Origin of the sequence: Sphingosinicella sp., from assembly GCF_013911755.1 — a bacterium.
Taxonomy (GTDB): domain Bacteria; phylum Pseudomonadota; class Alphaproteobacteria; order Sphingomonadales; family Sphingomonadaceae; genus Sphingosinicella.
In genome coordinates this window covers 113,168-169,854 of record NZ_JACESP010000002.1, presented here as the reverse complement: position 1 = coordinate 169,854, position 56,687 = coordinate 113,168, and the positions used below count along the sequence as shown (strand labels likewise).

Sequence of the window (56,687 nt, the reverse complement as noted above, 5' to 3'; positions counted from 1 at the left end):
CGTCACGGACGGTATCGCGATGGGTCACCAAGGCATGAAGGCCTCGCTCGTCAGCCGCGAAGTGATTGCGGACTCGGTCGAGCTTTCGGTGCGTGGGCATTGCTATGACGCCATCGTCGGCTTTGCGGGCTGCGACAAGTCGCTGCCGGGGATGATGATGGCGATGCTGCGGCTGAATGTGCCTTCGATCTTCGTTTACGGCGGTTCGATCCTGCCGGGGCGGTACGAAGGGCGCGACCTTACGGTGCAGGATGTATTCGAAGTTGTCGGGCAGTATGCGTCCGGCAAGTGTCCACTTTCACACCTGACCGCGATCGAGAAGGCGGCGTGCCCCGGGCATGGCGCGTGCGGCGGGCAGTATACGGCGAACACGATGGCGTGCGTGGCCGAGGCGATCGGCCTCAGCCTGCCCAACAGCAACATGGCGCCGGCGCCCTACGAGACGCGCGACGACATTGCCGAGGCAGCCGGGCGCCAGATCATGAAGCTGATCGAACTGAACCTGCGCCCGCGCGACATCTGCACGCGTGAGGCGTTCGAGAACGCCGCGCGGGTCGTCGCGGCGACGGGCGGCTCGACGAACGGCGCTCTGCACCTTCCGGCGATGGCTTCGGAAGCGGGCATCGAATTCGACCTTTTCGATGTCGCGGAGATTTTCAAATCAACGCCTTACGTCGCAGACTTGAAGCCCGGCGGTAAGTACGTCGCCAAGGACATGTACGAGGCGGGCGGCGTTTACATGATGATGAAGACGCTGCTCCAGGGCGGCTTCCTTCACGGCAACTGCATGACCGTGACGGGCAAAACGCTCGGCGAGAACATCGAGGAAATCACGTGGAACCCTGACCAGAAGGTCATCCGCGAGGTTTCAAACCCGATCACCCCCACGGGCGGCGTTGTCGGTCTCAAGGGCTCGCTCGCTCCCGATGGCGCGATCGTGAAGGTGGCCGGGCTCGCCAAGCTCACCTTCGAGGGTCCCGCCCGCGTGTTTGATTGCGAAGAGGACGCGTTCGCTGCCGTCGAGAACCGCCAGTTTGAGGAGGGCGAAGTCCTCGTCATCCGCTACGAAGGCCCCAAGGGCGGCCCCGGTATGCGCGAAATGCTCGCCACCACCGCCGCGCTCTATGGGCAGGGCATGGGCGACAAGGTGGCGCTGATCACCGACGGGCGCTTCTCCGGCGCCACGAGGGGCTTCTGCATCGGCCACGTCGGCCCCGAAGCTTCGGACTGTGGCCCCATCGCGCTTATCGAGAACGGCGACCTGATCCGCATCGACGCTGTCGAGGGCACCATAGACCTCCTCGTCGGCGACGATGTTCTCGCTGAGCGCCGCGCGCGCTGGCAGCCGCGCATCAACGCCTACCAGTCCGGCGCGCTGTGGCGCTACGCCCAGAACGTCGGCCCGGCCAGCAAGGGCGCCTGCACGCATCCCGGCGCCAGCGCCGAGCGCCACGTCTACGCCGACATCTGAGCGCGAAGACAGTGTGGTGGGCGATGTCGGCAGCGGCAGCACGGGGATCGACTTCGGCTGTGGCGGTATCGCCCCCGCGCTCCCGCCCTGCGCGGGCTGGGGTATCGCGGACCAAACGGGCTCTCCGCGCGAATCGCGCGGAATCTCACCCGGTGTCGTCCTGACGCCGCCCGCATAGAAAGGGGACGGCGCACAGGCGCCGACGATGAGCGTGACGGTGAGAACGATGAGGGCAGGAAGGCGCATGACGTCATATGCTGTCGCAAGAACGGTGCGCGTTGACAAGCCTGCCGTGATCGGTGTCGGGTCTTTCCATGCCAGCTGAATACCCGCCGCTTCTCTCCCGCGAACCCGTCGTGACCGCTGCCGAAATGCGCACTGCGGAGGCAACAGTGATCGCTGCGGAGACGAGCGGCTTTGAATTGATGTGCCGCGCGGGCGAAGCCGCCGCCGCGGGAATTGCTGCGTTTTACGGTCCTGCGCCGGTGCTGGTGCTGGTCGGCCCGGGCAATAACGGCGGGGACGGCTATGTCGTGGCGAACGCGCTGAGACAGCGCCGCTGGCCGGTCGAGGTCGCCGCGCTGGCGCCCCCCGCGACCGAAGCGGCGCAGCAGGCCGCCGCGCTGTGGAACGCGCCCGTGATCGACATTGCCGACGCGGAGCCGCGCTTCGTCCTTGTTGACGCGCTGTTCGGGACAGGGCTGACGCGCGGGCTGGAAGAGCCGCTTCTTTCGCAGTTTCATGCGCTTGCACACGCATCTTCAGTCACTGTTTCGCTCGACCTGCCGAGCGGTGCCGCAACCGACGACGGTACGGCACTGTCGCCGCTCGTGCGCGCGGACCTCACCGTCACGTTCGGCGCGATGAAACCCTCGCACCTGCTGCATCCTGCTGCGGCATCCTGCGGACGTGTCGTCGTGGCCGATATCGGCCTTGGCGAGATCGAGACGAGGCTTTTCAGGAATGGCGCACCGCAAACTGCGGCACTGGCGACGGACACGCACAAGTACCGCCGCGGACACGTGCTCGTCGTTTCGGGTGCGATGGCGGGCGCGGCATGGCTCGCCGCCCGCGCAGCGCAGCGGGCCGGGGCGGGCTATGTGACGCTGGCCTCGGAAACGGCGTTACCGCCGTCGTCACTCGTCGTGCAGCCGCTCGGCGCAATCGACCTCGCCCGCGCGGATGCCGTCGTGCTCGGCTCTGGACTTGGCCGCGATGCTGAGGCGCAGGCACGCGCCAGGAGGGTGCTGAACGCGGGACGGCCGCTGGTGCTCGATGCGGACATTTTCACGCTGTTTGCGGACGATCCTGCGTCGATTTTCGACCTCGGCGCCGTGATGACGCCGCACGAAGGCGAATTCGCGCGCCTCTTCGGCGATCTTCCGGGCAGCAAGGTGGATCGCGCCCGCGCTGCCGCCGCACGCTCCGGTAACGTAATCGTCTTGAAAGGCCCGGACACGGTGATTGCCGCACCGGACGGCCGCGCGGCCATCAACGACCATGCATCGGCGCGCCTCGCGACCGCCGGCAGCGGCGATGTGCTTTCGGGCATGATCGCGGCGCACCTCGCACGCGGTGATGCGCCGTTCGACGCCGCTTGCGCCGCCGTGTGGCGTCACGGTGATGCCGCGCTTCGGGGGCGGGACGGCCTCATCGCGGAAGATCTTGTCGGCCTGATCCGTTGAGCATCGAGACCATCGTTCGCCTCGCAGCGCGCGGTGACGGCGTCACCGAAAGCGGCCGCTATGTCGCCGGGGCGATCCCCGGCGATACGGTGGAGGGTGACGTCATCGCGGCGGGGCCGCACCGGATTGCGCCAGCCTGCCGGCATTTCGGGGTCTGTGGCGGCTGCCAGCTGCAGCACGCGGACGACGCCGTGCTTGCCGAATTTGTATCGGGCCGCATCCTCGGCGCGCTGGCCGGTGTCGGCATCGTGCCGGAGACGGTCCACCCGGCGCATTTGTCGCCAGCGGGCGCACGGCGGCGTGCAAGCTTCCGGCTGGTACGCGACAACGGCAGCGTTCGCATCGGCTTCAACGTCGAGGGCAGCAGCGCGGTTGTCGACCTTGCGGAATGTCCGGTGGTTCAGCCTGCGCTCTGGGACGCGGCACGCGCGCTGCGGGACGCGCTCGCGCCGAAGCTGCGCGCCGGGCACGCCGTCGGCATGACGCTTACCGAAACGCTCTCCGGCTTCGACGTGTTGCTCACCAACCTCTCGCTTGCCGCTGCAGACATCGGCGCGCTTGCGGCGCTGGCGTCGGAGGCGCGGCTGGCCCGGATTGCGACCGAAACCTCGGCGGGCGTCGAGATCGCGCTTCAGCTTGCCGAGCCCGCCGTGCGCTTCGGTGACGTCACCGTGGCATTGCCGCCGGGCGGCTTCCTGCAGGCGACCGTGGACGGGGAAGCGGCGTTGCAGGCGGCTGTGCGGGAGGGGATCGGCGGCGCTGGAACGGTGGCGGACCTGTTCTGCGGCGCCGGCACGTTCGCCCTGCCGCTCTCCGCGCGCGCGAAGGTCTTCGCGGCGGATGCGGCGCGCGATGCCGTCGCCGCGCTTTCAGCGGCCGCCAAACGCTCCGGACGACCGATCACGACCACTCACCGCGACCTGTTCCGTCAGCCGTTGCAGCCTGCGGAGCTCAGTAAATTCGATGCCGTGGTTCTGGACCCGCCGCGCGCGGGCGCAAAGACGCAGGTGGAGACGATCGCGCGTTCAAAATTGAAGCGGGTCGTGCATGTCTCGTGCAATCCCAATACGTTCGCGCGCGATGCAAAGATCCTGCACGAGGCCGGATTTCGGCTGACCGAGCTATGGCCGGTCGGCCAGTTCCGCTGGTCTATCCATGTGGAACTGGCCGCCGTTTTCCTGCGCGGTTAAGCGAAGAGCTTCGCCCAGCCGTGCTTGGGGCGAGTCTTCCAGTGGCCGCGGTGGTAAGCGTCCGACGCGAGCAGCGGCAGCACCGAGCCTGCTTCGGCGAACACCATCTGTTCGAGCGTCGTGTCGACCTTGCCCCAGCTGGCGGCTTCCTTGAGCGTCGAGGACGAGCAGGCGCCGTCGCGGACGTCGGCGACCGTGATCTGCACGGCGTACTTGTGCATCTCGACGTCTTCATGGCCGAGGATTTCGGCGCAGACGACGGTGTCCTGAACGAAGTTCTTCGGAACGCCGCCGCCGATCATCAGGAGGCCGGTGGTGCCCGCCTTGATCTTGATGTCGGTGAGTTCGCGGAAGTCCGCGATCGAATCCATCGTCATGTAGGGGCGGCCCGCCTTCATGGCATCGACCTGGTGCTTCACGAGCCCGAAGCCCGCCGAGCTATCGGTGAACGCCGGGCAGAAGATCGGCACGTCGTGCTCGAAGGCGAGTTTGACGAGGCTGTTGTCCTTCTTGCCGTGCTTCGAGAGATAGCGGCCCATCTCGCGGATGAAGGCGCGGCTCGAATAGGGCTTCGGGTCGAGGCCGTTCGCGATCTCCCCGATCGTGTGGTCGCAATCCTGAAGCTGCTCTTCATCGATATAGGTATCGTAGATGCGATCGATGTAGAGCGAACGCAGAACGTTATCATCAGGGATTTCAAGCGCCTGGTAGTGCTTGTGGCCAAGGCCTTCGAAGAAATCCATGTCGACGATCGACGCGCCGGTGGCGACGATGCCGTCCACCATGTTGTTGGCGACGAGATCGGCATAGAGATTCATGCAGCCGCCCGCCGAGGTGGAACCGGCGATGACGAGGAAGATCGAGCAGTCCTTGTCTTCCAGCATGGTGTTGTAGATTTTCGTAGCACGCGCCAGGTCGCGGCTGGTGAAGCTCATGCCGTCCATCTGATCGATGATCGGGCGGGCGTCGAAGCTCTTGATATCGATGTGGCGCACTTCTTTCGAGAGAAGCTCGGCCTTGCGCTGCGCGTCTACGCGAACATCGGTCATTGGTATTCCTTCCAGTCGATAAGTTGCTGTGGACTGGCTCGGCGCATGAAAAGCGCCGCCCGCGGCCGGATTTGCCGGCGCCGAGCGGGAAGGGGACGGCCGCCCATGACAGGCGGCCGTTCTCAGTTGCGTATGGCAGTAACGCTCTGCGGTGTCGACTCCGTGACAGCATAGGCGCTCGCCATCGGTTCGTCGGTGACGATCACGGTTTCGCCGTTCACGAAGCCGTTGAATGCCGTGCGCATGGCCGCGCCATAGGCGCCGAGCATACCGATTTCGATATAGTCGCCGGCCTTGACATCGGCGGGCAGCATGAACGGGCCGGCCATGTAGTCCATGTCGTCGCAGGTGGGGCCGTAGAAGCTGAACGCCTCTTCCGCGCCGATGCTGCCGCGCAGCAGCTTCACGGGGAAGCGCCATGCGACATGCGCCGCATCGAACAGCGAACCGTAGGCGCCGTCGTTGATGTAGATGACGTCGCCCTTACGCTGCTCGACGCGGACCAGAACGCTCGCGTATTCCGCGCAGAGCGCGCGGCCCGGCTCGCACCAAAGCTCCGCCGAATAGCTGATCGGCATTGCTTCGAAGGCGCGGTGGATCGCATCGAAGAACATCTGCATCGGCGCCGGGTCCATCCCCGGATAGATCGACGGGAAGCCGCCGCCGACATCGACGACGTCAACCGTGACGCCCGCGTGGACGATCGCGGCGCGGACCAGCGTCATCGCCTCCACATAGGCCTGCGGGCTCATCGCCTGGCTGCCGACGTGGAAGCAGACGCCGAGCGCGTCCGCCGCCTGCCGCGCGGCGAGCAGCAGCGCCGGAGCCTCCTCGATGGAGGCGCCGAACTTGGAGGCGAGGCTGAGCTTCGAGTGCGCCGAGGACACGCGCAGCCGAACGCAGAGCGTCAGGTCGGCAGCGCCGCCCGTCGCCTCGACGATCTTCGCGAGCTCTTCGTGGCTGTCGAGCGAGAAGGTGCGGACGCCGTGCTCGAAATACGCCTCGGTGATCGCCTCGGGCGATTTCACCGGGTGCATGAAGCACAAGGTCGCTTCCGGCAGCAGGCCGCGCACCAGACGCACCTCGTTGATCGAGGCAACGTCGAAATGCGTGATACCGCCCTCCCAGAGCGTCTTGATGATCTCGGGTGAAGGATTGGCCTTCACGGCATACATCGACAGCCCCGGAAACTTCTCGACGAAGAATCGGGCCGCACGGTTTGCCGCGTGAGGACGAATGAGGGTGACAGGCGCGTCAGGTCGAAGGACCGACGCTACCCCCAGCGCGCTATGAAATTCTCGCAACTCAAGGGACCTCCAGGAGACAGTTGACATGCACTGCCTTGCGGTGGAAGTCCCATGGGGCAGCGGACGCGCTGTTTAGGGTCGGGGGCGCGTGATGTAAAGAAAAAATCGCTGAAGCGTTCTTATTGTTTCCCCATGTGAAATCAGCGAGTTAACAGAAGATGAACACACCCGCCCTTGAAGACGTCCAGGTGGCGGCCGCGCGCATTGCCGGCGTCGCCATTCGAACCCCGCTTTTGCGCTCGGATGCGCTTGACGATGTGACCGGCGCGAAGGTCTGGCTGAAGGCCGAATGCCTGCAGCGCACCGGCTCGTTCAAATTCCGCGGCGCATGGAATCGGTTGTCGGCGCTGACGCCGGACGAGCGCCGCGAAGGCGTTGTCGCCTTCTCCTCGGGGAATCACGCGCAGGGCGTCGCGCTGGCGGCGAAGCTGCTCGGCATCCGCGCGACGATCGTAATGCCGTCCGACGCGCCGCGCATCAAGGCGGAGGCGACGCGCGGCTATGGCGCGGAAATCGTCAGCTACGACCGGCTGAGCGAACGCCGCGAGGTCATCGCCGCGAAGATCGCTGCGGAGCGCGGCGGGGTGATCGTTCCGTCGTACGACGACCCGTGGATCGTTGCGGGGCAGGGGACGGCGGGGCTCGAGATCGCCGAGGACATCGGGCAGCCCGATATCATGCTGGTGTGCTGCGGCGGCGGCGGCCTGGCGAGCGGCATTTCGCTCGCGCTGCCGGACAGCGAGATCGTCGTCGTCGAGCCTGAGGGTTATGACGACGTCACTCGGTCGCTCGCAAACGGCGCCATCGAACCGGTTCGCGATCCGGGGCCGACACTGTGCGACGCGCTGCAGACGCTCGTTACCGTGCCGCTGACCTTCGACATATTGCATGGGCGCGGCGCGCGGGGCGTGGCTGTCTCGGAGGCCGACGTGAAGGCGGCGGTGGCGTTCGCGTTCCGCACGCTGAAACTGGTGGTGGAGCCCGGCGGCGCGGCGGCGCTGGCGGCGGCGCTTTCGGGAAAGCTGGATTTGAAGGGCAAGACCGTTGCGATCACCCTGTCGGGCGGCAACGTCGATGCGGAAACCTACCGGGTCTGCCTCGGCGTTTAGGCGGCGTCCGTCTTGCGGATCGTGCGAACCTTCGCCGTTACCGGCTCGTCGAGCAGGCCGTCGAGTTCATAGGCGGCGCGCGCGGCACCGTCGCCGAGGCGCTTGATGTCGGTCGCGAACGCGCTCGCGTCCTTGCCGGGACGCGCCAGCGTCATGGCGTCGATCAGCGCGTCGAGCAGGCTGACGGACGTGCTGGTGGCGTAGTCGGCGGCGAAGTTGTGATTGTGGGCGACCATCGGGCGATTTCCTTGTGCGTTGCAAGGGAATCTACGACCGGCTTCCTAACTCTTGGTAAATCGTGCGGCGAACCACTGCTCGACTGCCGTTCTGGCCTCGTCCGTGAGGTGGAGGCCGAGCTTGCTGCGGCGCCAGAGCGCATCGTCCTCGCTTTGCGCCCACTCCTCGGCGACCATGTGTTCAAGCTCCGCGGTGAACACGCCGCCGAGGTTTTCGCCGAGGCCGTTCTCCAGCATCGTGTCAGCGCGCGTGCCGTAGAGCCTTGCCAGCCGATCTACGATTCGCGGGTCGTAGTCGGCGTGTTTCACGCGCAGGTTTTCGCGCCACTTCGTCCACGCCTGCTGGCCGGTGAGGCCCGGAAGGCGCGGGAAATCGCTGCCCGGCAGCGGCTGCCCCGCCGTCCAGCGCGTGCTTTCGGGATAGAGGCGGCCGAGCACGTCTTCGGCAAGCAGCCGGTACGTGGTGATCTTGCCGCCGATGACGGTGACGGCGTCACCGCCTTCGTGCGCGACGATCTTCCAGTCGCGCGTCGTCTCGCGCGCGCCTTTGCCTTCCTCCAGCACCAGCGGGCGGATGCCGGCGTAGGTTGAGATGATGTCGGCGCGTTCGAGCGGGCGGGAGAGATAGCGGTTCGCGGCGGCGAGCAGGTACTCGGTTTCCGCCTCGGTGATCTGCGGCGCTTCCGGCGAGTCGATCGTCGTTTCGGTGGTGCCGATCAGCGAGAAGTCGTTTTCGTAGGGGATGATGAAGACGATGCGGCCGTCAGGCTGCTGGAGAATGTAGCTGTCCTGCCCGCGGCCGATGCGACGCGTGACGAGGTGCGCGCCCTGCACCAGGCGGAGGCGGGGAGCGTCGGGGAGGCCGAGGACGTTGGCGGCGACTTGGGCCGCCCACGGTCCGGCGCAGTTGATGACGTGGGTTGCGGACAGGTTCGTGCCGTCGCCGAGTTCGGCATTCCAGCCCGATGGGCTTCGGCACGCGCTCGTGACGGCGGTGCGGGGGAGGACGAGGGCGGAGCGCGACGAGGCATCCTGCGCGTTCGCGATGACGAGGCGGGCGTCGTCCACCCAGCCGTCCCAGTACCGAAACGCCTGCGTGTAGCGCTTGTCGAGTGGCTGGCCGGCGTGGTCGTCTCTCAGCACGACCTTTGCGGAGCCCGGCACCTGCTTGCGGCGCGCGAGATGATCGTAGAGGAACAGCCCGGCGCGGATCATCCAGCCGGGGCGCGTATCGGGGCCGAGCGGCAGGATGAAGGGCATCGGCCGCGTGAGGTGCGCGGCAATATCGAGCAACACCTCGCGTTCGGCGAGCGCCTTGCGGACCAGCCGGAACGCGTAGAATTCGAGATAACGCAGCCCGCCGTGGATGAGCTTCGTGGATGACGAGGACGTCGCCCCCCCGATGTCGGCGGCATCAACGAGCGCGACCTTGAGGCCCCGCCCGGCGGCGTCGCGCGCAAGCCCTGCACCATTGACGCCCGCGCCGATGATGAGAAGATCGAAATGGCCCCTGTTCACGGGCGTTTACCTAAAGCCGCTGCGCGCGCTAGGAAAGCGGGTAATGACGCACATCCTCAGCATCGACGAAGGCACGACCTCGACGCGCGCGGTGGCCTTCAGGCCGGAAGGGCGCATCGGCGCCGTGCACGGCGAGGAAATCGTCCAGCATTTCCCGCAGAGCGGCTGGGTGGAGCATGATCCCGCCGAGATCTGGGACAAGACGCTGCGCGCCGCGAATCGCGTCGTCGGAGACGTCGGCGCGCAATCGATCGCCGCGATCGGCATCACCAACCAGCGCGAAACGATCGTGTTCTGGGACCGAAGGACCGGCGATCCGCTGGCGCCCGCGATCGTCTGGCAGGACCGGCGCGGCGCGGCGATCTGCGCGGACCTGAAGGCGCGCGGGCTGGAAGACGACGTACAGGGCCGCACCGGGCTTCTGCTCGACCCCTATTTTTCGGCGAGCAAGATCCGCTGGGCGCTCGAAAACTGGCCCGAGGTCCGCGAGGCGGCGAAGGCGAAACGGCTGGCCATCGGTACGATCGATTCGTGGCTGATCTGGCGTCTGACCGGCGGGCTCCACGTCACCGACGCCACGAACGCCGCGCGCACACTGCTGATGGACCTTCAGCGCTGCACATGGGACGCCGGGCTCGCCGCGCTGTTCGATGTGCCGATGGAGGCGCTTCCCGAGATCGTCGATTGCGCGGGACGCATCGGCGAGACGCGGCTGATCGGCGGGCGCACGATTCCGATCACCGGGTGCGCGGGCGACCAACAGGCCGCTGCGATCGGGCAGGTGTGCCTTGAACCCGGCGCAGTCAAATCGACCTACGGCACGGGCGCGTTCCTGCTGGCGCACGCGGGAGACGCCGCGCCGGTGTCGTCGAACCGATTGCTTTCGACGGTGGCGTGGCGGCTCGGCGGGCGCGCCGCCTATGCGCTTGAAGGCAGCATCTTCGTGGCGGGCAGCGCGATCAAATGGCTGCGCGACCAGATCGGCATCATCGCGAGCGCTTCGGAAACTGCCGGACTTGCCGCATCGGTGCCCGACAGCGGCGGCGTTGCCTTCGTGCCCGCCTTCAATGGCCTCGGCGCGCCGTGGTGGGAGCCCGATGCGCGCGGTATCATCACCGGGATCAGCGGCGGCACGACGCGCGCGCACATCGTCCGCGCCTGCCTTGAGGCGATGAGCCTGCAAACGTCGGATCTGCTCGATGCGATGCGCCGCGACGGCGTGTCGCCTTCACTTCTGCGTGTCGATGGCGGCATGGTGGCGAACGACTGGCTGTGTCAGGACCTTGCCGACGTGCTCGGCGTCACGGTCGAACGCCCGAAGGTCGTGGAGACGACGGCGCTCGGCGCGGCCATGCTGGCCGCGGTCGGGTGCGGGCTGTTCGCCGACCTCGAATCGGCCAGCGTGATGTGGCACGCCGAACGCAGGTTCGAGCCGGTATTGAACGAGGAGACGCGGAGCGTGCGCAAAACCAACTGGGCGACAGCGGTGCGGCAGGTGATGGCGGGGCTTCCCGAATGACCAATATGCTCGCGATCATCCTGTCGTTTGCCGTGATCGCCGCCCTCATCATCGGCGGCGGCGGCGTGTGGATCGTGCTGAAACGTCCGGGCGAACGCAATAAGGGCCTGCTGATGGTGGGCGTCGCCATCGTGACGCTCGTCAACGTCTGGCTGCTCGCCGCACCCATAACCTGACATTTTGCTTCAGTTGCCGGGCGCTCAGCCCCGGATAGACTTGCCCACGCAACAGCGAGGGGGAGACATCGCGTGCGCCATTGGGGAGTGATCGCGGCCTGCCTGCTCGCGGCTGCGTGCGGCAGTGCCGGGAAGAAGGCTGCGGTAGATGACGCGCGGCTCGCCGCTGCGGTCGACGAAGCCGGAAGCTGGCTGACGCATGGCGGCACCTATGAGGAGCAGCGCTACAGCCGGCTCGATGCCGTGAATACCGATACCGTGGCCAAGCTCGGGCTCGCGTGGAGCCACACGTTCGACACCAACCGGGGGCAGGAGGCGACGCCGATCGTGGCGGACGGCGTGCTCTACACGACGTCGGCATGGTCCAAGGTCTACGCGTTCGACGCGAAAACCGGTGCGCTGCTGTGGGAACACGACCCGAAGGTGCCGGGCGAAACCGGCTTCAAGGCGTGCTGCGACGTCGTGAACCGCGGCGTCGCGCTCTATGACGGCAAGGTCTATTCGGGGACGCTCGACGGGCGGCTGATCGCGCTCGACGCGAAAACCGGCAAGCTCGTGTGGAGCGAGGTCACGGTCGACCAGTCGAAGCCCTACACGATCACCGGCGCGCCGCGCATCGTGAAGGGCAAGGTGCTGATCGGCAACGGGGGCGCCGAATACGGCGTGCGCGGCTATGTTTCCGCCTATGACGCCAAGACCGGCAAGCTCGCGTGGCGCTTCTATACCGTTCCGCCCGGCCCCGGCGCGCCTGCGGACGGCGCGGTTTCGGACCCGATGATCGAGACCATGCGTGCCACGTGGGCGGGCGACTGGTCGAAATTCGGCGGCGGCGGCACGGTGTGGGACGCGATCGTCTATGACAAGGATTTCAACCAGATCCTGATCGGCGTGGGCAACGGCAGTCCGTGGAACCACAAGATCCGCTCCGAAGGGAAGGGCGACAACCTGTTCGTCTCGTCGGTCGTCGCGCTCGATGCCGATACCGGTGCCTACAAGTGGCACTATCAGGGGACGCCGGGCGAAACGTGGGACTTCACGCAGACGCAGCCGATCATCCTCGCCGACCTCGCCATCGACGGCACGCCCCGCAAGGTGATGATGCAGGCGCCCAAGAACGGCTATTTCTATGTGATCGACCGCAAGGACGGGAAGCTCGTTTCGGCCAAAGGCTTCGTGCCGCAGACGTGGACGACCGGAATCGACATGGCGACGGGGCGCCCGATCGAGGCCGAGAACGCCCGCTTCACCAAGGGCACGTTCGTGGCGCTGCCCTCTGCGCTGGGGGCGCACAACTGGCATCCGATGGCGTTCAGTCCGAAGACGGGTCTTGTTTATCTTCCCGCGCAGGAGGTGCCGTTCGCCTATCTCGCCGATGCCGGCTTCAAGGGGCGCGAAGGCGGCTGGAACATCGCCATCGACTTCCTCGCCAACGCCGCGCCGGATGACCCGGCGCAGTTTCGTGCGCTCCGCGCTCTGCTGAAGGGCCAGCTTATCGCGTGGGACCCCGTGCAGCAGAAGGAGGTCTGGCGCGTTCAATACGATGGGCCGTGGAACGGCGGCGTGCTCGCGACCGCAGGGAACCTCGTGTTTCAGGGCAATGCCCACGGTGAATTCGCGGCGTTCGCGGCGGACAGCGGCAAGAAGCTCTGGGCCTTCGATGCGGGCACCGGCGTGATCGCCGCGCCGGTCAGCTATGCGGTGGACGGCGAGCAATATGTGGCGGTGATGGCGGGCTATGGCGGCGCTTATCCGCTTTCGTCGTCATTCGTCGACAATCCGCGCCCGATGCCGAACGGCCGCCTGCTCGTCTTCAAGCTCGGCGGACGCACACCCTACAAGATCGAGCGCATCGAGAATGCGCCCGCAACGGTCGTCGAGGCGGCGTGGAGCGCCGAAACCGTGACGCACGGCGCGGCGCTTTATGAGGCCACATGCGGCGTCTGTCACGGCGCGGCGGGCATTTCCTCCGGCGTGCTGCCGGACCTGCGACGCTCGGGCGTACTTGCCGACAAAGACAACTGGAACGCCGTCGTTATCGGCGGTGCGCTCAAAGAGCGCGGCATGGTGAGCTTCGCCCCGTGGATGTCGGCGGACGATGCCGAGGCGATCCGCGCTTATGTCGCGGGCAAGGCGAAGCTGTTGGCAGCGTCGGAGGCCAAGGGCGGGTAGATGCGCAGGTCGCGCCACATGGCACAGCGTCGCGCCGGGTTCGGCTGCACCGCCAGTCGCCGCGCAAGCGCCGGCGGGGTCTGATCGGTGGCGAGAACGCGGAAACCGAGCCGCGCGTAGTAGGGCGCGTTCCAGGGGATCGTGCGATCCGTTGTGAGGCTCGCAGCCTTGAAGCGGCGCTTCCTGGCAGCGATGAGCGCCGTTTCGATCAGCAACCGCCCGATGCCGCGTCGCTGGCAGGACGCGGAAACCGATATCTCGTCGATATAGAAGCTGTTCTGCAGCCGTTCGGCGCGCAGGAAACCGACCGGCATTCCGCCGTCGTCCGCAACCCACAACGCTCTTTGCGAAAGCGCGGCGTGGAAGTGCTCCCGCGCAGAGGTCTGCCCGACCGCCCACGCCATGTGCGTGCCTTCGAACAGCGTCGCGGCGGACAGCTCGACCACCGCCAGCGCCGCAATGTCGGCGTCGCTTCCGTAGCGGACGATCAATGCGCTCGGGTCAACGCGCGCATGGCGTCGTCGAGCCCTTCCAGCGTCAGCGGGAACATGCGGCCCTCCATCAACGTCTTCACCATCTGGATCGATTGGCCATACTGCCAGTTCTTCTCCGGGATCGGGTTCAGCCACACGGCGCTGTGATAGACATCGGTCATCCGCCGCAGCCACACCTCGCCCGCTTCCTCGTTCCAGTGTTCGACCGAGCCGCCGGGATAGTTGATCTCGTAGGGGCTCATCGAAGCGTCCCCGACGAAGATCAGCTTGTAGTCGGCCGGGAACTTGTGGAGCACATCGAGCGTCGGTGTGCGCTCGGTGAAGCGGCGGCGGTTGTCCTTCCACACGCCTTCGTAGACGAAATTGTGGAAGTAGAAGAATTCGAGGTGCTTGAACTCGCTGCTGGCGGCGGAAAACAGTTCCTCGCAGAGCTTGATGTGCGGGTCCATCGATCCGCCGACATCGAGGAACAGCAGCACCTTCACCGCATTGTGCCGCTCGGGGCGCATCACGATGTCGAGGTAGGCCTTGCGCGCGGTGCCCTTGATCGTGGCGTCGAGGTCCAGCTCGTCCGCCGCGCCGGTGCGCGCGAAGCGGCGCAGGCGGCGGAGCGCGACCTTGATGTTGCGCGTGCCGAGCTCGACCTCGTTGTCGAGGTTCTTGAACTCGCGCTTGTCCCACACCTTGATGGCGCGGCCCTGGCGGCCTTCCTTCTGGCCGATGCGGACGCCCTCGGGGTTGTAGCCATAGGCGCCGAAGGGGGATTTTCCCGCCGTGCCGATCCACTTATTGCCGCCCTCGTGGCGCTCCTTCTGCTCTTCGAGGCGCTTTTTCAGCGTCTCCATGATCTCGTCCCACGAGCCGAGCTTCTCGATCTCGGCCTTCTCCTCCTCGGTGAGGTAAAGCTCGGCGAGCTTTTTCAGCCACTCTTCGGGGATTTCGGCGGTTTCCGCCTCGAAGCTGGTTTCAAGGCCGTGGAAGACCTTGCCGAACACCTGGTCGAAGCGATCGAGCAGCGCCTCGTCCTTCACGTAGGCGGCGCGCGAGAGATAGTAGAAACTCTCGACATTCCGGTCGATCACGCCCGCCTTCAGCGCCTCCAGAAGCGTCAGATGCTCCTTGAGGCTCGCCGGGATCTTCGCGGCGCGGAGGGCGTCGAGGAAATCGAGAAACATGCGCTGCGGGGCCTTTCGGTGGTCCAGTCCGCGGAAGGCATAGAACAATCCGCGCGCCGACGCATTACCCGGTTCCGCTAGGGCTGTCACATTCGCGGCGCGGGGTGCTCATGCCGAATAAACAAGGCAGCGTGACGATCGTCACCTATCCCGGCTTGCCGTCGCGCCGCGATATGAATGCCAGGCGTTCGAACAGCATGACGTCCTGCTCGTTCTTGAGGAGCGCGCCGTGGAGGGGCGGGATCAGCTTCTTGGGGTCGCGCGAACGCAGCACCTCAAGCGGCAGGTCCTCGTGCATGAGGAGCTTCAGCCAGTCGAGCAGCTCGGAGGTCGACGGCTTCTTCTTGAGGCCGGGCACGTCGCGGATATCGTAGAAGACGGAGAGCGCCTCGCGCACCAGCTCCTTCTGGATGTCGGGGAAGTGGACGTCGACGATCGCCTGCATCGTCTCGCGGTCGGGAAACTTGATGTAGTGGAAGAAGCAGCGGCGCAGGAACGCGTCCGGCAGTTCCTTCTCGTTGTTCGAGGTGATGATGACGATGGGGCGCTCGGCAGCCTTCACGGTCTCGCCGGTCTCGTAGACATGGAACTCCATGCGGTCGAGTTCCTGCAGAAGGTCGTTCGGGAACTCGATGTCCGCCTTGTCGATCTCGTCGATCAGCAGCACGGGGAGGACAGGGGAGGTGAACGCCTCCCACAGCTTGCCCTTGCGGATGTAGTTGCGGATGTCGTGCACGCGCTCGTCGCCGAGCTGGCTGTCGCGCAGCCGGCTGACGGCGTCGTACTCGTAGAGGCCCTGCTGCGCCTTGGTGGTGGACTTGACGTGCCACTCGGTGAGTGGTGCGCCCATCGCCGCGGCGACTTCGGCCGCGAGCACGGTCTTGCCCGTGCCGGGTTCGCCCTTCACCAGCAGCGGACGCCGGAGCGTCGCCGCCGCATTCACGGCAACCTTGAGGTCGTCGGTCGCGACATAGCCGCTGGTGCCTTCGAAACGCATGAAATTCTCCGCTGATACCCGTTCGCGTTCGGGCCTAAAGCGTGAAGGTCAAACGGGCAACCGCCTGTTTGCGATAGGAGGCTCAGGCGAGGCGCTGGGCGTGGCGGGCTTCGAGAAGATCGAAAAGCTGTGCGTGGAGGCTGGCGAGCTGCAGCGCGCCGAACTCGATGGCGCGGCGCACGCGCACATCGTCCGCGTGGCAGGCGAGCGCATCGAGCGCGCCATCCTCGGGCCATGGGTCTGAAAGCCGCTCGTGGCGATCGTAGCCGAGGTGCTGCGCGGCGCGGGGCAGGCGGCTGCGCACGGCCTGCCAATCGAGCACGAGCGTTACCGCCGCGCCGAGCGCGCAGCCCATGCGGTTCGATTTGGCGAGCGTCAGCATCGCATCGCGCTGGTCGCGCACCACCTGCTCGGCAGTGCTGAGACCATGGAGATCCAGCGCGCCGCCGGTCATCGCGGCAAGCCCGGCCATCCAGCGGCGGTCCTGATCGAACGCCATGCCGGCGCTGCGCAGCCAGGAGGCCGCGGGCTCATCGGCATTGAGGCGCGCGATTTCGAGCACGCTCGGCAGCTGACCGTGGAGAATGACGAGGAAATGCGCCGTATCGGCAACGGCCTGCAACGGGCGCGCGACCGATCCTTCGGAAAGCGCACGCAGGTGGCGGCTCCCGCCGGCGCCGCTGTCGCGCAGCGCCCCGATCACCGCCGCCGCGAAGCTGCGCGAATCGGCAACGCTGCCCGCGGCCCGCAGGGTCTTCTGAAGCTGGTCCATGAAGGTGGGGACCACCGCTGGCGCCATTTGCCGTCGTCTCCGCATACGCTGCCCCGCGGTTTTCACCGCCGGCACGCAGCGTAGAGCGTTCAATGTAAAGGGAGCCTTAATCGCAGCGCCTCGCGATGCAATTTACGGAAACCCGCGATCAGGTATCGAGGAAGCTCCGCATCTTGCGGCTGCGCGTCGGGTGCTTGAGCTTCCGAAGCGCCTTCGCCTCGATCTGACGGATGCGTTCGCGTGTCACCGAGAACTGCTGGCCGACCTCTTCGAGCGTGTGATCGGTGTTCATGCCGATGCCGAAACGCATACGGAGCACGCGCTCCTCGCGGGGGGTGAGGCTGGCGAGAACCCGCGTCACGGTTTCCTTGAGGTTGGCGTGGATCGCCGCGTCCACGGGGATCACGGCATTCTTGTCCTCGATGAAATCGCCGAGGTGGCTGTCTTCCTCGTCGCCGATCGGCGTTTCGAGGGAGATCGGCTCCTTGGCGATCTTCATCACCTTGCGCACCTTGTCGAGCGGCATCGACAGACGCTCGGCGAGTTCCTCGGGCGTCGGTTCACGGCCGATCTCGTGCAGGATCTGGCGGCTGGTGCGCACCAGCTTGTTGATCGTTTCGATCATGTGGACCGGGATGCGGATCGTTCTTGCCTGATCCGCGATGCTGCGTGTGATCGCCTGGCGGATCCACCAGGTCGCGTAGGTGGAGAACTTGTAGCCGCGCCGGTACTCGAACTTGTCCACCGCCTTCATCAGGCCGATGTTGCCTTCCTGAATGAGATCAAGGAACTGCAGGCCGCGGTTCGTGTATTTCTTGGCGATGGAGATGACGAGGCGAAGGTTCGCCTCCACCATTTCCTTCTTGGCGATGCGCGCCTCGCGCTCGCCCTTCTGCACCATGTTGACGATGCGGCGGAACTCGCCGAGCTCGACGCCCGTCTGCTGCGCGATATCGGCGATATCGGAGCGGATCTTCTCCACCGTGCCGCGCTCGCTCTGCGCGAAATTGGCCCACTTGTCGTCGATCCGCGACACGCGCTCCAGCCAGCTCTCGTCAAGCTCGCTGCCCATGTATTCGTCGAGGAACGTCTTGCGGTTGATGCGATAGCGTTCGGCCAGACGCAGCATGTTGCCGCCGAGCGTCATCAGCTGGCGGTTGTAGCTGTAGAGCTGATCGACGAGGAACTCGATCTTGGCGTTGTGGAAGTGCACGGCCGCGACCTTCAGGGTCAGCTCTTCGCGCAGGCCCTGATACTTCTTTTCCTGCGCCTGCGGGAACTCCTCGCCGGAGTTCAGCGCCTCGAGGCGGCCTTCCTGCAGCTTCAGGAAGCGCTTGTAGAGCGAGGTGATCTCGGCGAACTGCTCAAGCGCCTGCGGCTTCAGCTGCTCTTCCATCTGCGCGAGGGAGAGCGTGTTCTCCTCGTCGTCGTCTTCCTGCTGCGGCTTGGCGCGCTTCTCGGTGTATTCGTCTTCCTCGTCGGCGTTCTTCTCCGGCTCGGCTTCGGGCTCGTCGTCGTCCTTCAGCTCGACGCCGCTCGGAAGATCGGAATCGCTGTCGTTCTCCACCTGCTCGTCGGACGGTCCGCTGTTCAGCATGGCGTCGAGGTCGAGGATTTCGCGAAGCTGCATCTCGCCCGCGTTCAGCGCTTCGGACCACGCGATCATCGACGTGAAGGTGAGGGGGCTTTCGCAAAGCCCCTCGATCATCGTGTTGCGGCCCGCCTCGATGCGCTTGGCGATGGCGATTTCGCCTTCGCGCGACAGCAGCTCCACCGCGCCCATCTCGCGCAGGTACATGCGCACCGGGTCGTCGGTGCGGTCCAGCACCTCTTTTTTCTTCTCGATGACGTGCAGCGCCGGCTTCTCGTCGCCGTCGATCTCCTCGGCGTCGTCCTCCGCTTCGGCCTCGGCCTCCGGCTCGTCGTCGCCGGCGTCCTCGCTCTCGGTGAGGTTGATGCCCATCTCGGAGAGCGCGGACATCACGTCCTCGATCTGCTCGGACGACATCTGATCCTGCGGTAGCGCCGCGTTCAGCTCGTCATACGTCAGCCAGCCGCGCTTCTTCGCCTTCGCGATCAGTTTCTTGATCGACGCATCGTTCATGTCGATGAGCGGCGCGCCGTCGGCTTCGCCGTTCTCATCCTTACCCTTGGGCTTCGCCGGTGCTTTGGTCGCCATCCAGGTTCCGTTCCTTCATGGGCGCCGACGTATCATCCCCGCGTCGCGCCTCTGCCAAATCGATAAGTTCTCGTTCGACACGCGCCTTTTCAGCGCGAAGCCGTTGTTGTTCCTCGAATTCCGACTGGACCAGGGAATCGTAGCGCGCACGCAGATCCGCCAAATCCTCATCGATGCGTTGCAGCGCCATAAGGTGGCCCACAACACATGCCAAGTCCTGATCCGCAATCGCGGCGGGCGTCCGGGGTCGCGTGAAGCTGAAATCGAGGCGGTTGCGAGCATATCGCTGTTGCCTGATGTGTTCCGCGTACTGACCGAGCCCTTGTGCTGCTAGGTCGTGCGCCAGGCCGTCTTTGTCAAGATTCGGATTACGCGAAACTGCGGCAAAAATTGCAGTTCTCAGCGCCATGAGCTGAGGATCGGCGATATAAAGGCTGGCGATGTCTTCCGCGTGCGCCTCCGCGAGTTCCGGCCTGTCGAGCAGACCGCGAAAAATCGCGTACATCTGCTTTTGCGTGCCTTCGACCCCGGCGCGCTCCTTCGCCGCGCTCGACGCCCCGCGAATGACGGGCATGAAGCGGTTTTGCCGCCGCGCCTGGAACATCGCATCGAAGCGCTCGCGGAACTCGCTCTGGTAGAGCGAGGCGACGGTCTGATTCTGGATCGCGTGCGCGTGCTCGAACAGGCGCTGGCGGACAGCGGCGCGGCGTTCGGGCGTGGCGGTGTCGACGCCTTCGGTCTCCGCCTTCCACAGCGTATCGATCAGGCTCTCCGCGCCGTTCACGAGGTCCGTGAACGCGGCGAGGCCTCGCGCTTTTGCGAAATCGTCAGGGTCCTGACCCTGCGGCATGGTGATGAAACGCAGCGACTTTCCGGGTTCGAGCAGCGGAAGCGCGCGCATCGCGGCCCGGATCGCCGCGCGGCGTCCGGCGGCGTCGCCGTCGAAGCACAGCACCGGCTCGGGCGCGACGCGCCACAGGAGCTTCATCTGGTCTTCGGTGAGCGAGGTGCCCATCGGCGCGACGGCCTCCGCGAAGCCGACCTGCGCGAGGCCGATCACATCCATATAGCCTTCGACGACGACGATGCGGCCCGACTTGCGTGCAGCGGGGCCGGCCTTGTCGAGGTTGTAGAGCAGCCGGCCCTTGTCGAAGAGCGGCGTATCGGGGGAATTCAGGTACTTGGGCTCGCCCGCGCCAATGATGCGCCCGCCGAAACCGACGACGCGCCCGCGCGGGTCGCGGATGGGGAACATCAAGCGGCCGCGGAAGCGGTCGTAAGGCTCGCGGCCCTCGGCTTCGATGACGAGGCCGACCTCAATGAGCTTGCGAATGTCTATATCGCCGAGCGCGGCCTTGAGCGCGCCGCGGCTGTCGGGCGCGAAGCCGAGGCCGAAGGCTTCGATCGTCGCGGGTTTCAGGCCGCGCTTCTCGATGTAAGCGCGTGCGTCCGCGCCGCCGAGGCCGGAAAGCTGCTTGCGGAACCAGTCGCTTGCCGCGGCGGTGACGTCATGAAGTCCCGCAGCGGCCTTCGCCTTCGCGCGCGCCTCCGGGTTTTCCTCCGGCATCTCCAGCCCGGCTTCCGCCGCGAGGCCCGCCACGGCATCGCGGAAGCTGAGGCCTTCCTGCTCCACCACGAAGCGGATCACGTCGCCGTGCGCGCCGCAGCCGAAGCAGTGATAGAAGGCCTTGTCGTCGTTGACGTAGAAGCTTGGGCTTTTCTCGTTGTGGAAGGGGCAACAGCCCTTCATCTCGCGCCCGGCCTTGAGCAGCTTCACCCGCCGTGCCACCACGGACGACAGACTCACCCGGCTCCTGATCTCGTCGAGGAATTGGGGAGGGATGGACATGCGGGCAGGGCTATCCCGCCAGCGCGGCTTTGACGACTCCGCTGACCGTGCTCATGTCGATCTGCCCGGCGTGGCGCGCCTTCACCTCGGCCATCACGCGGCCCATGTCCTTGGGGCCGGTGGCGCCGATCTCGCTGACGATGGCGGCGACGGCGGCTTTCACCTCTTCGGGGCTCATCATCGCGGGGAGGAAGGATTCGATGACGGCAAGCTCCGCCTTTTCCTGCGCGGCGAGTTCGTCGCGGCCCCCCTGTTCGAACATGGTGATGGATTCGCGGCGCTGCTTGCCCATCTTCTGCAGCACGTCGACGACGATGACGTCATCGTCGGGCACGGATTTCGCGGTGCGCAGCTCGATATCGCGGTCCTTCAGCTTCGCGAGGATCAGGCGCACGGCCGCCAGCCGTTCCTTCTCGCCCGCCTTCATGGCCGCCACCTGCGCCGCCTTGATGTCGTCGCGAATCATGCTTTTCTTCCCTTTAAGAGCAAGCGGCCCGTCTAGCCGCCAAAAAGGCAAAAGAATAGATTGACGCTCCGGACCCTCGCCAATAGCTAGGCGCCTTAGCCACAAAGCACGAAACCAGAGTCGAAGGGGCCAGACCACGTGTCCGACGCCAAACCCGCGCGCGCACCCAAAGGAGCCACGGGGGTCTTGATTCTCGCGGACGGCACGGTGATCTGGGGGCGTGGTTTCGGCGCCGAGGGTCACGCGGTCGGCGAGGTTTGCTTCAACACCGCGATGACCGGCTATCAGGAGGTGATGACCGACCCCTCCTACGCCGGGCAGATCGTTACCTTCACCTTCCCGCACATCGGCAATGTCGGCACGAATGCCGAGGATGTCGAGGCCGATACACCCGCCGCCGTCGGCTGTGTGGTGCGCCAGGACGTGACGGCGCCGAGCAACTTCCGCAGCCTTGAAGGCTTCGACGCGTGGATGAAGCGCAAGGGACGGGTGGGCCTCTCGGGCGTCGATACGCGCGCGCTGACGCGCCGCATCCGCGAGCTCGGGGCGCCGAACGCGGTGATCGCGCATAGCCCCTCGGGCACGTTTGACCTCGATGCGCTGCTCGCCGAGGCGAAGGCGTGGCCGGGGCTGGAAGGCATGGACCTTGCCAAGGACGTGACGCGGAGCGCGCGGCAGGATTGGTCCGGCGGGCCGTGGCATCTCGGAAAGGGCTTCGGCGAAAGCGCCGGTGAAGGCCGGCCGCATGTGGTCGCCATCGACTACGGCGCGAAGAACAACATCCTGCGCAACCTGACGGCGGCGGGCGCGAGCGTGACGGTGATGCCCGCGAGCGCGACCTTCGAAGAGGTGATGGCGCTGCGCCCGGACGGCGTATTCCTCTCGAACGGCCCCGGTGACCCTGCCGCGACCGGCGAATATGCCGTTCCGGTCATTCGCAAACTGCTCGACGCGAACGTGCCGATCTTCGGAATCTGCCTCGGCCACCAGCTCCTCGGCCTCGCCGTGGGTGCGAAAACCGCGAAGATGCATCAGGGGCACCGCGGCGCGAACCATCCGGTGAAGCGTCTGTCCGACGGTCTCGTCGAGATCACCAGCATGAACCACGGCTTCGCGGTGGATGCGGACACGCTTCCCGCGAACGCGCGCGCCACGCATGTCTCGCTGTTCGACGGCTCCAACTGCGGGCTCGAACTCACCGACAAGACGGCATTTTCCGTGCAGTACCATCCGGAGGCCAGCCCCGGCCCGCAGGACAGTTTCTACCTCTTCGAGAAGTTCGTGAAGGGACTGAAGTAGCACCATGCCCAAACGCACGGACATCTCTTCCATCCTCATCATCGGCGCAGGCCCCATCGTCATCGGGCAGGCGTGCGAGTTCGATTATTCGGGCACGCAGGCGTGCAAGGCGCTGCGCGAGGAGGGTTACCGGATCATTCTGGTGAACTCGAACCCCGCGACGATCATGACCGACCCGGACATGGCGGACGCGACTTATGTGGAGCCGATCACGCCCGAGATCGTCGCCAAGATCATCGAGAAGGAACGGCCCGACGCGGTGCTGCCGACGATGGGCGGGCAGACGGCGCTGAATACCGCGCTGGCGCTGGCGCGCGACGGTACGCTCGAAAAATACGGCGTCGAGCTGATCGGCGCGGACGCCGAAGCCATCGACAAGGCCGAGGACCGGCTGAAGTTCCGGCAGGCGATGGACAAGATCGGGCTGGAAAGCGCGCGGTCCGGCATCGCCCATACGCTCGATGAGGCGTTCGAGGTGCTGGAGCGCACGGGGCTTCCCTCGATCATCCGCCCCAGCTTCACGATGGGCGGTACGGGCGGCGGCGTCGCCTACAACCGGCAGGAGTTCGAGGAAATCGTGCGCGGCGGGCTCGACGCGAGCCCGACGACCGAGGTGCTGATCGAGGAATCGCTGCTCGGCTGGAAAGAGTATGAGATGGAAGTCGTCCGCGACCGGAACGACAACGCCATCATCATCTGCTCGATCGAAAACGTCGACCCGATGGGCGTCCACACCGGCGACAGCATCACCGTCGCTCCGGCGCTGACGCTGACCGACAAGGAATATCAGATCATGCGGAACGCGAGCATCGCGGTTCTGCGTGAAATCGGCGTGGAAACAGGCGGTTCGAACGTTCAGTTCGCAGTCAATCCGAAGGACGGCCGCCTCGTCGTCATCGAGATGAACCCGCGCGTCTCGCGCTCATCGGCGCTCGCTTCGAAGGCGACGGGGTTCCCGATCGCGAAAGTCGCGGCGAAGCTGGCGGTGGGGTACACGCTCGACGAGATCGAGAACGACATCACCGGCGCGACGCCGGCGAGCTTCGAGCCGACGATCGACTACGTCGTCACCAAGATTCCGCGCTTCGCGTTCGAGAAGTTCAAGGGGGCTTCGAACACGCTCACCACGGCGATGAAATCGGTGGGCGAGGTGATGGCGATCGGCCGCTCGATCCACGAGAGTATGCAGAAGGCGCTGCGCGGCCTCGAAACCGGGCTGACCGGCTTCGACGAGGTCGAGGCGCTGATGGGCGCAGGAAACGACGAGGTGGAAGCCGCGCTCGCGCTGCCGACGCCGGACCGGCTGCTCGTCGTCGCCGACGCGATCCGGCGCGGCATTTCGGACGCTGACATTCACCGCCTGTCCGCCTACGACCCGTGGTTCATCGCGCGTATCCGCGAGATCGTGGACGCCGAGGAAAAGGTTCGCGAGAACGGCCTGCCGAGGGACGCCGAGGGTTTCCGCGCGCTGAAGGCGATGGGCTTTTCGGACGCGCGGCTCGCAACGCTTGTCGGGTGGCACGAGGCGGCGGTCGCCGAGCAGCGGCGCGGGCTCAATGTCCGCCCGGTGTTCAAGCGCATCGATACCTGCGCCGCCGAGTTCGAGGCGAAAACGCCTTACATGTATTCGACCTACGAGGCACCGAGCTTTGGCGTGCCCGAGGACGAGAGCCAGCCGACGGACGCGAAGAAGGTCGTGATCCTCGGCGGCGGACCGAACCGGATCGGGCAGGGCATCGAGTTCGACTATTGCTGCTGCCACGCCTGTTTCGCGCTCGACGAGGCGGGCTACGAAACCATCATGATCAACTGCAACCCGGAGACGGTCTCCACCGACTATGACACGTCGGACCGGCTGTATTTCGAGCCGCTGACCACCGAGGATGTGCTTGAAATCCTGAACGTCGAGATGTCGAAGGGCACACTCGCAGGCGTCATCGTGCAGTTCGGCGGGCAGACGCCGCTGAAGCTCGCGCAGGGGCTTGAGGACGCGGGCATCCCGATCCTCGGCACCACGCCCGACGCGATCGACCTGGCCGAAGACCGCGAACGCTTTGCGAAACTCGTCGGCGACCTTGGCCTTAAACAGCCCTCGAACGGCCTTGCGCGCAGCCTTGAAGAGGCGATCCGCGAGGCCGACCGTATCGGCTACCCGGTGCTGCTGCGTCCGTCCTACGTGCTCGGCGGCCGCGCGATGGAGGTCGTGGAGAACCAGACGCAGCTCGAAACCTACATCGCGACGGCGGTGAAGGTCTCCGGTTCCTCGCCCGTGCTTGTCGACCAGTATCTGCGCGATGCAGTCGAGGTCGACGTCGATGCGCTTTCGGATGGTACGGATGTCGTCGTCGCGGGCGTGCTTCAGCACATCGAGGAGGCGGGCGTGCATTCCGGCGACAGCGCCTGCTCGCTGCCGCCCTATAGCCTGGCGGCAGAGGTGATCGCCGAGATCGAGCGGCAGACCGTGGCGCTTGCGATCGCTCTGAAGGTCAAGGGCCTGATGAACGTCCAGTATGCCGTGAAGGACGGCGAGGTTTACCTCATCGAGGTGAACCCGCGCGCCAGCCGCACGGTGCCGTTCGTGGCGAAGGCCATTGGACGGCCGATCGCGAAGATCGCGGCGCGCGTGATGGCGGGCGAGGCGCTCGCATCATTTGGCCCAATCAACCGCGACATTCCGTATATCGCCGTGAAAGAGGCCGTGTTCCCGTTCGCGCGCTTCCCGGGCGTCGATCCGATCCTCGGACCGGAGATGAAGTCGACGGGCGAGGTGATGGGCATCGATGTCGATTTCGCCACGGCCTTCGCCAAGAGCCAGTTGGGCGCCGGGACAACGCTGCCCGACAGCGGCACGGTCTTCGTTTCGGTGAAGGATACCGACAAGCCGGTGATCCTTGCCGCTGCCAGGGGACTGATCGAACTCGGCTTCCGCATCGTCGCGACCTCGGGCACGGCGAGCTACCTTGCGGAGCAGGGGATCGCGGTCGAGCCCGTCAACAAAGTGCTCGAAGGACGGCCGCATATCGTCGACCGGATCAAGGACGGCGACATCGACCTCATCTTCAACACCACCGAGGGCGCGCAGAGCCTGAAGGACTCGCAATCGATCCGCGCTTCGGCGCTTTACGGCAAGATTCCGTACTATACGACGGCGGCGGAATCGCTGGCGACGGTGATGGCCATCCGCGCAATGCGTCAACAACCCCTTGCAGTCCGGTCGCTGCAATCTTACTATTCTGATCTCGATACCTGATCCCCGACAGTTCTGGCGAAGAGACGGCGGATTTTCCGGCGGAGGGTCGGTTTGCCGGGGGAGTAGGCTAGGAGTGGGTTACGAACATGGCGACGCTTGAAAAGCTTCCGATCCTGCCGTCCGGTCATGCGAAAATGCAGACCGAGCTGCAAAAGCTGAAGACGGTTGACCGTCCCGAGGTCGTGCAGGCCATCGAGGAAGCACGTGCGCACGGCGACCTTTCCGAAAACGCCGAGTATCATGCCGCGAAAGAGCGGCAGGGCCAGATCGAGGCGCAGATCATCGAGCTGGAAGATCAGCTCGCACGCGCGCAGGTGATTGATCCAACAACGCTTTCGGGCGACAAGGTGGTGTTCGGCGCCACCGTTGATCTCCTGGACGAAGACGACAAACCCGTCGTTTACCAGATCGTCGGGCCCTACGAGGCCGATGCCAAGCAGGGCCGCATCTCGTACACGTCCCCGCTCGGTCGCGCGCTCATCGGGCGCCGCGTCGGTGAGGAGGTCGAAGTTTCGACCCCGTCCGGCGACAAATACTACGAGATCGTCAAACTCAACTTCATCTGAAAGGCGGAAAGCCGGTGGAAGCTGAACGCGTGGATCTCGCGACCCGCGCGATCATTATCGCCTGCGTTCTGATCCAGCTCGCGGTGACGCTTGGCGGACCCGGTTTCGAGATGGCGATCAGCATGGGTGGGGGGCTGATCCCGGCGCGGATCAGCGGCAGCCTCGCCTTCGATCACGCGATCCCGGCGCCTGCGACGCTGGTATCGTCGATCTTCCTGCACGGAAGTTGGGCGCACCTTGGCTTCAACATGCTGTTTCTTGCGTGGATCGGCCGTTTCGTGGAGGCGGTGCTCGGCCGCTGGCGCTATCTGCTGCTGTTCTTCGTCTCGGGCATCGCGGGCGGGCTGGTTCAGGTCGCGCTCGATCCCGGTTCGCCAATCCCGGTTGTTGGGGCAAGCGGCGCGATCTCGGGCGTGTTCGCCGCGCACGCGATGATCTTCGGGCGATCGGGCGGGAAGGGCGAGTTCGCGCGGGCGCTCCAACTCGCCGCGCTCTGGATCGGCCTTCAGGTCGCAACGGGACTCGTGCTCAACACAGATGCCGGCGGTATCGCGATCGGCGCGCACGTGGGCGGCTTCGTGGCGGGCCTGATCGTCGCCCTGCCGCTCGCCCGCGCAGCGATCGCGCAACGGTTCCGTTAGGCGGAGGGGTCCGCGTCGGGCTCCAGCAGCCGGTGCAGGTGCACCACGACATACTTCATCGCGGCATCGTCCACCGTGCGCTGCGCATTGGCGCGCCAGGCATTTTCCGCGCTTTTGAAGTCCGGGAAGATGCCGACGATGTCGAGCGCGGAGAGGTCTTCGAACTCAAGCCCGCGCGGGTCCGTGACGCGACCACCGAATACGAGGTGGAGTTTCTGTTTTTCAGTCTGGTCCATGCACGTGCGCTATAGCGCCTCGAACTCACGCTGCAAGCGTTCCAGCGTCGCACCGGCCCAGCGCTCGAACTCCGGCGCTGCCCATGCCCTGTGATCGCCCCTTGCATACGCAAGCGCGTTGCGGTGGTAGATCATCGCGTTCATTCGGTTCGCGATCCAACTGTTGTGGGTGCGGATCACCTTGGCGGGAGAGCCGACGATGATGCTGTTCGGCGGCACTTCCGTGCCGTCGCGCACGAAAGCGTGCTGGCCGACGATGCTGTTGTCGCCGATCACCGCGTCGTTGAAGATCGTGGCGTTCACGCCGACGAGAACGTTGTTGCCGAGCTTGCAGGCATGGATCGTCGCATGGTGCGTGATCGAGCAGTAATCGCCGATTTCCACCGCACGGCCCGGCTCCGCGTGAACCATCACGAAGTCCTGGATGTTCGTGAAGCGCCCGATCCGGATATGTTCCGCCTCAGCGCGCATGACCACGTTGCACCAGGCCGAAGAGCCCTCCTCGAAACGGATATGACCGTAGAGCTGCGCCGAGGGGTGGATGAACGCCGCAGCTTCGCGGTCGATGACCGATGTCATGCGGATTTACGATCCTTCATGAACTGGACGAGCGCATCGAAACCATTCTTCTGAATATAGGCGGTGAAGTCGGCCTCCTGCGTCAGCGACAGGTTCACGCCCGCGACCGTGAGGTTATCGACGACATATTTGCCGTTCTGGTTCTTCTTCACGGTCCAGATTGAATCGATCGGCTGCGCCCCGTTGTTTCGGGTGACGCGGGCGTAAACGTCGATGGTGCCGCGCGTACCGCGGGGCACGGTGCGCATGACCTTGAGTTCACTGTCGGCGAACTCGAACAGGTTGTCGGTGTAGGTATCGACGACATAGTCCGGGAAGGCAGCCTGATAGGCCTGATACTGCTGCTTGTTGATCGTCCGCACATGGCGGCGGATCAGGCGGTTGCCGATGTCGGTAACCGCGAAGTTCTCCTTGAGGAGCGCACGGAACTTGGCGCGCACGTCGTTCTTGTCGTTCGACTTGTCGCGCAGCACCGCATAGGCGCGCTGGGAGAGATCGGCAATGAAGGCGCCGGCTGCCTTGCCGTTTTCAGCAGATGCTGTCGTTGGCGCCGCAAGGCTGGCAGCGGGCGTGGCAACGGCCGCCGAGGCGAGAAGAATCGCGATTGCGCGAATAATCATGGATGAGAACTCCGTCCGCTTGGCGTTCGCTTAGCGCGACGCCTTCAAGAGGTAATCGACGACCGCCTTGCGCTCGTCAGGCTTCTTCAACCCGACAAAGGCCATCGAAGTTCCCGGAACCACCTTGCGGGGATTATCGAGATACGTGTCGAGCTTGTCCGCCGTCCACGTAAAGCCGGCCTTTTTCATCGCCGGCGAATAGCGCGGAAAGCTCTTTTCGGTGCCCGCAGTGCGTCCGATCAGCTTCTTGAGCGATGGCCCCTGGCGCGGCTTTTCGCCCGCCTGCGCCGGATCCCAGTGGCAGATGCCACAGCGGCTCTTGAACAGTTGCGCCCCATCGGCTGCTGCTGCCGGACCGGAAACCAGCACGGCGAAGGCAGAGAGGGCAACAAGCTTGAGCGCGCATGTTTTCATGTGGGTAGCTTTCTTTTCCATGCGGATGGAATGCGCGATCCCCTGTGAATCGGCGATTAATCGGTAATGTTTTTCGGGCTATTGTAAAGAGATGGACCCGCTTCTGCCCTCTCTTGCCGACGTCGAGCGGCTGCAGGAGAACGCGAACGCGGATGCCCGCCGCGCGCTCGCGCTGAAGCTTGGGCACAGCTACACGCAGCACCTGTTCGGCGACCGCGAGCGCGGAATCGCGGACGATATCGTGCGCGCCATCGCCCGCGACGTCGAGGTGGAGGTGCGCAAGGCGCTGGCGCAGACCATCGCTTCAAGCACGGACATTCCGCAGGACGTGGCGCTGCGCATGGCGCACGACGTTATCGAGGTCGCCGAGCCGATCCTGAAGGCGAGCGATCTTCTGGACGACGACATGTTGGTCGAGATCGTGAAGTCGCGGAGCGAAGACCACCGCGTCGCCATTGCCGCGCGGCCCGTGGTACGGGAGCCGGTTTCGGCGGCGATCGTCGAACATGCCGAGGTGCGGGCGGTGTCGACGCTTGCCGCCAATGCGGGCGCGGACATCGCGGAGGCCGCAATGGCGCGCGCTGTCGAGCGCTTCGGCAATGAGGAGGCGGTGGCGATGCCGCTCGCGGATCGCCCATCGCTGCCGCTTGCCATTGCGGAACGGCTCGTCGCGCTGGTTTCCAGCCGTCTCAGGGCGCGCATGGCCGGGGAGGGCGACCGTTTCCAGCAGTTCGCGACGGGGCTTGCGCAGGTTTCGGAGGGTGCGGCGTTCATCCTGGGCGGCGGCGAAACCGACGTCCTCGACCTCATCGCCATGGTCGATCAACTGCACGCGGCGGGGAAGCTGCAACCCTCGCTCGTCATTCGCGCCGGGCGGCTCGGCGACCGCGAACTGATGCAGGCGGTCGTGTCTCGGCTCACAGGGCTTCGGTACGGCCTCGTGGTCGAAGCCTTCGATCATCCCGACTCCGCGCGGCAAATGCTGCGCGAAGTGGGACTCGTGCCATCGGAAATCGACGAGGTTGTGCCTGCCGCCGCTTAGGCGAGTTCGGCGGGACCCTCATCCTCGGCAGTGCTGCCGTTCACGGCCTTGCCCTTGCCCCGCACAGCGGCTGTCGCAGACTTTGCGACTTCGGTCGCGCCTTCCTTGATCTCGCTGAAACGCAGCTTGGCGGCTTCCTTGATGCCGAGTTCGGCGAGCTTCGCCTCGCCGGCGGTGCGCGCGACCCGGGCCGCTGTCCGCGCCGTTGACGCGAGCTTTTCGCGGACAGGGCCGAGCGCGCGGTTCTCGCCGCTGCTGCGCGGGAGGAGCGCGCCGATGATCGCACCGAGCGCCGCGCCCGCAAGCACGGCGACGAGCGGATTTTGGTCGACGCTTTCGGCGGTGCGCTCACGCGCCCTTGCCGCCTGCATCTTCGCGCGCTCCGAATAGTCCGCGGCACGTTCGCGCGCGGTTTCCCAGGCGTCATTCGCGTGCTGGCGTGCGGAAGCAAACGTTTCGCCGGCAGCCTCGCGCGCGGCCTGCGCCTTGTGCGTCACCGTCTCGCGCACCTGTTGTGCGGTCTGTTTCACGCTTTCAAGCCGGTCCTTCCCCGGCGCCTCGTTGCCGAAGTCATCTTCGTACTCGCTCATGGCCGGTGCCTTTCTGTCTTTCCGATAATGCCGCGCGCCTGCCATCATGCCGGCAAGCGCGCCGACGATGGAGATCGCGCCAAGATTGTCGCGCGCTGCCTGGCGGCCGCGTGCAACCAGTTGTGCCCCTCGTTCCGTTGCCGCGTCGATAGCCTCATTGGCGATCGTGCGGGGATCGAGGCGGTGCCGGATTTCGCCCACTGTCAGTGCGATGCGTCGTCGCGCGTCGGCGGCGTCCGCTTCATACAGGGCCGTATCAACGATCTTGTCGCTCACGTTTTGCTCCGGTTGCGCAGCAGGGACGGGGGCTCGAGCACGACTTCAAGGCGCCTGCGCCCTTCAACAAACAGCAGCCACGATACGCCCGCGGAGATCAGGGTGACGATCACCACCGCCAGGAAGAAGCCGACAAGGGGACCGATCAGCACGACGAGCGCTGTCGCGACCCCCATCAGCGCCACGAATGCGAGCGCGACCGAAGCGCTCAGCAGCCCGAGCGGCAATCGCGCGAGCTGTAGCCGCCGCGCGATCTTCGCCCCGGCAATGCTGACCTCCGCCTGCACCAGATCGCCGCCTTCGTCGACGAGGCGCTCGAAGAGATCGGAAATCTTAACGTCCTGATCGGCCACCCCTGTTAGTCCTCTCAGGCTTCAGCGTCGTCGTTGCGGCTGGCCTTGAAGAAGCGCGAGATAATGAAGCCCGCGGCGGCTGCGGCGGCGATCACCAGAACCGGCGACCGGCGCACCATCTCGCGCGTGTCGTCGATGATGTCGTCGACCGTTTTTTCGCGCATCCGTTGGGCGAAGGATTCCACCGAATCAGCGGCCGAATTAATGATGTTCGCAAGCGGCTCCGCCTGCGTGCCCTTCAGCTTGTCGGCGGCTTCGCGCGTGACGTTCGAGACGCTACCGAGCGTTTCGGCGGCGCGGGTCTTGCCTTCCTCGGCGGCGCTGCGCGCCTTGGTAGAGGCTTCGGTCTTGAGCTTGCTGGCTTCAGCCTTGATCGTGGCCAGCCGGTCCGTTTTCGCAGCAACGGGATCGGCAGTGGGAGGCGCGGGAAGAGTGTCGGACATGCCAATTCCTTTCAGGCTTACGGAGGCTGTAATACAACAATAGAACAGGATGTTGGTTCCGTCGTGGGCAAAAACAAGGCAGCGTCGCGACAATGGCCGAACAAGCGGCGTTGCCCCACGCGCCGAGGCTGATTAAGAGCGCGCACGAACGATATTTTCACAAGCCGGAGCGACGCCATGACCGCGATCATCGACATCCATGCCAGACAGATTCTCGACAGCCGCGGCAATCCGACGGTCGAGGTCGAGGTGACGCTGGAGGATGGCGCGTTCGGGCGTGCAGCGGTGCCGTCGGGCGCCTCGACCGGCGCCTATGAAGCGGTCGAGCTTCGCGACGGCGATAAGAGCCGCTGGCTCGGCAAGGGTGTCGAGAAGGCGTGCGCTGCCGTTGATGGTGAAATTCAGGATGCGCTGCTCGGCATGGACGCCGAAGACCAGCTCGAACTCGACAGCACGCTGATCGCGCTCGATGGCACGCCGAACAAGGCCCGGCTTGGCGCCAACGCCATTCTCGGCGTCAGCCTGGCGGCAGCAAAGGCGGCTGCGGACTCGCGGGGGCTGCCGCTTTACCGCTACGTCGGCGGCGTCTCGGCGAGCGTGCTGCCGGTGCCGATGATGAACATCCTGAACGGCGGCGCCCACGCCGACAACCCGATCGATTTCCAGGAATTCATGATCATGCCGGTCGGCGCCGAGAGTTTCGGCGAGGGACTGCGCTGGGGCGCGGAGATCTTCCACACGCTGAAGAAATCGCTGCACGACAAGGGCCTCGCGACCGCCGTGGGCGACGAGGGCGGTTTCGCGCCGAACCTCGCGAGCGCGGAGGCTGCGCTCGACTTCATCATGGGTGCCGTGGAAAAGGCGGGCTTCAAGGTGGGCGACGAGGTGATGCTGGCGCTCGACTGCGCCTCCACCGAATTCCACAAAGACGGCAAGTACGAGATGACGGGCGAAGGCAAGTCGCTGTCATCGTCCGAGATGGTGGACTTCCTTGCAAACCTTTGTGATCGCTACCCGATCATCTCGATCGAGGACGGCATGGGCGAGGACGACTGGGACGGCTGGAAACTGCTCACCGACCGCATTGGTAATCGCGTCCAGCTGGTCGGTGACGACCTCTTCGTGACCAACCCGGCACGGCTTCGCGACGGCATCGCGAAGGGCACCGCGAACTCCATTCTGGTAAAAGTTAACCAGATTGGTACGCTCTCCGAAACGCTCGAAGCCGTGAACATGGCGCACCGCGCGCGCTACACAGCGGTGATGTCGCACCGTTCGGGCGAAACCGAGGATGCGACCATTGCCGACCTCGCCGTCGCGACGAACTGCGGCCAGATCAAGACCGGCAGCATGGCGCGTTCGGACCGGCTTGCGAAATACAACCAGCTCATCCGCATCGCCGAGGAACTGGGCGGTGCGGCCACATATGCGGGCCGATCGATTCTCCGCGCAAAATAACGCTTGAATCATTAGGATTCGCGTGATTCAAAGGCGGGCGTGAGCGAACCCGTCCGCCTTGTCTCCTACATCCGCTCAGCGTGGCTTCCCGCGCTGTGCATCGGCCTCGTTGCGTTCTTCGGATGGCACGCGGTCGCGGGCGACACGGGCATTCTCGCGCTGGGCGGCTACAAGGCCGAAGAGGCGCGCCTTGCGAAGGAAGCGGCTGTGGTCGCCAAGCGGAAGGCGGATCTTGAGCGCAAGGTCACGCTCCTCAATCCCTCGAAGGTCGATCCGGACCTTGCCGATGAACTCGTTCGCGAGAATCTGGGCCTCGTCCGTGAGGACGAGTTCGTCATCCGTCTCGACAAATAAGCAGCCAAGGTTCGCGCGCGCTTGAACTTTAAGCACAGTCGCACGTATAGCGGCGGTGAAGTAAAAATCTTTACCCTGCGAACCAGAGGAGGGGATCATCGCCGAGCGAACCAAAGAGGCGAAAATGGCGCCCAAGCCCAAACCTGCCGCTCGTAAAACAAAGGCTGCGGCATTGCACCGGCAGTCTGAAGCGCGCGAGGGGCTGGATCGGCTGCCCGATTATTCGCCTTACAAGGCCAGCGTCGACGAACTCCTCGATTTCTACCGCCAGATGTTGCTCATCCGTCGCTTCGAGGAAAAGGCGGGCCAGCTTTACGGCATGGGTCTGATCGGCGGCTTCTGCCACCTCTACATTGGGCAGGAAGCCGTCGTCGTCGGCCTCCAGTCCGCGCTGAAGGCCGGCGACAGCGTCATCACCGGCTATCGCGACCACGGCCACATGCTCGCGTGCGGCATCGAATCACGTGAAGTCATGGCGGAACTGACCGGCCGCGCCGCGGGCATTTCCAAGGGCAAGGGCGGTTCGATGCACATGTTCAGCGTCGAGCACGGCTTTTATGGCGGGCACGGCATCGTCGCCGGGCAGGTGCCGCTCGGCACCGGGCTCGCCTTCGCGCACAAGTACAAAGGCGACGGCAACATCTGCCTCACCTATTTCGGCGACGGCGCCGCGAATCAGGGGCAGGTATACGAAAGCTTCAACATGGCGGAGCTTTGGAAGCTCCCCGTGGTCTACGTGATCGAAAACAACCAGTACGCGATGGGCACCAGCGTCAACCGCGCGAGCGCGGAGGACCAGCTTTACCGTCGCGGCGAGAGCTTCCGCATCGAAGGTATCCAGGTCAACGGCATGGACGTTCTCGAGGTGCGCGGCGCCGCCCAGATGGCCATCGAATGGGTTCGCTCGGGCAAGGGGCCGCTGCTTCTTGAGCTCAAGACCTACCGCTATCGCGGCCATTCCATGTCCGACCCGGCGAAATACCGCTCGCGCGAGGAAGTGCAGGCGATGCGCGAAAAGTCCGACCCGATCGAGGCCGCGAAGAAGCATCTGCTCGCGGCAGGCGTCGATGAGGCCAAGCTCAAGGAAATTGAGAAGGAGGTGCGCGCCATCGTCAACGATTCCGCCGACTTCGCAGAGCAGGCGCCCGAGCCGGAGCTTTCCGAGCTGTATACCGACGTTCTGGTGGGGAGCTACTGATGGCGATCGAGATCAAGCTGCCTGCCATGTCCCCCACGATGGAAGAGGGGACGCTGGCGAAATGGCTGGTGAAGGAAGGCGACGAGGTGAAGCCCGGCGACGTGATCGCCGAGATCGAAACCGACAAGGCGACGATGGAGCTTGAAACCGATGAGGGCGGTGTCCTCTCGAAAATCCTCGTGCCGGCGGGGTCGGACAGCGTTGCTGTCGGCACGCTGATCGCGGTGATCGACAACGGCGAAGGCGAAATCGCAACCAAGACCGAAAAGCCTGCCGCCAAGGAAGAGGACCCGGCAAAGCTGCCGGAGCAGAAGGTCGAAGCACCGTCGGGCGCCAAGGCGATCCCCACTCCGCAGCCCGAGATCGCGAACGATCCGGAAATCCCGGCAGGCACCAACCTCCGCCGCATGACCGTCCGCGAGGCGCTGCGCGATGCGATGGCCGAGGAGATGCGCACCGACGACCGCGTCTTTGTGATGGGCGAAGAGGTCGCCGAGTATCAGGGCGCATATAAGGTGACGCAAGGCCTGCTTGAAGAGTTCGGCCCGACGCGCGTGATCGATACGCCGATCACCGAATACGGTTTCGCGGGCGTCGGCACGGGCGCGGCGATGGGCGGGCTCCGCCCGATCGTCGAGTTTATGACCTTCAACTTCGCCATGCAGGCGATCGACCACATCGTGAACTCGGCCGCCAAGACCAACTACATGTCGGGTGGCCAGATGCGCTGCCCGATGGTGTTCCGCGGTCCGAACGGCGCGGCGTCGCGCGTTGGCGCGCAGCACAGCCAGAACTATGGCCCGTGGTATGCGAGCGTGCCCGGCCTTATCGTCATCGCGCCGTACAGTGCGGCGGACGCGAAGGGGCTATTGAAGGCGGCTATCCGCTCGCCCGATCCGGTCGTGTTCCTCGAAAACGAGCTGCTTTACGGCCAGAGCTTCGATGTGCCCGAGGTTGAGGATTACGTGCTCCCCATCGGGAAAGCACGGATCGCGCGCGAGGGGAGCGATGTCACCATCGTCTCCTACTCGATCGGCGTCGGCGTCGCGCTCGACGCGGCGAAGACGTTGGCGGAGGAGGGGATCGAGGCCGAGGTCGTCGATCTTCGCACGCTGCGTCCGCTCGACCGCAGCACTGTCCTCGCCAGCCTCAAGAAGACGAACCGCATGGTCGTCGTCGAGGAAGGCTGGCCGCAGTGTTCGATCGCGTCTGAAATCATGGCGATCGTGATGGAGGACGGCTTTGACGATCTTGATGCGCCGGTACTCCGCGTCACCAATGTCGACGTTCCGTTGCCCTACGCCGCGAACCTCGAAAAGGCTGCTCTCGTGAAGGCCGCCGACGTTGTCGCCGCTGCCAAGCGCGTTACCTACAAGGACTGAACATGCCGATAGACATTACAATGCCCGCGCTGTCCCCGACGATGGAAACCGGTACGCTCGCGAAATGGCTGGTGAAGGAAGGCGACAAGGTTTCGCCCGGTGACGTCATCGCCGAGATCGAGACCGACAAGGCGACGATGGAGGTCGAATCCATCGACGAGGGCGTGGTCGCGAAGATTGTCGTTGAAGCAGGAACGGAGGACGTTCCAGTGGGCCAGCTGATCGCCGTGCTCGCGGAAGAGGGCGAAGCGGTCTCCGCGCCAAAGGCTGCAAAAGCGGAACCGAAAGAGGCGCCGAAGGCGGCTGCACCTACCCCAAAGGCCGAAGAGAAACCACAGCCGGCGCCCGAACCGGTGAAGGCTGAAGCACCGAAACCGACAGCGCCGGAACCGGCGGCAACCGACGCTGGCGAACGCGTGAAGGCAAGCCCGCTTGCGCGCCGTATCGCTGAAGCCAAGGGCATCGACCTTGGCGAGGTTCAGGGTAGCGGCCCGGGCGGGCGCGTCGTGAAGGCGGACCTCGACGGCGGAAAACCAGCTGCTGCTGCGCTCCCAGCCAAGGCCGCTGCATCCGCGGCGCCTGCAGCGTTCGATACAGAAATTCCGCACGAGGCTGTGAAGCTCTCGAACATGCGCAAGACCATCGCGCGGCGCCTTACCGAGGCAAAGCAGACGATCCCACACATCTACCTCACCGTGGATATCCGGCTCGATGCGCTGCTGAAGCTGCGCGGCGAGCTGAATGCGGCGCTGGAGCCGCGCGGCGTGAAGCTCAGCGTCAACGATCTGCTCATCAAGGCGCTCGCCGCCGCGCTGATCGAGGTGCCGGAGTGCAACGTCTCGATCTCGGGCGACCAGCTGTTCAAGTACAGCCGCGCCGACATTTCGGTGGCGGTGTCGATTCCGAACGGCCTGATCACGCCGATCATCACGGGCGCGGACGGCAAGAGCCTGTCCGCCATTGCGACCGAGATGAAGGAACTCGCCGCCCGCGCCAAGGAGGGCAAGCTGCAGCCGCACGAGTATCAGGGCGGCACGGCCTCCATCTCCAACATGGGCATGTATGGCATCACGCAGTTCGACGCGGTCATCAACCCGCCGCAGGGCATGATCATGGCGATCGGCGCGGGGGAGAAGCGGCCGTTCATCGTGAACGACGCGCTCGCCATCGCCACCGTGATGTCGGCGACCGGCAGCTTCGACCACCGCGCCATCGACGGCGCGGACGGCGCCCGCCTGATGCAGGCGTTCAAGCGCCTTGTCGAAAACCCGCTCGGCCTGCTGGCTTGAAGACAGCCAGTAGATTTGAAAAAATACCCCTTACAGTTGTAGGGGGTGCAGCGATGGGAGGGTTTCTATTTCCTTTCGCGCACTTGGCAATTGATGGGCGGTTTGAGAATTTAGACAGTATTTTTTACGCATTTCTCGAAGGGCTTATACTTACCGCCCCTGCATCGGTCATCGCCTTTCCTAATACTCTTATTGGCGTTCTGATATTGTTTTACCCATCGTGCAGATTTTTTGGGAAAAAAAAATGACTTGATATTGATATGTTTAATCGGATCATTGTTGGGATTTTCAATGATAAAATTATATCAATATTTTGATATTATGAGTTTTTTCTATATACCCGATGATTTTTCTGCCCCTTGGGTCGGGGCTCTTTTTGGTATTACCACAGGTTTCATTGGATGGTCTCTCATGGAGACCAAGAGAACGGAAAGATACGATGGCTGACACTTACGATCTCATCGTCCTCGGCTCCGGCCCGGGGGGCTATGTCGCCGCCATCCGGGCGGCGCAGCTTGGAATGAAGACGGCGATCGTGGAGCGCGAGCGGCTTGGCGGCATCTGCCTCAACTGGGGGTGCATCCCGACGAAGGCGCTGCTGCGCTCGTCGGAGATCTTCCACTATCTGACGCACGCTTCGGCCTACGGGCTCAGCGCCGAGAAGCCGTCGTTCGACATCAAGGCGGTCGTGGCGCGCAGCCGCAAGGTCGCGGATCAGCTGAACGGCGGCGTCAAGGGGCTGATGAAGAAGCACAAGATCGACGTCCACGAAGGCGTCGGCACGCTGACGGGGAAGGGCAAGCTCTCCGTTTCCAAGGACGGCAAGAGCACGGAACTGTCGGCGAAGAACATCATCGTCGCGACCGGCGCCCGTGCCCGCGAGCTTCCGTTCGCGAAGGCCGACGGCAAGCGCATCTGGACGTATCGCCATGCGCTGGTGCCCGAAGCGGTGCCGGAAAAGCTGCTCGTGATCGGATCGGGCGCGATCGGCATCGAGTTCGCGAGCTTCTATTCGGACCTCGGCGCCAAGGTGACGGTCGTCGAAATGCTGGAGCGTATCCTCCCGGTGGAGGACGCCGAGGTGAGCGCCTTCATGGAAAAGGCGCTCGCCAAGCAGGGCATGGCGATCCACACCAAGACCGGCGTGCAGAAGCTTGAGGCGACCGCGAAGGGCGTGAAGGCCGAGATCAAGTTCGCGGACGGGAAGGTTGAAACGCAGGAGTTCAGCCATGTCATCGTCGCGGTCGGCATCGTGCCGAACGTCGAGGACATCGGGCTGGAAAAGCTCGGCGTGAAGCAGCTTGCCAACAAGCACATCGAAACGGACGGATACGGCCGCACCAATGTGGAGGGCCTCTGGGCGATTGGTGACGTCACCAGCGGGCCTTGGCTCGCGCACAAGGCGATGCACGAGGCGGTGATCTGCGTCGAGAAGATGGCGGGCGCGAAGGACGTTCACGCGATGAGCACCGCCAACATCCCCGGCTGCACCTACTCACGCCCGCAGGTGGCCTCCGTGGGCCTTACCGAAGCGAAGGCGAAGGAGGCGGGCTACAAGGTCAAGGTCGGCAAGTTCCCCGCCATCGGCAACGGCAAGGCGATCGCGCTCGGCGAGACCGAGGGCTTCGTGAAGACCGTGTTCGACGAGGCGACCGGCGAACTTCTCGGCGCGCATATGGTCGGCGCAGAAGTCACCGAGCTGATCCAGGGCTATGTCGTCGCGCGTGAGCTGGAGACGACCGAGGTCGAGCTGATGGGCACGACCTTCCCGCACCCGACGCTGTCGGAAATGATGCACGAAAGCGTGCTCGCCGCCTATGGCCGCCCGCTGCACATCTGATTAAAAGATTTAGACTGCCGGTGCGAACGTGCCGGCAGCCTCATCCAGGACATGCAGCACGCCGTCGCGGATCGCGAAATAGGCGCCGATCAGCTTCAACTTACCTGCGGCCTCGCGTTCCGGGATGCAGGGGAAGGTGCGGAGGTTCTTGAGCGAGACCTTCACGGCTTCCAGCTCCAGCGCATGTTCCACATCGCGGTCCATGCGGCCGCCGTGGTCGTGCAGGATGCGGTCGCGCGCCTCGTCGAGAAGATCGATCCAGTGGGCGATGAAGCCTCCCGCGCCGGCCGGCGCACCCTTGAATTTGCTGGTGAGCGCGGCCTGCACGCCGCCGCAGCCGCCGTGGCCCATCACCACGACGTTCTCCACCTCAAGCTGAGTCACCGCGAACTCCAGCGCGGCGGAAACGCCGTGACGGCCGCCGCCGATCTCGAACGGCGGCACGAGATTCGCGATGTTACGCACGGTGAAGATCTCGCCGGGGCCCACGTCGAAGATCATCCCGGGATCGACACGGCTGTCGGAGCACGAGATAATCATCGTTCTGGGGCTCTGGCTCGACCTCAGCGAATCGTAGCGGGCCTTTTGGGCGAGATAGGCGCCGCCGCGAAACCGGCGGTAGCCGTCGATCAATTCATCGAAGCCTGACATGAGCAAGCGGCTAACCCGATCATGGCTCTCATGCAAGAACTCGCAGTTGGATTATGTCGCTGCCGTCGCTATCTAGGCGCGCATGGCAGACGCTGATCCCGCACCCGTTTCCCCGATCCGCACCCGCAAGCCGGACTGGCTGCGCGTGAAGGCACCGACGAGCGTCGGTTTCGCGCAGACGCGCAAGCTGATGCGGAATCTCGGCCTCAACACCGTGTGCGAAGAGGCGGCGTGCCCCAATATCGGCGAGTGCTGGACGCAGAAGCACGCGACCGTGATGATCCTTGGCGACACGTGCACGCGCGCCTGCGCCTTCTGCAACGTGAAGACGGGAATGCCGAACCCGGTCGATCCGCTGGAGCCGGAGCACGTCGCGACTGCAGCCGCCGAACTTGGCCTTGAACACATCGTCATCACCAGCGTGGACCGCGACGACCTTGCGGACGGCGGCGCCACGCAGTTCGTGCGCGTGATCGAAGCGCTGCGCCGACGCGCGCCGAACACCACGATCGAGATCCTGACGCCGGACTTCCGCAACAAGGCGGACGAGGCAGTGAAGCGCATCGTCGATGCCCGGCCCGATGTCTACAACCACAACCTTGAAACCGTGCCGAGGCTCTATCCGACGATTCGCCCGGGCGCGCGCTACTACCATTCGCTGCGCCTGCTCGAACGGGTGAAGACGCTCGACCCGACGATTTTCACCAAGTCGGGCCTGATGGTCGGGCTTGGGGAGGAGCGGCTGGAGATCCATCAGGTGATGGACGACATGCGCTCCGCCGACATCGATTTCCTCACCATCGGCCAGTACCTGCAGCCAACGCCGCGCCACGCCAAGGTGATCGATTTCGTGACGCCGGATACGTTCAAGTCTTATGCCTCGCTGGGCCGTGCCAAGGGCTTCGCGCTGGTCGCCGCCTCACCGCTGACACGCTCGTCGTATCACGCCGGCGACGATTTCGCGAAGCTGAAGGCCGCGCGCCTCGCGAAGCATCAACGCGCCGATGCCTGAACATCGCGAGGTCCGGGTTCTTCCGTACACACCGGAGCAGCTCTTTGATCTCGTCGCCGATGTCGGCCGCTACGGCGAGTTCCTGCCGTGGGTGATCGCGACGCGGGTGAAGTCGCGCAGCGATACGGACATGGTCGCCGACATGGTGGTCGGCTTCAAGGTGTTTCGGGAGACCTTCACCAGCCGCGTGGTGCTGGACAGGCCGCACCATATCCACATCGACTACATCTCCGGCCCGCTGAAATTCCTTTACAACGACTGGCGCTTCAAACCCGTCGGGGCAGGGACGGAGGTCGATTTCCACGTCGATTTCGCGTTCCGGCAGTCGATACTGAACACGCTGGCGGGCGCGTACTTCCACGAAGCCTTCCGCAAGATGGTGACGGCGTTCGAAACGCGCGCCGCCAAGGTCTATGCGGCTACAGGCGCTTCTTCGGTGAGCAACAGTTCGAGCGCGCAGCGCACGGCCTGAAGCCGGATGCCCGTGCGGCCGAGGTCGCCGAACTGCCTCATGTCCGCAACCACGTCTTCCGGGTCCGCATCGCGGATCGCGCGGGCGAAGACGACGGTGCCGACGGGCTTTGATTCTGATCCGCCATCCGGCCCGGCGATGCCGGTGATCGCCACGGCGACATCCGCCTCGCTGTGCGCGAGCGCGCCTTGCGCCATCGCCCAGGCCGTCGCGATCGAAACCGCGCCGAAGGTTTCGAGCACGTCGCCATGCACGTCGAGCTGCGCTGTTTTCGACTCGTTCGAATAGGTGACGAAGCCGCGCTCCAGAACGGCCGAGGAGCCGGGAATCTCGGTGATCGCACCGCAGACGAGGCCGCCGGTGCAGGACTCGGCAAGCACGACCTTGCGTCCGGCCGCCGCGTTCAGTTCCACCACGCGGCGTGCCAGCGCGAGGATGTCTTCGTCAAACAATGTCACTCTTTTGCTCCCAACGGGCAAAGTTGCGGGCCGGACGGGGTCTTGCCGGCACCGATACGCATGAAGGCTGTGATCAGGCGCGCGATCTGCGCGTCCTGCAAAGGCAGCAGGGCGTCTACGAGGTCATTAGCCATGGCGCAGTCGCTTGCCGACATGTCCTTGATGATCGCGCTCGCCGTCACGCTCGCGACGAGGGGACGCATGGCGTCGCTCTGCTTGCGCATCGCGTCGGCGACGGCCTTGTCTTCCTGCTGACCCAGAAAATGATCCAGCACCACCGGCCAGGCAGCATCACCGCGCGCTTTGAAACGTGTGCGGAGCTGCGGCTGCGCCGCAAGGATCGCCGGCGAAACGGCGGCGTGCCCGGTGCCGCATTGCTCCGCCACGATCGGCGCGACCGTGGCGAGCAGGAAATCGGAAAAGGCGAGGGCCTGCTTTTCGTTCATGCAATCCTTGCCCGTTTCAGCATGAGCACTGGAAACCGCAAGGCTCGCCAAGGCCAGAATCAGGACCGGACGTTTCACTTCATCTCCACCGTGCTGAGTCGAATCGAAGCCGTGGCCTGGGCCGCAATGCCTTCCTTGCGTCCCGTGAAGCCAAGCTTTTCCGTCGTTGTGGCCTTGATGCTAACCCCCTCGACCGAGAGCCGCAACAGCGCGGCGACCCGCCGTCGCATGGCATCACGATGCGGCGCGACTTTCGGCGTTTCGCAGATCAGCGTGACGTCCACGTGATCGATGATGCCGCCGCGCGCGAGGATGAGGTCGCGGGCGTGGACCAGAAACTGGTCCGACGGCGCGCCGCGCCACTTGGGATCGCTCGGCGGGAAATGGTCGCCGATGTCCCCCATCGCCGCAGCGCCAAGCAGCGCGTCGGTGAGGGCGTGGAGGCCGACGTCGGCGTCGCTGTGACCGATGAGGCCGTGATCGTGGGGTAGCTTCACGCCGCAAAGCCAGACGTGGTCGCCGGGGCCGAAGCGGTGCACGTCGAAGCCTTGGCCGACGCGGGTGACGAGGCCAGCGCCAAGCAATGCTTCCGCGCGGGCGAAATCCGTTGGGTAAGTGAGCTTGGCCAAACGTTCATCACCCTCCACGAACGCGACGCTCAGCCCCGCAGCGAGCGCAACTGCGACGTCATCGGTCGCATCGGGGGCGGCCGTGGCATGTGCCGCGCGGATGGCGGCGTACCGAAATGCCTGCGGGGTCTGGACGCGCTTCAGGCGGCTGCGGTCGACCTCGCCGTCGGCATGGGTTTCGCCGGTGCGCAGACTGTCCACGACGGGCAGGGCGGGGACGGCGCCGTCGTTTTCCGCGAGCGCGTCTAGTAGCCGGTCGATGACGTCATGCATGAGCAGCGGGCGGGCGGCGTCGTGGATCAAGACGAGGTCGGGCGCAAAATCCGCGAGCGCTTCGAGACCGCGGCGCACCGAGTCCTGCCGTGTCTCGCCGCCGCGGACCGGCAAGGCGCCGAGTCCCTGCGCGGCTTCGGAAAAGGCGGCGGTATCTTCGGGGTGGATAACCGCCACCACATGGCTAACGCGGGGATGGCCCGCGAGCGCAGCAAGCGAACGGCGGAGCACCGGCTGGCCAGCGAGCACCCTGTATTGTTTCGGCGCGCCTTCGCCCGCACGGGAGCCTCTCCCTGCGGCAACGACGATGGCGGCGACCCGTCTTGGTTCACTCATGGGCGGCGGCTTTAGCGCAGGCTGTGCTTGCCGAACAGCCCTGCTTGGGCTATGCGCCGTGCCTTATTTTTGGGCAGCCAATGACCGTGCCGAAGCTGAAGCCAATCTCGATCGGACCCGTGCGCATCGAACAGCCGGTGATCCTGGCGCCGATGACCGGCGTTACCGACCTGCCGTTCCGCAAGGTCGTGAAGCGTTTCGGCGCGGGACTCACCGTGACCGAGATGATCGCGAGCCAGGCGATGGTGCGCGAAACGCGCCAGTCGCTGCAGAAGGCGGCATGGGATCCTTCCGAAGAGCCGATCTCGATGCAGCTTGCGGGCTGCGAACCCGGCATCATGGCGGAAGCGGCGAAGCTGAACGCCGATCGCGGCGCGGCAATCATCGACATCAACATGGGCTGCCCGGTGAAGAAGATCGTGAACGGCCACGCCGGCTCCTCGCTGATGCGCGACCTGAAGCTTGCCGCCTCGCTCATCGAGGCGACGGTGAAGGCCGTAGACCTGCCGGTGACGCTGAAAATGCGCATGGGCTGGGACCATGGCAGCCTCAATGCGCCCGAGCTTGCACGCATCGCCGAAGACCTCGGCGTGAAGATGATCACGGTGCACGGCCGCACGCGCAACCAGATGTATTCGGGAAGCGCCGACTGGGCATTCGTCCGCAATGTGAAGAACGCAGTTTTGCTCCCCGTGGTGGTGAACGGCGACATCTGCTCGGTGGAGGACGCGCGCACCGCGCTCGAACAGTCCGGCGCGGACGCGGTGATGGTGGGGCGGGGGGCTTATGGCCGGCCGTGGCTGCTCGGCGAGGTGATGGCCGATCTCTGCGACCACCGCTTCAAGGCGCCGACGATCGAGGAGCAGTATCACCTGATCATCGAGCAGTACGAGATGATGCTGGAGCTTTACGGCACCGACACCGGCGTCAACCTCGCGCGCAAGCATATCGGCTGGTACACCAAGGGGATGCACGGCTCCGCCGAATTCCGAAACAGCGTCAATCAGGTCGGCGATCCCGTGCGGGTCAAGGCCATGCTCCGCGAGTTCTATGCGCCCTGGCTTGCCCGGGCGGCCGCCTGACATGGCCACTGTGCCCGCGGTTCCGCTGGTTCCGCCGCCATCGGCCGACGACCTGCTCGCAAGCCTGCCGATCCCGATTGTCCTCATCGACGCAAACGGCGCGCCCGCACGGATGAACACGGCAGCCGAGGACATGTTCAACCTCAGCGAGCCGGCGCTCGTCGACCGCGGCTGGGGCGCGATCTTCCCCGAGGACAGCGCCGTGCGCGCCGTGCTGTTCGAAGCTGTCGTCACCGGCGGTGAGTTCGCGGCCTACGACCTTGAGATCGCATTCATCGGCGGGCGGCGCATCACGGCCGACCTGCTGGTTTCACCCGTGCCGGATTCGCCCGGCTGGTCGACGCTGGTGTTTCAGCGCCGGGCGGCCGCGACGATGGTGAACCGTCAGCGCGAACAGGTGGGCGCGGCGAAAACCGCCGTGGGTGTCGCGGCGATGCTGGCGCACGAGATCAAGAACCCGCTTTCGGGGATTCGCGGCGCTGCGCAGCTTCTGGCGCAGGACGGTGACCCGGAACTTACCGATCTTATCTGCACCGAGGTCGATCGCATCAGCACGTTGATCGATTCGATGGAAGAGTTCACCGACACGCGGCCGCTGAAGCGGCAGCCGGAAAATATCCACCTGATCCTTGGCCATGTGCGCCGCCTCGCAGAGCACGGCTTCGCGCGCGACGTGGAGTTCGAAGAGGAATACGACCCCTCGTTGCCGGACGTGGACGGGGACCGCGATGCACTGATCCAGATTTTCGTGAACCTCGTGAAGAATGCGAGCGAAGCGACGGGGAACAAAGGCAAGATACGTCTGCGCAGCGCCTACCGGCACGGCCTGAAGGTCGCGGTGAAGGGCTCCAAGCGGCGCATGTCGGTGCCCATCGAGGTCTGCGTGATCGACGACGGCCCCGGCGCGCCGGCGGACGTCGCCGAGCACCTGTTCGATCCGTTCGTCTCGTCGAAGCCCGGCGGTACGGGGCTCGGCCTCGCGCTCGTTGCGAAGCTTGTGGGCGACCACGGCGGGCTCATCGAGTACGACCGGCACAACAACCCGCCGCGCACGATCTTCCGCGTGCTGCTGCCGACGGCGGGCAGCCAGTGAGCCGCACGGGAACGATCATCGTCGCCGACGACGACGCCGCGATCCGCACGGTCGTGCGGCAGGTGCTCGTGCGCGCGGGCCATGAGGTCCGCACCACGGACACGGTTGCAGGCCTCTGGCAACTGATCGAAGCGGGGGTGGGGGACGCGGTGATTACCGACGTCGTGCTGCCCGATGCCGACGGGCTCGATGCCGTGCCGCGCATCCTCGCGCGCCGCCCCGGCCTTCCCGTGATCGTGATGAGCGCGCAGAACACGTTGGCGACGGCGGTGCGCGCGACCGAGAACGGTGCGTTCGAATATTTGCCGAAACCCTTCGATATCAACAAGCTTTCAGCCGTTGTTTCCGCTGCACTTGAGCAGTCGCAGGCGCCCGCACGCAAGACGGCGGCGAAAGATGAAGGGGACGGCCTGCCGCTCATAGGGCGCTCGTCCGCGATGCAGGAGGTGTACCGTACGATCGCGCGCGTCGTGCCCACCGACCTCACCGTGCTTATCCTCGGCGAATCCGGTACCGGCAAGGAACTCGTGGCGAAGGCGCTGCACGACCTTGGTTCCCGGCGAACGGGACCGTTCGTGGCGGTGAACATGGCGGCAATCCCGCGCGAACTCATCGAATCCGAACTGTTCGGACACGAACGCGGGGCCTTCACAGGCGCGCAGGCCCGCGCGATCGGCCGCTTCGAGCAGGCCCAGGGCGGCACATTGTTCCTCGACGAGATCGGCGACATGCCGATGGAGGCGCAGACACGCCTGCTGCGCGTGCTCCAGTCCGGCGAATTCACGACCGTCGGCGGAATGCGGCCGATCAAGGCGGATATCCGCATCGTTTCCGCCACGAACAAGGACCTGCGCCGCCTTGTCGATGCCGGGCTTTTCCGCGAAGACCTGTTCTACCGGCTGAACGTGGTGCCGCTGCACCTGCCCCCGCTCAGAAGTCGCGTCGACGACATCGCCGAGCTTGCAACGCACTTCCTGCGCCGCGCCGAAGCGGAAGGGCTGCCGGCAAAGACGCTGGAGCCCGAAGCGATCCTTCGCCTGCAGGCGCACGACTGGCCGGGCAATGTGCGCGAGCTTGAAAACCTGATGCGGCGCTTCGCGGCGCTCGAACGCTCCGACATCATCTCTGCCGCCAGCGTGGACGAGGCGCTGCGCAGCGAGCGCGTGCCTGCCGGGCGCGCGGAAACCGACAGCCGCGGGCTTGCGGGCTCCGTGGAGTCGCACCTTGCGCGCTATTTCGATACGTTCGGCGACGAGCTGCCGCCCGACGGCCTTTACGAACGGGTGCTCGCGGAGCTTGAAAAGCCGCTGCTGCTGCTCAGCCTTGCCGCGACGCGCGGAAACCAGATCCGCGCCGCGAAACTGCTCGGCATCAACCGCAACACGCTGCGCAAGAAGCTGAACGATCGCGGGATCGATGCGGTGGCGCTGCGTCCTGCGGGTCCACCTGTCGGTCGTTCAGGCTGATTTCAGCTTCGGATCGTTACCGGGGTGCAGCAACTGTGTATTTGCGGCAACAGGCAAAGTGGTTAAGCTGCACTTGAATATGTCCGCGACTGCATCCCCCAAGCCGCCATCGCCGCACCGCAGGCTGCGTCGCCGCATAAGTCGCTGGGTTTCGCGCGTCGAACTCTACCCGCGGCTGGAGGTCGCGCTGGGGCTGATCGCCGTCGCGGTAGGATGCGCGAGCTATTTCGCTCTGACCGACACGTTCTTCACCGCCGCGAACACGCCTTCGGGGCGCACGATCCTCCTGGTTGCGAACCTCGTGCCGCTGATGGCGCTGCTCGTGCTGATCGGTCGCCGCTTCGTGATCCTGCGCGTGAACCGGCGGCGCGGGCTTGCCGGCGCGCGGATGCACGTGCGCATGGTGGCGCTCTTCTCGGCGATCGCCGCGATCCCGACGTTGCTTGTCGTCGTATTCGCCTCGCTGCTCTTCCAGTTCGGCACGCAGTTCTGGTTCTCGGACAACGCCCGCACCGTCCTTGAGAACGCCGAGCAGGTTGCGCATTCCTACGTCGCCGAAAACCGGCAGCGCATCGTCGCGGACATCGAGGCGATGGGCACCGACGTCTACGAATATGCCAACAGTTACGGCGTCGATTCCGCAGGCTTTGCCGATGGGCTTGCGTTCCAGGTCGCCGCCCGCAACCTCACCGAGGCGAGCGTGTTCACGCTGAACGGCGAGGATTACCATATCTACGCATCTGTCGGCATGAGCGGCGCGCCGCTTGAGCAGCGCATCCTGCCCACGGATATCGCGCGGGCGCGATCGGGCCGGGCGAGCGTGCTCGCGACCGCTTCGGACCGCGTCGAGGCGATCGTCCGCATCGATCCGCTGCTCGAACGCTATGTTTACGTCAGCCGCAGCGTCGACCCGGCCGTGCTCCAGTCCGCGCAGCGGGCGGAGGGCGCGATGAACGAGTATGACGCGCTGCTCGCACGCTCCAAGAGCCTGCAATGGCAGTTCAACCTCGCGCTGTTCGTGATCGCGCTGCTGATCCTTGCCGCCGCCATCCTTTCGGCGCTGTGGCTCGCCAACCGGCTGGTGGCGCCGATCGGGCGGCTTGTGCGCGCCGCCGAGAGGGTGGGGGCGGGCGACCTTGCCGCGCGCGTGCCCGTTCGCAACAGCCCGGACGAGGTCGGCACGCTGGCGCGCACCTTCAACCGCATGACGCGGCAATTGCAGGCGCAGACGAGCGCGCTTGTTGCCGCCAACGAACAGCTCGATGCGCGGCGTCAGTTCACCGAGGCGGTGCTCTCCAGCGTTTCCGCCGGCGTGATCTCCATCGATGAAGAGGGGCACATCCGCCTCGTCAGCCATTCCGCCGCCGACCTCCTCGAAATGACCGAAGAGGCGCTTGGCGGGATGACCATCGAGGAGGCGGTGCCCGAGTTTTCGGGACTTCTGGAAGAAACGCGCGCCTCCGGACAGGCATCCGGGCAGGTGCGCATCGCGCGCGGCAACGACGTGCAGACGCTGCTCGTACGCATGGGCGGCGTTTCGGAGGGCAGCCAGGGCTATGTCATCACCTTCGACGACATCACACAGCAGCTTGCCGACCAGCGGCGCGCGGCGTGGGCGGATGTGGCGCGGCGCATCGCGCACGAGATCAAGAACCCGCTGACGCCGATCCAGCTTTCCGCCGAGCGCCTGCAGCGGCGCTACGGCAACAAGATCGAGGAGGGGGCGGACACGTTCCGCAGCCTGACCGAGACGATCGTGCGGCAGGTGGGTGATCTGCGCCAGATGGTCGACGAATTCTCGTCGTTCGCGCGGATGCCCAAACCCGTGTTCAGGCCGGAATCGTTCCTCGAAATCGCACGGCAGGCGATCTTCCTTCAGGAGGTCGCGCACAGCGATTTCGACTATGAGATGGATGTGCCCTCCGGATTGCCGGCGTTCATCTGCGACCGCCGCCAGATCGCGCAGGCGCTCACCAACCTCCTCAAGAACGCGGCCGAATCCGTTACCGCGCGCTGCAAGGACGGCGAGGTGCAGGGCCGCATCGCGCTCACCGCGCGCTTCGCCGAGCCCGATACGCTCGTGGTGACGGTGACCGACAACGGCATCGGCCTTCCCGCAAGCCAGCGCGACCGGCTGACCGAACCCTATGTGACGACGCGTGCGAAAGGCACCGGACTCGGCCTCGCCATCGTCAAGAAAATCGTGGAGGAGCACGATGGCGTGCTCGATCTGCGTGACGTGGAGGGCGGCGGCGCCTCCGCGGTGATGAGTTTCGATCTGGCCGCCCTGCAGGCCCATGCCGCGCAGGACGTGGGTGTTCCCGAAAAAGTCGCAGTTCAGCAAAGGTAGATGTGTGGCGCTTGATATTCTGATCGTCGACGATGAAGCCGATATCCGGGAACTGATCGCAGGTGTCCTTGATGACGAGGGCTACGAAACGCGCACGGCGGGGGACAGTGACAGTGCGCTCGCCGCGCTCAGCGAACGCCTGCCGAGCCTGCTGGTGCTCGACATCTGGCTGCAGGGATCGAAGCTCGACGGGATCGAGCTTCTGGAGGTCGTGAAGCAGCGCAATCCGGGGCTCCCGGTCATCATGATCTCAGGCCACGGCAACGTGGAGACGGCGGTCGCGGCGATCAAGCGCGGAGCCTACGACTTCATCGAGAAGCCGTTTCAGGCGGACCAGTTGATCCACACCGTGGAGCGCGCGACCGAAGCGGAGCGCCTGCGCCGCGAGAATGAGGAACTCCGCACGCGCGCGGGCATCGAGGGCGAACTCACCGGCTCCTCCGCGCTGATCAACGGCGTGCGCGCGACGCTGAAGCGCGTTGCCGCCACCGGCAGCCGCGTGCTGATCGACGGCCCGCCGGGCTCCGGCAAGGAAGTCGCCGCGCGCCTGCTGCACCAGTGGTCGCCGCGCGCAAATGGCGCGTTCGTGGTCGTCGCCGCCGCGCGCCTCCACCCGGACCGCTTCGAGGAGGAACTGTTCGGCGTCGAGGAGGACGGCCAGCCCGTGCGCATCGGCCTCTTCGAGCAGGCCCATGGCGGCACGCTGTTCCTCGACGAGGTCGCGGACATGCCGCTTGCGACGCAGGCCCGCATTCTGCGCGTGCTCACCGAGCAGATGTTCCAGCGCGTCGGCGGGGCGAGGAGCGTGAAGGTCGACGTGCGCGTCGTCAGCAGCACGTCGCGTGATCTTGCAGGGGAAATCGCCGCCGGGCGCTTCCGCGAAGACCTGTTCTACCGCCTCAGCGTCGTGCCCGTGCACCTGCCGCCGCTTTCGGAGCGCCGCGAGGATATCGGCGAGCTTGCCGACTATTTCCTTGCCAAGCTCTCGGCGGAGCGCCGGATTCCGACGCCCCGGATGAGCGAGGACGCGATGGCGGCGCTCCAGATGTACGACTGGCCGGGCAATGTCCGCCAGCTGCGGAACATCATCGAGCGCACGCTGATCCTGACGCCGCCCGAGCGGGCGCAGCGTGTCGAGGTGGACATGCTGCCGTCGGAGATCATCGCCGAACCGGCAAAATTGATGCCGAACGAGGCGGTGCGATCGATTATGGGCACGCCGCTGCGCGAAGCGCGCGAATCCTTCGAACGCGAATATCTGCGCGTCCAAATTCGTCGTTTTTCCGGAAACATCTCGCGAACGGCGGTGTTTATCGGCATGGAACGCTCTGCGCTGCACCGGAAGCTGAAGGCGCTCGGGCTCTCCGATCCCGGAAAAGCAGACGATGAAGTAAATTCCGACACTTGACGGGAAGCGCCTGACCCCCAAATAGTGTGCCCGCGCCTACGGCAATCGGGCGCAGTGTAAAAGGATTCGAGGGGGACATGGCAGACAAGGCCAATAACTTGCAGGACGTGTTCCTGAACGCGGTCCGTAAGAGCAAGACGCCGGTGACGATGTTTCTCGTAAACGGCGTAAAATTGCAGGGTGTCATCACCTGGTTCGATAATTTTTCGGTTCTGCTTCGCCGTGATGGTCATTCGCAGCTCGTTTACAAGCACGCGATTTCCACGATCATGCCGGCAAGCCCCGTCCAATTGTTTGAGCCCGAGAAAGACGGCGACGACGATTGACCGATCCTGACGCCGGAACGCCGCCGCTATCCGGGGGCAGACGGCGTAAGCAGTTCCACAGCTTCGGAGCGCACGACGACGTGCGCGGCGTCAGCGTGGGCACGAAGGCGCTTGTCATCGTACCCGATATCGTGCGCCGCGATGCCGCCGTGCGCCGCGATGCCGAAGCGCGGCTTCAGGAAGCGAAAAGCCTGGCCGGTGCAATCACGCTCGACGTGGTCGCGACGCGTATCCTGCGAGTCCGCGAGCCGCGACCCGCAACGCTGATCGGCGCAGGGCAGGTGGAAGCCATTGCCGAGCTTGCCAAGGAAACCGGCGCGGAACTTACCGTCGTGGATGGTGCGCTCTCTCCGCTGCAGCAGCGCAACCTCGAAACCGGCACGGGCACCAAGGTGATCGACCGCACCGGGCTCATCCTCGAAATCTTCGGGGAGAGGGCAGCGACGCGGGAAGGGCGGCTTCAGGTGGAGCTTGCCCACCTCGGCTATCAGGCGAGCCGCCTCGTGCGCTCCTGGACGCATCTCGAACGCCAGCGCGGCGGCTTCGGCTTCCTCGGTGGCCCTGGCGAGACGCAGATCGAAACCGACCGCCGCCTGATCCGCGAACGCATGGCGCGGCTGCGCAAGGACCTTGGCGAGGTCACCCGCACGCGCGGACTGCAACGCCGCCAGCGCAAGAAGGCGCCGTATCCGGTGATCGCGCTCGTCGGCTATACGAACGCCGGAAAGTCGACGCTTTTCAATCGTTTGACCGGCGCTTCGGTGATGGCGAAAGATCTGCTGTTCGCAACGCTCGACCCCACGATGCGGGCGATCGCGCTGCCCGGAATCGACAAGGCGATCCTTTCCGACACGGTCGGTTTCGTTTCCGAGCTGCCGACGATGCTCGTCGCAGCGTTCCGCGCCACGCTCGAGGAAGTGCTCGATGCAGACATCATCGTCCACGTCCGCGACATCGCGCACCCGGAAACCGAAGCACAGAAGCGTGACGTCATCGACGTGCTCGCCGAACTGGGCGTCGATCCGGACGGCGGGCGGCCGATCATCGAGGCGCTCAACAAGGCGGACCTGCTCGATGCGGAAGCACGCGGCGCCGCGCTCGAACAGGCCGCAGCGCCGAACAGTGTGCTTCTGTCGGCGGTGAGCGGGGAAGGGGTGGACGACCTCCGCAAGCTCATTTCCGATACGCTGCTGCGCGATGCGCGTGTCCACAGCTTCGTCGTGGGCGCCGGCGACGGCAAGCGGCTCGCGTGGCTGGAAAATAATGGCCTGGTGCTGAAGCGACGCGCGAAGGGCGAGTCCGTGGAGCTTCAGGTGCGGATCAGCGACGAAGACAGATCGCGCTTTCTTGCGCTTCCCTAACGCTCCGACGCCTTGACGCGCTGCCACAGCGCTTCGAGCGCATCGATATCCATATCAGGCAAGGCCTTGCCGGCCATCGCTTCCACAGCGTTGAAACGGCGTTCGAACTTGGCATTCGCCGTGCGCAGCGCCTCTTCGGCGTCGATGCCGAGGTGCCGCGCATAATTGACCACCGCGAACAGAAGATCGCCGATCTCGCCGGCGCGCGACGCATCGTCGGCTGCTTCGACTTCGGCCAGTTCCTCGTGGATCTTCGCACGCGGGCCAGTTGCGTCCGGCCAGTCAAAACCGACGCGCGCCGCGCGGCGCTGCAGCTTCTGCGCGCGCATCAGAGCGGGAAGGCCAAGCGCCACACCGGCAAGCGCACCCTGATCGCCCCGTTCGCGGGCCTTCTGCTCCTCCCACGCCGCCGTCTGGGCAGTTGCATCCGCGATGCTGGCGTCACCGAACACGTGCGGGTGGCGGCGGACCATCTTGTCCGTAATCGCGGAAGTGACGTCAGCCAGCGCGAAATGCCCGGCCTCGGCCGCCATTTGCGAATGGTAAACGACCTGAAGCAAGAGGTCGCCAAGCTCGCCCTTGAGATCGACCATATCGCCGCGCGCAATGGCATCGGCAACCTCATAGGCTTCCTCGATCGTGTACGGCGCGATGGACGCGAAATCCTGCTCGATATCCCACGGGCAGCCGCTCGCCGGATCACGCAGCGCGCGCATGACGTCAGCGAGACGGGCGAAAGCTTCGGCGGCGGTTTCCTTGCTCATGGAAGCCCGCGTAACGGCAGGAGGGGATTCGGAAAAGAGCGTTGATACGCTCTGCGTGTTAAAACGATAATATATATTATGTTAAATCAACGATCGCGATTTGCCGCCATTCGGGCCATCCCCCCGGCCATTTTCCCGAACGCATCGTTCATTCGGCTCGCGAGGTCGGCATCGATATCGCTTTCGGAAAGCGCGCGTGACATGGCGTCCGTCCACTGCTGCGATGTCTCTGCGCTGATCGGCAGCGCGCCGTGCGCCGACATCACGCAGACGCCGACGTTCTCTTCGAACCAGTGGCGCGGTCCGCCGAGCCAGCCCGTGAGGAATCCTGCAAGCGATCGCCGCATCGGCGCCAGATCCGGCGCGTGCATTGCGCGCAGCGCGGCATATTCGGGCTCGCTGTCCATAAGATCGTAGAAACGGTCAACGAAGCGCCTGACGGCGGCTTCACCGCCAAGGCTTTCGTATGGTGTCGTGCTCGTGCCGGATTCGCTCATGAAACCGATCAACCGGGCCTTTGGCGCGCTTTCCTTGATCCAGATCAAGTTCCTGTGTTTGCCGCCACGATTGCGGGAGCCGAACGCACGACTTTGCGTTAACGATGCTGTTCCACAAATGTACGGGGCCACCGGAACGCAGCCGGAGAACAAATGGTAAACGAAGAGCAGGGCGGTGACGTTCCCCTCGCCCCTATCCTTGAGGCCGGCCGCAATTGCTGGCGTATCGAGCGGTCGGCGCGTGCGGCAGCCGTCGTCGATGCGGCCGACTACTACCATTACGTGCGCGAGGCGATGATCGCAGCGCGGCGGCGCATCCTCATCATCGGCTGGGACTTCGACACGCGCATCACGCTGGAACCCGATGAGAACGGCGAAGGGGAAAGCCTGGGTCATTTCTTCCTGCGGCTGGCACGCGAGAACCCGAAGCGCGAGATCGACATCCTGAAATGGAGCTTCGGCGCGCTGAAACAGTTTCTGCGACCGCGTGCGGCGTGGATGCTGCTGCGCTGGCAACTCACGCGTGCGATCGATTTCCGCTTCGACAGCTTCCACCCGATCGGGTGCAGCCACCACCAGAAGATCGTGGTGATAGACGAGCGCTTCGCGGTGTGCGGCGGCATCGACATCTCGTGCGCGCGCTGGGACACCAATGCCCACGCGGACGACGACGCGCGGCGGAAGCTCCCTGACGGCAAGCCATATGGTGCATGGCATGACGTCACCATGATGCTGGACGGCGACGCGGCGCGCGCGCTCGCCGACCTTGGCCGCGATCGCTGGCGGCACGCTACCCGGCAGGACCTTCTGCCGGCGGAAGACGCTCACGACCATTGGCCGGACGATGCAGCCGTGGACTTCCGCGACGTCGACATCGCCATTGCCCGGACGCGCGCCGCATGGCGCGATTGCGATGAGGTCCGCGAGATCGAGGCGCTGTGGCTGGACATGATCGCCGCCGCACAGCGCTTCATCTATATCGAGAACCAGTATCTGACCTCGGGGAAAATCGCTGCCGCCATCGCCGTGCGCATGGCCGATGACGACCCGCCGGAAATCGTGGTGGTGACGCCACGCACGGCGGATGGCTGGCTGGAACAAAAGGCGATGGATGCGGCGCGCGTTCAGCTGGCACGCGCCATCGCCGAGGCGGACAGGCACGATCGTTTCCGAATCTATGCGCCCGTCACCAAAAGCGGCGCCGACATTTATGTCCACGCCAAGGTCGCGATCGTCGACGACCGGCTGCTCAAGATCGGATCGGCGAACCTCAACAACCGCTCGATGGGGCTCGACAGCGAGTGTGACGTCATTATCGATGCCGCCCTCCCCGCCAACGCCGGGACGCGCGCGGCGATCGCAGCGCTGCGCACCAGGCTGATCGCCGAGCATCTGGACGTGACGCCCGACACGTTTGACGCACGGTTCAAGGCGACAGGTTCGCTCGTTGAAGCCATCGAGGCGCTGCGCGGCTCCGGCAAGACGCTCGCGCCGCTCGACCTCGAAAAGCCGGGGCCGCTCGATCAGTTCATTGCCGATAACGAACTGCTCGACCCCGAGAAGGCGGAGGGCTTTTTCGAGCCGCTGCACAAACGCGGCCTGCGGGTGCGCTGGCGGGAAGGCATGGCACGGCTAAGGGCGCGCCGGCGGCGCAGGCGCAGAGGGTGACGGCGCGCGTCAGGGCCGCAGGATCAGCGTGTCGCCCTCGACGCGCCAGCTTTTCAGCGTGCGGAGGAAGCGCATCCCAAGGAGGTTCGTGCCGAGCGCGCCTTGATTGACGCTGGCGGGCATGTCGCGCAGCGTGATGTCCCCGATCGTGAGTTCGCCGAGCCGGACACCGGCGATACGAACGCTGCCGTTCGCGGTTTGGGCCATGCCGTCGAAGCGGAGCGTATCCGGGCTGAAGCCTGCGCGTGCGGCGGTTTCCATGGTGAGCACGATGTCGGTGGCGCCGGTATCCACCATGAAGAGTGCGCTTTCGCCATTGATCGTGCCGCGCACATAGAAGTGCCCGTCTTCGCGCGCGGTGAGCAACATCTCCTCGCCTTCCGTGCGCGGGCTGGCGGGATCGAGCGCGCCGCGGATCGCGGGCCACTGCGTGACGAGAAAAATGAGACCGCCGAAGATCAGCACCCACGACAGCGCCATTTTCAGCGTTTTCGCCGCGCCCACCTCGCGGAGGCGCGGGACGAGGCTCATCAGGATGAGGACGGCAAAGCCCACCGAGCTGATGAGCGCAGCCTTCTCACCCGAACTCAGCGCTTCGAACATGCGCCTAAAGCTCCACCGTCAGCATATCATATCCAGGCTCAACGCCCGCCGGCAAGCTCTTGGCAAGATTTGCATAATCCATGGAATTGTCCATGTGCGTGAGAATTGCGCGGCGTGGGCGCAGGCGCGCGATCCACGACAATGTGCGATCGAGATGGCTGTGCGTGGGGTGCGGCTTGCGGCGGAGCGCATCAACGATCCACAGGTCAACGCCCTTGATGGCATTGTCGGCGGAGAGCGTCAGGTCGCTGATGTCGGTCGAATAGGCCATTGAGTGACCGGCGTGATCGACGCGAAAGCCGGTGGAACGGATGGGGCCGTGCACCTGCTCGAACGGCGTCACCGTCATCGGGCCGACGGTGAACTTGGCGCCAAGCTCGTGCGCCACGCAGCTCGGCGGATAGCCGAGCCCGCCCGAGAATATATAGTCGAAGCGCGCCTTGAGGACCCGCCACGTGTCCGCCGTCGCATAGCAGTCGACGGGTTTGCGCATGATATGAAAGATCTGGCGCAAGTCATCGATGCCATGGGCATGATCGGCATGATCGTGCGTGTAGAGCACGGCGTCGATGCGCGAAACGTTCGCGCTGAGGAGCTGTTC

At 65.1% G+C, this 56,687-nt stretch carries 53 protein-coding genes and 1 pseudogene (2 of these 54 running past the window's edge); 28 read left to right on the top strand and 26 right to left on the bottom strand.

What is annotated here, in order from left to right; all coding sequences use genetic code 11:
* The 3 genes from ilvD to H2052_RS02565 all read left to right on the top strand — a co-directional run.
* Positions 1–1,471, top strand: the 3' portion of a protein-coding gene (gene ilvD, locus H2052_RS02575; RefSeq protein ID WP_293777679.1) for a dihydroxy-acid dehydratase. Its footprint begins 248 nt before the window's first position; the window shows 1,471 of its 1,719 coding nt (coding positions 249–1,719); its start codon lies beyond the left edge, outside the window; it ends in the stop codon at positions 1,469–1,471.
* A 314-nt stretch (positions 1,472–1,785) separates the two neighbouring features.
* Positions 1,786–3,156 carry an NAD(P)H-hydrate dehydratase gene (locus tag H2052_RS02570; protein WP_293777676.1) on the top strand — a complete coding sequence of 457 codons (1,371 nt, stop codon included), beginning with the start codon at positions 1,786–1,788 and terminating at the stop codon, positions 3,154–3,156.
* Positions 3,153–4,346, top strand: a complete 1,194-nt coding sequence (locus tag H2052_RS02565; RefSeq protein WP_293777673.1) for a methyltransferase — start codon at positions 3,153–3,155, stop codon at positions 4,344–4,346. Before H2052_RS02570 ends, H2052_RS02565 begins: the two co-directional genes overlap by 4 nt.
* On the opposite strand, the gene H2052_RS02560 is transcribed toward H2052_RS02565, so the two are convergent.
* Together H2052_RS02560 and H2052_RS02555 are read right to left on the bottom strand one after the other, a co-directional pair.
* Positions 4,343–5,395 (bottom strand): deoxyhypusine synthase, encoded by a 1,053-nt coding sequence (locus H2052_RS02560; RefSeq protein ID WP_293777671.1) that lies wholly within the window; start codon positions 5,393–5,395, stop codon positions 4,343–4,345. The two genes, H2052_RS02565 and H2052_RS02560, sit on opposite strands and share 4 nt — an antisense overlap.
* A gap of 122 nt (positions 5,396–5,517) precedes the next feature.
* Positions 5,518–6,699 (bottom strand): type III PLP-dependent enzyme, encoded by a 1,182-nt coding sequence (locus H2052_RS02555; RefSeq protein ID WP_293777668.1) that lies wholly within the window; start codon positions 6,697–6,699, stop codon positions 5,518–5,520.
* A 161-nt stretch (positions 6,700–6,860) separates the two neighbouring features.
* Between H2052_RS02555 and H2052_RS02550 the strand changes: the two genes are divergently transcribed.
* Positions 6,861–7,811, top strand: coding sequence for a threonine/serine dehydratase (locus tag H2052_RS02550; protein ID WP_293777666.1), 951 nt, complete (start codon positions 6,861–6,863; stop codon positions 7,809–7,811).
* On the opposite strand, the gene H2052_RS02545 is transcribed toward H2052_RS02550, so the two are convergent.
* On the bottom strand, positions 7,808–8,047 hold the full coding sequence (locus tag H2052_RS02545; RefSeq protein WP_293777663.1) for a hypothetical protein: 240 nt from the start codon (positions 8,045–8,047) through the stop codon (positions 7,808–7,810). The two genes, H2052_RS02550 and H2052_RS02545, sit on opposite strands and share 4 nt — an antisense overlap.
* Before the next feature lie 45 nt (positions 8,048–8,092).
* Positions 8,093–9,565, bottom strand: a complete 1,473-nt coding sequence (gene glpD, locus H2052_RS02540; RefSeq protein WP_293777660.1) for a glycerol-3-phosphate dehydrogenase — start codon at positions 9,563–9,565, stop codon at positions 8,093–8,095.
* A 43-nt stretch (positions 9,566–9,608) separates the two neighbouring features.
* On the opposite strand from glpD, the gene glpK reads away from it, so the two are divergent.
* The 3 genes from glpK to H2052_RS02525 all read left to right on the top strand — a co-directional run bounded on the left by glpK (position 9,609) and on the right by H2052_RS02525 (position 13,429).
* Complete coding sequence (gene glpK, locus H2052_RS02535) at positions 9,609–11,084, top strand: glycerol kinase GlpK (RefSeq protein WP_293777657.1); 1,476 nt, start codon at positions 9,609–9,611, stop codon at positions 11,082–11,084.
* The gene (locus H2052_RS02530; protein ID WP_293777654.1) at positions 11,081–11,260 is read left to right on the top strand and encodes a hypothetical protein; all 180 of its coding nucleotides are present in this window, start codon (positions 11,081–11,083) and stop codon (positions 11,258–11,260) included. Before glpK ends, H2052_RS02530 begins: the two co-directional genes overlap by 4 nt.
* Before the next feature lie 72 nt (positions 11,261–11,332).
* Positions 11,333–13,429 (top strand): PQQ-dependent dehydrogenase, methanol/ethanol family, encoded by a 2,097-nt coding sequence (locus H2052_RS02525; RefSeq protein ID WP_293777652.1) that lies wholly within the window; start codon positions 11,333–11,335, stop codon positions 13,427–13,429.
* Here H2052_RS02525 and H2052_RS02520 read toward each other — a convergent pair.
* From H2052_RS02520 to H2052_RS02490, 7 genes are all read right to left on the bottom strand, one after another.
* Positions 13,375–13,920, bottom strand: coding sequence for a GNAT family N-acetyltransferase (locus tag H2052_RS02520; RefSeq protein WP_293777649.1), 546 nt, complete (start codon positions 13,918–13,920; stop codon positions 13,375–13,377). The genes H2052_RS02525 and H2052_RS02520 overlap by 55 nt on opposite strands.
* Positions 13,917–15,098, bottom strand: a complete 1,182-nt coding sequence (locus H2052_RS02515; RefSeq protein ID WP_293777646.1) for a VWA domain-containing protein — start codon at positions 15,096–15,098, stop codon at positions 13,917–13,919. Before H2052_RS02515 ends, H2052_RS02520 begins: the two co-directional genes overlap by 4 nt.
* Before the next feature lie 145 nt (positions 15,099–15,243).
* Positions 15,244–16,095 carry a MoxR family ATPase gene (locus H2052_RS02510; protein WP_293777609.1) on the bottom strand — a complete coding sequence of 284 codons (852 nt, stop codon included), beginning with the start codon at positions 16,093–16,095 and terminating at the stop codon, positions 15,244–15,246.
* Positions 16,096–16,177: 82 nt separating this feature from the next.
* On the bottom strand, positions 16,178–16,894 hold the full coding sequence (locus H2052_RS02505) for a hypothetical protein (RefSeq protein ID WP_293777608.1): 717 nt from the start codon (positions 16,892–16,894) through the stop codon (positions 16,178–16,180).
* A 121-nt stretch (positions 16,895–17,015) separates the two neighbouring features.
* On the bottom strand, positions 17,016–19,046 hold the full coding sequence (gene rpoD, locus H2052_RS02500) for an RNA polymerase sigma factor RpoD (RefSeq protein WP_293777605.1): 2,031 nt from the start codon (positions 19,044–19,046) through the stop codon (positions 17,016–17,018).
* Complete coding sequence (dnaG, locus tag H2052_RS02495; RefSeq protein ID WP_293777603.1) at positions 19,012–20,895, bottom strand: DNA primase; 1,884 nt, start codon at positions 20,893–20,895, stop codon at positions 19,012–19,014. The genes rpoD and dnaG overlap by 35 nt, the downstream gene beginning before the upstream one ends.
* 10 nt (positions 20,896–20,905) lie before the next feature.
* Positions 20,906–21,361: a GatB/YqeY domain-containing protein gene (locus tag H2052_RS02490; RefSeq protein WP_293777600.1), complete on the bottom strand. Its 456-nt coding sequence runs from the start codon at positions 21,359–21,361 to the stop codon at positions 20,906–20,908.
* A gap of 138 nt (positions 21,362–21,499) precedes the next feature.
* Here H2052_RS02490 and carA point away from each other — a divergent pair, with 138 nt between their 5' ends.
* The 4 genes from carA (at position 21,500) to H2052_RS02470 (ending at position 27,117) form a co-directional block, all read left to right on the top strand.
* Positions 21,500–22,660 carry a glutamine-hydrolyzing carbamoyl-phosphate synthase small subunit gene (gene carA, locus H2052_RS02485; RefSeq protein ID WP_293777597.1) on the top strand — a complete coding sequence of 387 codons (1,161 nt, stop codon included), beginning with the start codon at positions 21,500–21,502 and terminating at the stop codon, positions 22,658–22,660.
* Between the two features lie 4 nt (positions 22,661–22,664).
* Positions 22,665–25,910, top strand: coding sequence for a carbamoyl-phosphate synthase large subunit (carB, locus tag H2052_RS02480; RefSeq protein WP_293777594.1), 3,246 nt, complete (start codon positions 22,665–22,667; stop codon positions 25,908–25,910).
* Between the two features lie 86 nt (positions 25,911–25,996).
* Complete coding sequence (gene greA, locus H2052_RS02475) at positions 25,997–26,476, top strand: transcription elongation factor GreA (RefSeq protein WP_293777592.1); 480 nt, start codon at positions 25,997–25,999, stop codon at positions 26,474–26,476.
* A 29-nt stretch (positions 26,477–26,505) separates the two neighbouring features.
* Positions 26,506–27,117, top strand: coding sequence for a rhomboid family intramembrane serine protease (locus H2052_RS02470; RefSeq protein WP_293777590.1), 612 nt, complete (start codon positions 26,506–26,508; stop codon positions 27,115–27,117).
* On the opposite strand, the gene H2052_RS02465 is transcribed toward H2052_RS02470, so the two are convergent.
* Genes H2052_RS02465 through H2052_RS02450 form a run of 4 tightly spaced genes read right to left on the bottom strand, consistent with a single transcriptional unit; the run spans position 27,114 to position 28,966 of the window.
* Complete coding sequence (locus tag H2052_RS02465) at positions 27,114–27,353, bottom strand: DUF4170 domain-containing protein (protein ID WP_293777587.1); 240 nt, start codon at positions 27,351–27,353, stop codon at positions 27,114–27,116. The genes H2052_RS02470 and H2052_RS02465 overlap by 4 nt on opposite strands.
* Positions 27,354–27,362: 9 nt before the next feature.
* Positions 27,363–27,932: a gamma carbonic anhydrase family protein gene (locus H2052_RS02460; RefSeq protein ID WP_293777584.1), complete on the bottom strand. Its 570-nt coding sequence runs from the start codon at positions 27,930–27,932 to the stop codon at positions 27,363–27,365.
* A complete protein-coding gene (locus H2052_RS02455) occupies positions 27,929–28,552 on the bottom strand; it encodes a phospholipid-binding protein MlaC (protein ID WP_293777581.1) in 624 nt (207 codons plus the stop codon). Before H2052_RS02455 ends, H2052_RS02460 begins: the two co-directional genes overlap by 4 nt.
* Positions 28,553–28,582: 30 nt before the next feature.
* Complete coding sequence (locus H2052_RS02450; RefSeq protein ID WP_293777578.1) at positions 28,583–28,966, bottom strand: c-type cytochrome; 384 nt, start codon at positions 28,964–28,966, stop codon at positions 28,583–28,585.
* 91 nt (positions 28,967–29,057) lie between these two features.
* Between H2052_RS02450 and H2052_RS02445 the strand changes: the two genes are divergently transcribed.
* Complete coding sequence (locus tag H2052_RS02445) at positions 29,058–30,008, top strand: DUF2336 domain-containing protein (protein ID WP_293777575.1); 951 nt, start codon at positions 29,058–29,060, stop codon at positions 30,006–30,008.
* Here the strand turns inward: H2052_RS02445 and H2052_RS02440 are convergent.
* Genes H2052_RS02440 through H2052_RS02430 form a run of 3 tightly spaced genes read right to left on the bottom strand, consistent with a single transcriptional unit; the run spans position 30,005 to position 31,670 of the window.
* Complete coding sequence (locus H2052_RS02440; protein ID WP_293777572.1) at positions 30,005–30,874, bottom strand: hypothetical protein; 870 nt, start codon at positions 30,872–30,874, stop codon at positions 30,005–30,007. The genes H2052_RS02445 and H2052_RS02440 overlap by 4 nt on opposite strands.
* On the bottom strand, positions 30,871–31,227 hold the full coding sequence (locus tag H2052_RS02435; RefSeq protein WP_293777570.1) for a phage holin family protein: 357 nt from the start codon (positions 31,225–31,227) through the stop codon (positions 30,871–30,873). The genes H2052_RS02440 and H2052_RS02435 overlap by 4 nt, the downstream gene beginning before the upstream one ends.
* A 14-nt stretch (positions 31,228–31,241) precedes the next feature.
* Entirely contained in the window at positions 31,242–31,670 is a 429-nt protein-coding gene (locus tag H2052_RS02430) for a hypothetical protein (protein ID WP_293777567.1), read from the bottom strand.
* Positions 31,671–31,847: 177 nt separating this feature from the next.
* Between H2052_RS02430 and eno the strand changes: the two genes are divergently transcribed.
* The 6 genes from eno to lpdA all read left to right on the top strand — a co-directional run bounded on the left by eno (position 31,848) and on the right by lpdA (position 39,191).
* The gene (eno, locus tag H2052_RS02425; RefSeq protein WP_293777565.1) at positions 31,848–33,128 is read left to right on the top strand and encodes a phosphopyruvate hydratase; all 1,281 of its coding nucleotides are present in this window, start codon (positions 31,848–31,850) and stop codon (positions 33,126–33,128) included.
* Between the two features lie 39 nt (positions 33,129–33,167).
* Positions 33,168–33,482 (top strand): septum formation initiator family protein, encoded by a 315-nt coding sequence (locus H2052_RS02420; RefSeq protein ID WP_293777563.1) that lies wholly within the window; start codon positions 33,168–33,170, stop codon positions 33,480–33,482.
* A gap of 124 nt (positions 33,483–33,606) precedes the next feature.
* Positions 33,607–34,680 carry a pyruvate dehydrogenase (acetyl-transferring) E1 component subunit alpha gene (gene pdhA / locus H2052_RS02415; RefSeq protein WP_293777561.1) on the top strand — a complete coding sequence of 358 codons (1,074 nt, stop codon included), beginning with the start codon at positions 33,607–33,609 and terminating at the stop codon, positions 34,678–34,680.
* Positions 34,680–36,062, top strand: coding sequence for a pyruvate dehydrogenase complex E1 component subunit beta (locus tag H2052_RS02410; protein WP_293777558.1), 1,383 nt, complete (start codon positions 34,680–34,682; stop codon positions 36,060–36,062). The genes pdhA and H2052_RS02410 overlap by 1 nt, the downstream gene beginning before the upstream one ends.
* A 2-nt stretch (positions 36,063–36,064) precedes the next feature.
* Positions 36,065–37,351, top strand: a complete 1,287-nt coding sequence (locus tag H2052_RS02405; protein ID WP_293777556.1) for a pyruvate dehydrogenase complex dihydrolipoamide acetyltransferase — start codon at positions 36,065–36,067, stop codon at positions 37,349–37,351.
* Positions 37,352–37,790: 439 nt separating this feature from the next.
* Positions 37,791–39,191 carry a dihydrolipoyl dehydrogenase gene (gene lpdA, locus H2052_RS02400; RefSeq protein ID WP_293777554.1) on the top strand — a complete coding sequence of 467 codons (1,401 nt, stop codon included), beginning with the start codon at positions 37,791–37,793 and terminating at the stop codon, positions 39,189–39,191.
* 9 nt (positions 39,192–39,200) lie between these two features.
* On the opposite strand, the gene H2052_RS02395 is transcribed toward lpdA, so the two are convergent.
* Complete coding sequence (locus tag H2052_RS02395) at positions 39,201–39,842, bottom strand: carbonic anhydrase (protein WP_293777551.1); 642 nt, start codon at positions 39,840–39,842, stop codon at positions 39,201–39,203.
* A gap of 82 nt (positions 39,843–39,924) precedes the next feature.
* On the opposite strand from H2052_RS02395, the gene lipA reads away from it, so the two are divergent.
* Both lipA and H2052_RS02385 read left to right on the top strand, forming a co-directional pair.
* Positions 39,925–40,854 (top strand): lipoyl synthase, encoded by a 930-nt coding sequence (lipA, locus tag H2052_RS02390; RefSeq protein WP_293777549.1) that lies wholly within the window; start codon positions 39,925–39,927, stop codon positions 40,852–40,854.
* The gene (locus H2052_RS02385) at positions 40,847–41,326 is read left to right on the top strand and encodes a type II toxin-antitoxin system RatA family toxin (protein WP_293777547.1); all 480 of its coding nucleotides are present in this window, start codon (positions 40,847–40,849) and stop codon (positions 41,324–41,326) included. The genes lipA and H2052_RS02385 overlap by 8 nt, the downstream gene beginning before the upstream one ends.
* Here the strand turns inward: H2052_RS02385 and H2052_RS02380 are convergent.
* The 3 genes from H2052_RS02380 to H2052_RS02370 form a co-directional block, all read right to left on the bottom strand.
* Positions 41,266–41,784 (bottom strand): CinA family protein, encoded by a 519-nt coding sequence (locus H2052_RS02380; protein ID WP_293777545.1) that lies wholly within the window; start codon positions 41,782–41,784, stop codon positions 41,266–41,268. The two genes, H2052_RS02385 and H2052_RS02380, sit on opposite strands and share 61 nt — an antisense overlap.
* Positions 41,781–42,230 carry a hypothetical protein gene (locus H2052_RS02375; protein WP_293777542.1) on the bottom strand — a complete coding sequence of 150 codons (450 nt, stop codon included), beginning with the start codon at positions 42,228–42,230 and terminating at the stop codon, positions 41,781–41,783. Before H2052_RS02375 ends, H2052_RS02380 begins: the two co-directional genes overlap by 4 nt.
* Positions 42,231–42,304: 74 nt before the next feature.
* On the bottom strand, positions 42,305–43,468 hold the full coding sequence (locus H2052_RS02370; protein WP_293777539.1) for a bifunctional 2-C-methyl-D-erythritol 4-phosphate cytidylyltransferase/2-C-methyl-D-erythritol 2,4-cyclodiphosphate synthase: 1,164 nt from the start codon (positions 43,466–43,468) through the stop codon (positions 42,305–42,307).
* Positions 43,469–43,548: 80 nt separating this feature from the next.
* Here H2052_RS02370 and dusB point away from each other — a divergent pair, with 80 nt between their 5' ends.
* From dusB to hflX, 7 genes and pseudogenes are all read left to right on the top strand, one after another.
* The gene (gene dusB / locus H2052_RS02365) at positions 43,549–44,550 is read left to right on the top strand and encodes a tRNA dihydrouridine synthase DusB (protein WP_293777537.1); all 1,002 of its coding nucleotides are present in this window, start codon (positions 43,549–43,551) and stop codon (positions 44,548–44,550) included.
* A 1-nt stretch (position 44,551) separates the two neighbouring features.
* On the top strand, positions 44,552–45,643 hold the full coding sequence (locus tag H2052_RS02360) for an ATP-binding protein (RefSeq protein WP_293777535.1): 1,092 nt from the start codon (positions 44,552–44,554) through the stop codon (positions 45,641–45,643).
* Positions 45,640–47,109, top strand: a complete 1,470-nt coding sequence (gene ntrC, locus H2052_RS02355) for a nitrogen regulation protein NR(I) (protein ID WP_293777533.1) — start codon at positions 45,640–45,642, stop codon at positions 47,107–47,109. Before H2052_RS02360 ends, ntrC begins: the two co-directional genes overlap by 4 nt.
* 79 nt (positions 47,110–47,188) lie before the next feature.
* A complete protein-coding gene (locus H2052_RS02350; protein ID WP_293777531.1) occupies positions 47,189–49,459 on the top strand; it encodes a PAS domain-containing sensor histidine kinase in 2,271 nt (756 codons plus the stop codon).
* 4 nt (positions 49,460–49,463) lie between these two features.
* A complete protein-coding gene (locus tag H2052_RS02345) occupies positions 49,464–50,867 on the top strand; it encodes a sigma-54 dependent transcriptional regulator (RefSeq protein ID WP_293777528.1) in 1,404 nt (467 codons plus the stop codon).
* Positions 50,868–50,944: 77 nt separating this feature from the next.
* Positions 50,945–51,175, top strand: a pseudogene (hfq, locus tag H2052_RS02340) (RNA chaperone Hfq); the annotation flags it as partial.
* A 134-nt stretch (positions 51,176–51,309) separates the two neighbouring features.
* Positions 51,310–52,554, top strand: a complete 1,245-nt coding sequence (gene hflX / locus H2052_RS02335; RefSeq protein WP_293777953.1) for a GTPase HflX — start codon at positions 51,310–51,312, stop codon at positions 52,552–52,554.
* Here hflX and mazG read toward each other — a convergent pair.
* A complete protein-coding gene (mazG, locus tag H2052_RS02330) occupies positions 52,551–53,318 on the bottom strand; it encodes a nucleoside triphosphate pyrophosphohydrolase (protein ID WP_293777525.1) in 768 nt (255 codons plus the stop codon). The genes hflX and mazG overlap by 4 nt on opposite strands.
* Before the next feature lie 86 nt (positions 53,319–53,404).
* Complete coding sequence (locus H2052_RS02325) at positions 53,405–53,815, bottom strand: group II truncated hemoglobin (RefSeq protein ID WP_293777522.1); 411 nt, start codon at positions 53,813–53,815, stop codon at positions 53,405–53,407.
* A gap of 153 nt (positions 53,816–53,968) precedes the next feature.
* Here H2052_RS02325 and H2052_RS02320 point away from each other — a divergent pair, with 153 nt between their 5' ends.
* A complete protein-coding gene (locus H2052_RS02320) occupies positions 53,969–55,483 on the top strand; it encodes a phospholipase D-like domain-containing protein (protein WP_293777519.1) in 1,515 nt (504 codons plus the stop codon).
* 9 nt (positions 55,484–55,492) lie between these two features.
* Here the strand turns inward: H2052_RS02320 and H2052_RS02315 are convergent, their stop codons facing one another.
* Together H2052_RS02315 and H2052_RS02310 are read right to left on the bottom strand one after the other, a co-directional pair.
* Entirely contained in the window at positions 55,493–56,086 is a 594-nt protein-coding gene (locus H2052_RS02315; protein ID WP_293777516.1) for a TIGR02281 family clan AA aspartic protease, read from the bottom strand.
* Between the two features lie 4 nt (positions 56,087–56,090).
* Positions 56,091–56,687, bottom strand: the 3' portion of a protein-coding gene (locus H2052_RS02310; protein WP_293777513.1) for an MBL fold metallo-hydrolase. 168 nt of this gene lie beyond the right edge of the window; only the last 597 of its 765 coding nucleotides appear in the window; the start codon falls outside the window, past its right edge; its stop codon occupies positions 56,091–56,093.

Coding starts and splice junctions, on each gene's coding strand:
- H2052_RS02570 (WP_293777676.1), top strand. CDS start 1,786: ATGCCAGCTGAATACCCGCCGCTTCTCTCCCGCGAACCCGTCGTGACC.
- H2052_RS02560 (WP_293777671.1), bottom strand. CDS start 5,395: ATGACCGATGTTCGCGTAGACGCGCAGCGCAAGGCCGAGCTTCTCTCG.
- H2052_RS02550 (WP_293777666.1), top strand. CDS start 6,861: ATGAACACACCCGCCCTTGAAGACGTCCAGGTGGCGGCCGCGCGCATT.
- H2052_RS02545 (WP_293777663.1), bottom strand. CDS start 8,047: ATGGTCGCCCACAATCACAACTTCGCCGCCGACTACGCCACCAGCACG.
- glpK (WP_293777657.1), top strand. CDS start 9,609: ATGACGCACATCCTCAGCATCGACGAAGGCACGACCTCGACGCGCGCG.
- H2052_RS02530 (WP_293777654.1), top strand. CDS start 11,081: ATGACCAATATGCTCGCGATCATCCTGTCGTTTGCCGTGATCGCCGCC.
- H2052_RS02515 (WP_293777646.1), bottom strand. CDS start 15,098: ATGTTTCTCGATTTCCTCGACGCCCTCCGCGCCGCGAAGATCCCGGCG.
- H2052_RS02510 (WP_293777609.1), bottom strand. CDS start 16,095: ATGCGTTTCGAAGGCACCAGCGGCTATGTCGCGACCGACGACCTCAAG.
- H2052_RS02505 (WP_293777608.1), bottom strand. CDS start 16,894: ATGGCGCCAGCGGTGGTCCCCACCTTCATGGACCAGCTTCAGAAGACC.
- rpoD (WP_293777605.1), bottom strand. CDS start 19,046: ATGGCGACCAAAGCACCGGCGAAGCCCAAGGGTAAGGATGAGAACGGC.
- dnaG (WP_293777603.1), bottom strand. CDS start 20,895: ATGTCCATCCCTCCCCAATTCCTCGACGAGATCAGGAGCCGGGTGAGT.
- H2052_RS02490 (WP_293777600.1), bottom strand. CDS start 21,361: ATGATTCGCGACGACATCAAGGCGGCGCAGGTGGCGGCCATGAAGGCG.
- carB (WP_293777594.1), top strand. CDS start 22,665: ATGCCCAAACGCACGGACATCTCTTCCATCCTCATCATCGGCGCAGGC.
- greA (WP_293777592.1), top strand. CDS start 25,997: ATGGCGACGCTTGAAAAGCTTCCGATCCTGCCGTCCGGTCATGCGAAA.
- H2052_RS02465 (WP_293777587.1), bottom strand. CDS start 27,353: ATGGACCAGACTGAAAAACAGAAACTCCACCTCGTATTCGGTGGTCGC.
- H2052_RS02460 (WP_293777584.1), bottom strand. CDS start 27,932: ATGACATCGGTCATCGACCGCGAAGCTGCGGCGTTCATCCACCCCTCG.
- H2052_RS02455 (WP_293777581.1), bottom strand. CDS start 28,552: ATGATTATTCGCGCAATCGCGATTCTTCTCGCCTCGGCGGCCGTTGCC.
- H2052_RS02450 (WP_293777578.1), bottom strand. CDS start 28,966: ATGAAAACATGCGCGCTCAAGCTTGTTGCCCTCTCTGCCTTCGCCGTG.
- H2052_RS02445 (WP_293777575.1), top strand. CDS start 29,058: ATGGACCCGCTTCTGCCCTCTCTTGCCGACGTCGAGCGGCTGCAGGAG.
- H2052_RS02430 (WP_293777567.1), bottom strand. CDS start 31,670: ATGTCCGACACTCTTCCCGCGCCTCCCACTGCCGATCCCGTTGCTGCG.
- eno (WP_293777565.1), top strand. CDS start 31,848: ATGACCGCGATCATCGACATCCATGCCAGACAGATTCTCGACAGCCGC.
- pdhA (WP_293777561.1), top strand. CDS start 33,607: ATGGCGCCCAAGCCCAAACCTGCCGCTCGTAAAACAAAGGCTGCGGCA.
- H2052_RS02410 (WP_293777558.1), top strand. CDS start 34,680: ATGGCGATCGAGATCAAGCTGCCTGCCATGTCCCCCACGATGGAAGAG.
- H2052_RS02405 (WP_293777556.1), top strand. CDS start 36,065: ATGCCGATAGACATTACAATGCCCGCGCTGTCCCCGACGATGGAAACC.
- lpdA (WP_293777554.1), top strand. CDS start 37,791: ATGGCTGACACTTACGATCTCATCGTCCTCGGCTCCGGCCCGGGGGGC.
- H2052_RS02395 (WP_293777551.1), bottom strand. CDS start 39,842: ATGTCAGGCTTCGATGAATTGATCGACGGCTACCGCCGGTTTCGCGGC.
- lipA (WP_293777549.1), top strand. CDS start 39,925: ATGGCAGACGCTGATCCCGCACCCGTTTCCCCGATCCGCACCCGCAAG.
- H2052_RS02385 (WP_293777547.1), top strand. CDS start 40,847: ATGCCTGAACATCGCGAGGTCCGGGTTCTTCCGTACACACCGGAGCAG.
- H2052_RS02375 (WP_293777542.1), bottom strand. CDS start 42,230: ATGAACGAAAAGCAGGCCCTCGCCTTTTCCGATTTCCTGCTCGCCACG.
- H2052_RS02370 (WP_293777539.1), bottom strand. CDS start 43,468: ATGAGTGAACCAAGACGGGTCGCCGCCATCGTCGTTGCCGCAGGGAGA.
- dusB (WP_293777537.1), top strand. CDS start 43,549: ATGACCGTGCCGAAGCTGAAGCCAATCTCGATCGGACCCGTGCGCATC.
- H2052_RS02360 (WP_293777535.1), top strand. CDS start 44,552: ATGGCCACTGTGCCCGCGGTTCCGCTGGTTCCGCCGCCATCGGCCGAC.
- H2052_RS02350 (WP_293777531.1), top strand. CDS start 47,189: ATGTCCGCGACTGCATCCCCCAAGCCGCCATCGCCGCACCGCAGGCTG.
- mazG (WP_293777525.1), bottom strand. CDS start 53,318: ATGAGCAAGGAAACCGCCGCCGAAGCTTTCGCCCGTCTCGCTGACGTC.
- H2052_RS02325 (WP_293777522.1), bottom strand. CDS start 53,815: ATGAGCGAATCCGGCACGAGCACGACACCATACGAAAGCCTTGGCGGT.
- H2052_RS02320 (WP_293777519.1), top strand. CDS start 53,969: ATGGTAAACGAAGAGCAGGGCGGTGACGTTCCCCTCGCCCCTATCCTT.
- H2052_RS02315 (WP_293777516.1), bottom strand. CDS start 56,086: ATGTTCGAAGCGCTGAGTTCGGGTGAGAAGGCTGCGCTCATCAGCTCG.